At 38.5% G+C, this 57671-nt stretch carries 51 protein-coding genes and 2 pseudogenes (1 of these 53 only partly in view); 21 read left to right on the top strand and 32 right to left on the bottom strand.

Annotated features, from left to right (window positions below; all coding sequences use genetic code 11):
- The first annotated feature begins 80 nt into the window (after positions 1 to 80).
- A complete protein-coding gene (locus tag FGD67_RS06830) occupies positions 81 to 980 on the top strand; it encodes an ABC transporter ATP-binding protein (RefSeq protein ID WP_257174298.1) in 900 nt (299 codons plus the stop codon).
- Positions 981 to 984: 4 nt separating this feature from the next.
- Positions 985 to 2517, top strand: a complete 1533-nt coding sequence (locus tag FGD67_RS06825; protein ID WP_257174297.1) for a hypothetical protein — start codon at positions 985 to 987, stop codon at positions 2515 to 2517.
- Between the two features lie 587 nt (positions 2518 to 3104).
- Here the strand turns inward: FGD67_RS06825 and FGD67_RS06820 are convergent.
- The 7 genes from FGD67_RS06820 to FGD67_RS06790 all read right to left on the bottom strand — a co-directional run bounded on the left by FGD67_RS06820 (position 3105) and on the right by FGD67_RS06790 (position 8890).
- The gene (locus tag FGD67_RS06820) at positions 3105 to 3923 is read right to left on the bottom strand and encodes a formyltransferase family protein (protein ID WP_257174296.1); all 819 of its coding nucleotides are present in this window, start codon (positions 3921 to 3923) and stop codon (positions 3105 to 3107) included.
- A gap of 147 nt (positions 3924 to 4070) precedes the next feature.
- Positions 4071 to 4574, bottom strand: a complete 504-nt coding sequence (locus FGD67_RS06815; protein WP_257174295.1) for a nuclear transport factor 2 family protein — start codon at positions 4572 to 4574, stop codon at positions 4071 to 4073.
- 41 nt (positions 4575 to 4615) lie between these two features.
- A complete protein-coding gene (locus tag FGD67_RS06810; RefSeq protein ID WP_257174294.1) occupies positions 4616 to 5101 on the bottom strand; it encodes a nuclear transport factor 2 family protein in 486 nt (161 codons plus the stop codon).
- A gap of 36 nt (positions 5102 to 5137) precedes the next feature.
- The gene (locus FGD67_RS06805; RefSeq protein ID WP_257174293.1) at positions 5138 to 5671 is read right to left on the bottom strand and encodes a cytochrome c; all 534 of its coding nucleotides are present in this window, start codon (positions 5669 to 5671) and stop codon (positions 5138 to 5140) included.
- Between the two features lie 83 nt (positions 5672 to 5754).
- Positions 5755 to 6039 carry a hypothetical protein gene (locus tag FGD67_RS06800; protein ID WP_257174292.1) on the bottom strand — a complete coding sequence of 95 codons (285 nt, stop codon included), beginning with the start codon at positions 6037 to 6039 and terminating at the stop codon, positions 5755 to 5757.
- Between the two features lie 188 nt (positions 6040 to 6227).
- Positions 6228 to 7091: a copper resistance protein B gene (locus tag FGD67_RS06795; RefSeq protein WP_257174291.1), complete on the bottom strand. Its 864-nt coding sequence runs from the start codon at positions 7089 to 7091 to the stop codon at positions 6228 to 6230.
- Entirely contained in the window at positions 7088 to 8890 is a 1803-nt protein-coding gene (locus FGD67_RS06790) for a copper resistance system multicopper oxidase (RefSeq protein ID WP_257174290.1), read from the bottom strand. The genes FGD67_RS06795 and FGD67_RS06790 overlap by 4 nt, the downstream gene beginning before the upstream one ends.
- A 166-nt stretch (positions 8891 to 9056) precedes the next feature.
- On the opposite strand from FGD67_RS06790, the gene FGD67_RS06785 reads away from it, so the two are divergent.
- Both FGD67_RS06785 and FGD67_RS06780 read left to right on the top strand, forming a co-directional pair.
- The gene (locus tag FGD67_RS06785) at positions 9057 to 9743 is read left to right on the top strand and encodes a heavy metal response regulator transcription factor (protein WP_257174289.1); all 687 of its coding nucleotides are present in this window, start codon (positions 9057 to 9059) and stop codon (positions 9741 to 9743) included.
- Positions 9733 to 11130 carry a heavy metal sensor histidine kinase gene (locus FGD67_RS06780; protein WP_257174288.1) on the top strand — a complete coding sequence of 466 codons (1398 nt, stop codon included), beginning with the start codon at positions 9733 to 9735 and terminating at the stop codon, positions 11128 to 11130. Before FGD67_RS06785 ends, FGD67_RS06780 begins: the two co-directional genes overlap by 11 nt.
- 513 nt (positions 11131 to 11643) lie before the next feature.
- Here FGD67_RS06780 and FGD67_RS06775 read toward each other — a convergent pair.
- Entirely contained in the window at positions 11644 to 12966 is a 1323-nt protein-coding gene (locus FGD67_RS06775) for a Xaa-Pro peptidase family protein (protein ID WP_257174287.1), read from the bottom strand.
- A 443-nt stretch (positions 12967 to 13409) separates the two neighbouring features.
- On the opposite strand from FGD67_RS06775, the gene ggt reads away from it, so the two are divergent.
- Entirely contained in the window at positions 13410 to 15158 is a 1749-nt protein-coding gene (gene ggt / locus FGD67_RS06770) for a gamma-glutamyltransferase (protein ID WP_257174286.1), read from the top strand.
- 394 nt (positions 15159 to 15552) lie between these two features.
- Positions 15553 to 15804 (top strand): hypothetical protein, encoded by a 252-nt coding sequence (locus tag FGD67_RS06765; protein WP_257174285.1) that lies wholly within the window; start codon positions 15553 to 15555, stop codon positions 15802 to 15804.
- Here the strand turns inward: FGD67_RS06765 and FGD67_RS06760 are convergent.
- The 6 genes from FGD67_RS06760 to FGD67_RS06735 all read right to left on the bottom strand — a co-directional run bounded on the left by FGD67_RS06760 (position 15797) and on the right by FGD67_RS06735 (position 20083).
- The gene (locus FGD67_RS06760; RefSeq protein ID WP_257174284.1) at positions 15797 to 16207 is read right to left on the bottom strand and encodes a hypothetical protein; all 411 of its coding nucleotides are present in this window, start codon (positions 16205 to 16207) and stop codon (positions 15797 to 15799) included. The two genes, FGD67_RS06765 and FGD67_RS06760, sit on opposite strands and share 8 nt — an antisense overlap.
- A 516-nt stretch (positions 16208 to 16723) precedes the next feature.
- Complete coding sequence (locus FGD67_RS06755; RefSeq protein ID WP_257174283.1) at positions 16724 to 16975, bottom strand: hypothetical protein; 252 nt, start codon at positions 16973 to 16975, stop codon at positions 16724 to 16726.
- Positions 16976 to 17001: 26 nt separating this feature from the next.
- Entirely contained in the window at positions 17002 to 17220 is a 219-nt protein-coding gene (locus FGD67_RS06750; RefSeq protein WP_257174282.1) for a hypothetical protein, read from the bottom strand.
- 343 nt (positions 17221 to 17563) lie between these two features.
- Positions 17564 to 18175: a PilZ domain-containing protein gene (locus FGD67_RS06745; RefSeq protein WP_257174281.1), complete on the bottom strand. Its 612-nt coding sequence runs from the start codon at positions 18173 to 18175 to the stop codon at positions 17564 to 17566.
- 46 nt (positions 18176 to 18221) lie between these two features.
- A complete protein-coding gene (locus FGD67_RS06740) occupies positions 18222 to 18824 on the bottom strand; it encodes a TetR/AcrR family transcriptional regulator (RefSeq protein WP_257174280.1) in 603 nt (200 codons plus the stop codon).
- A 32-nt stretch (positions 18825 to 18856) separates the two neighbouring features.
- Entirely contained in the window at positions 18857 to 20083 is a 1227-nt protein-coding gene (locus FGD67_RS06735; RefSeq protein ID WP_257174279.1) for a threonine/serine exporter ThrE family protein, read from the bottom strand.
- A gap of 289 nt (positions 20084 to 20372) precedes the next feature.
- On the opposite strand from FGD67_RS06735, the gene FGD67_RS06730 reads away from it, so the two are divergent.
- Together FGD67_RS06730 and FGD67_RS06725 are read left to right on the top strand one after the other, a co-directional pair.
- Positions 20373 to 20546: a hypothetical protein gene (locus FGD67_RS06730; protein ID WP_257174278.1), complete on the top strand. Its 174-nt coding sequence runs from the start codon at positions 20373 to 20375 to the stop codon at positions 20544 to 20546.
- A 272-nt stretch (positions 20547 to 20818) separates the two neighbouring features.
- Positions 20819 to 23830, top strand: a complete 3012-nt coding sequence (locus FGD67_RS06725; protein WP_257174277.1) for a ligand-binding sensor domain-containing diguanylate cyclase — start codon at positions 20819 to 20821, stop codon at positions 23828 to 23830.
- Between the two features lie 4 nt (positions 23831 to 23834).
- Here the strand turns inward: FGD67_RS06725 and FGD67_RS06720 are convergent, their stop codons facing one another.
- Positions 23835 to 24599, bottom strand: coding sequence for an NRDE family protein (locus FGD67_RS06720; protein ID WP_257174276.1), 765 nt, complete (start codon positions 24597 to 24599; stop codon positions 23835 to 23837).
- 203 nt (positions 24600 to 24802) lie between these two features.
- Here FGD67_RS06720 and FGD67_RS06715 point away from each other — a divergent pair, with 203 nt between their 5' ends.
- Together FGD67_RS06715 and FGD67_RS06710 are read left to right on the top strand one after the other, a co-directional pair.
- Complete coding sequence (locus FGD67_RS06715; protein WP_373567878.1) at positions 24803 to 25555, top strand: class II aldolase/adducin family protein; 753 nt, start codon at positions 24803 to 24805, stop codon at positions 25553 to 25555.
- Positions 25556 to 25617: 62 nt separating this feature from the next.
- Positions 25618 to 26802, top strand: a complete 1185-nt coding sequence (locus FGD67_RS06710) for a mandelate racemase/muconate lactonizing enzyme family protein (protein ID WP_257174274.1) — start codon at positions 25618 to 25620, stop codon at positions 26800 to 26802.
- Between the two features lie 109 nt (positions 26803 to 26911).
- On the opposite strand, the gene FGD67_RS06705 is transcribed toward FGD67_RS06710, so the two are convergent.
- From FGD67_RS06705 to FGD67_RS06695, 3 genes are all read right to left on the bottom strand, one after another.
- Entirely contained in the window at positions 26912 to 27370 is a 459-nt protein-coding gene (locus tag FGD67_RS06705; RefSeq protein ID WP_257174273.1) for an Lrp/AsnC family transcriptional regulator, read from the bottom strand.
- A 118-nt stretch (positions 27371 to 27488) separates the two neighbouring features.
- Positions 27489 to 28343 (bottom strand): amidohydrolase, encoded by an 855-nt coding sequence (locus FGD67_RS06700; RefSeq protein ID WP_257174272.1) that lies wholly within the window; start codon positions 28341 to 28343, stop codon positions 27489 to 27491.
- Positions 28344 to 28353: 10 nt separating this feature from the next.
- Positions 28354 to 29079, bottom strand: coding sequence for an SDR family NAD(P)-dependent oxidoreductase (locus FGD67_RS06695; RefSeq protein ID WP_257174271.1), 726 nt, complete (start codon positions 29077 to 29079; stop codon positions 28354 to 28356).
- 310 nt (positions 29080 to 29389) lie between these two features.
- Between FGD67_RS06695 and FGD67_RS06690 the strand changes: the two genes are divergently transcribed.
- On the top strand, positions 29390 to 29818 hold the full coding sequence (locus FGD67_RS06690; RefSeq protein ID WP_257174270.1) for a hypothetical protein: 429 nt from the start codon (positions 29390 to 29392) through the stop codon (positions 29816 to 29818).
- A gap of 87 nt (positions 29819 to 29905) precedes the next feature.
- Here the strand turns inward: FGD67_RS06690 and FGD67_RS06685 are convergent, their stop codons facing one another.
- The 5 genes from FGD67_RS06685 to FGD67_RS06665 form a co-directional block, all read right to left on the bottom strand.
- Positions 29906 to 31444 (bottom strand): dipeptidase, encoded by a 1539-nt coding sequence (locus tag FGD67_RS06685; RefSeq protein ID WP_257174269.1) that lies wholly within the window; start codon positions 31442 to 31444, stop codon positions 29906 to 29908.
- A gap of 257 nt (positions 31445 to 31701) precedes the next feature.
- On the bottom strand, positions 31702 to 32508 hold the full coding sequence (locus FGD67_RS06680) for a DUF4198 domain-containing protein (RefSeq protein WP_257174268.1): 807 nt from the start codon (positions 32506 to 32508) through the stop codon (positions 31702 to 31704).
- Positions 32509 to 32516: 8 nt separating this feature from the next.
- Entirely contained in the window at positions 32517 to 33059 is a 543-nt protein-coding gene (locus tag FGD67_RS06675; protein WP_257174267.1) for a DUF2271 domain-containing protein, read from the bottom strand.
- An 18-nt stretch (positions 33060 to 33077) separates the two neighbouring features.
- On the bottom strand, positions 33078 to 33677 hold the full coding sequence (locus FGD67_RS06670; protein ID WP_257174266.1) for a PepSY-associated TM helix domain-containing protein: 600 nt from the start codon (positions 33675 to 33677) through the stop codon (positions 33078 to 33080).
- A 116-nt stretch (positions 33678 to 33793) separates the two neighbouring features.
- The gene (locus tag FGD67_RS06665; RefSeq protein ID WP_257174265.1) at positions 33794 to 35884 is read right to left on the bottom strand and encodes a TonB-dependent siderophore receptor; all 2091 of its coding nucleotides are present in this window, start codon (positions 35882 to 35884) and stop codon (positions 33794 to 33796) included.
- Positions 35885 to 36328: 444 nt separating this feature from the next.
- On the opposite strand from FGD67_RS06665, the gene FGD67_RS06660 reads away from it, so the two are divergent.
- Positions 36329 to 36709, top strand: coding sequence for a VOC family protein (locus FGD67_RS06660; RefSeq protein ID WP_257174264.1), 381 nt, complete (start codon positions 36329 to 36331; stop codon positions 36707 to 36709).
- A gap of 114 nt (positions 36710 to 36823) precedes the next feature.
- Here FGD67_RS06660 and FGD67_RS06655 read toward each other — a convergent pair whose 3' ends face one another.
- Both FGD67_RS06655 and FGD67_RS06650 read right to left on the bottom strand, forming a co-directional pair.
- The gene (locus FGD67_RS06655; RefSeq protein ID WP_257174263.1) at positions 36824 to 37897 is read right to left on the bottom strand and encodes a PepSY domain-containing protein; all 1074 of its coding nucleotides are present in this window, start codon (positions 37895 to 37897) and stop codon (positions 36824 to 36826) included.
- 82 nt (positions 37898 to 37979) lie between these two features.
- Positions 37980 to 40106, bottom strand: a complete 2127-nt coding sequence (locus tag FGD67_RS06650) for a TonB-dependent receptor (protein ID WP_257174262.1) — start codon at positions 40104 to 40106, stop codon at positions 37980 to 37982.
- A 399-nt stretch (positions 40107 to 40505) separates the two neighbouring features.
- On the opposite strand from FGD67_RS06650, the gene FGD67_RS06645 reads away from it, so the two are divergent.
- Both FGD67_RS06645 and fumC read left to right on the top strand, forming a co-directional pair.
- On the top strand, positions 40506 to 42161 hold the full coding sequence (locus tag FGD67_RS06645; RefSeq protein WP_257174261.1) for a methyl-accepting chemotaxis protein: 1656 nt from the start codon (positions 40506 to 40508) through the stop codon (positions 42159 to 42161).
- Positions 42162 to 42265: 104 nt separating this feature from the next.
- On the top strand, positions 42266 to 43660 hold the full coding sequence (fumC, locus tag FGD67_RS06640) for a class II fumarate hydratase (RefSeq protein ID WP_257174260.1): 1395 nt from the start codon (positions 42266 to 42268) through the stop codon (positions 43658 to 43660).
- Positions 43661 to 43749: 89 nt separating this feature from the next.
- Here fumC and FGD67_RS06635 read toward each other — a convergent pair whose 3' ends face one another.
- Entirely contained in the window at positions 43750 to 44421 is a 672-nt protein-coding gene (locus FGD67_RS06635) for a response regulator transcription factor (RefSeq protein ID WP_257174259.1), read from the bottom strand.
- Between the two features lie 2 nt (positions 44422 to 44423).
- On the bottom strand, positions 44424 to 45827 hold the full coding sequence (locus FGD67_RS06630; protein ID WP_257174258.1) for a cache domain-containing protein: 1404 nt from the start codon (positions 45825 to 45827) through the stop codon (positions 44424 to 44426).
- Between the two features lie 208 nt (positions 45828 to 46035).
- Here FGD67_RS06630 and FGD67_RS06625 point away from each other — a divergent pair, with 208 nt between their 5' ends.
- From FGD67_RS06625 to FGD67_RS06615, 3 genes are all read left to right on the top strand, one after another.
- Positions 46036 to 47109 carry a TRAP transporter substrate-binding protein gene (locus FGD67_RS06625; protein ID WP_257174257.1) on the top strand — a complete coding sequence of 358 codons (1074 nt, stop codon included), beginning with the start codon at positions 46036 to 46038 and terminating at the stop codon, positions 47107 to 47109.
- A gap of 120 nt (positions 47110 to 47229) precedes the next feature.
- Entirely contained in the window at positions 47230 to 47751 is a 522-nt protein-coding gene (locus tag FGD67_RS06620; RefSeq protein ID WP_257174256.1) for a TRAP transporter small permease subunit, read from the top strand.
- Positions 47751 to 49031 carry a TRAP transporter large permease subunit gene (locus tag FGD67_RS06615; protein WP_257174255.1) on the top strand — a complete coding sequence of 427 codons (1281 nt, stop codon included), beginning with the start codon at positions 47751 to 47753 and terminating at the stop codon, positions 49029 to 49031. Before FGD67_RS06620 ends, FGD67_RS06615 begins: the two co-directional genes overlap by 1 nt.
- A gap of 153 nt (positions 49032 to 49184) precedes the next feature.
- On the opposite strand, the gene FGD67_RS06610 is transcribed toward FGD67_RS06615, so the two are convergent.
- A complete protein-coding gene (locus tag FGD67_RS06610; protein WP_257174254.1) occupies positions 49185 to 49589 on the bottom strand; it encodes a BLUF domain-containing protein in 405 nt (134 codons plus the stop codon).
- A gap of 283 nt (positions 49590 to 49872) precedes the next feature.
- Positions 49873 to 50628 (bottom strand): glucosaminidase domain-containing protein, encoded by a 756-nt coding sequence (locus tag FGD67_RS06605; RefSeq protein WP_257174253.1) that lies wholly within the window; start codon positions 50626 to 50628, stop codon positions 49873 to 49875.
- Positions 50629 to 51800: 1172 nt separating this feature from the next.
- Between FGD67_RS06605 and FGD67_RS06600 the strand changes: the two genes are divergently transcribed.
- On the top strand, positions 51801 to 52385 hold the full coding sequence (locus FGD67_RS06600) for a hypothetical protein (protein ID WP_257174252.1): 585 nt from the start codon (positions 51801 to 51803) through the stop codon (positions 52383 to 52385).
- Positions 52386 to 52689: 304 nt separating this feature from the next.
- Here the strand turns inward: FGD67_RS06600 and FGD67_RS06595 are convergent, their stop codons facing one another.
- From FGD67_RS06595 to FGD67_RS06585, 3 genes are read right to left on the bottom strand one after another with little or no spacing between them, the layout of a single operon-like run.
- The gene (locus FGD67_RS06595; protein WP_257174251.1) at positions 52690 to 53214 is read right to left on the bottom strand and encodes a hypothetical protein; all 525 of its coding nucleotides are present in this window, start codon (positions 53212 to 53214) and stop codon (positions 52690 to 52692) included.
- A gap of 53 nt (positions 53215 to 53267) precedes the next feature.
- The gene (locus FGD67_RS06590) at positions 53268 to 53477 is read right to left on the bottom strand and encodes a hypothetical protein (RefSeq protein WP_257174250.1); all 210 of its coding nucleotides are present in this window, start codon (positions 53475 to 53477) and stop codon (positions 53268 to 53270) included.
- A gap of 31 nt (positions 53478 to 53508) precedes the next feature.
- A complete protein-coding gene (locus FGD67_RS06585) occupies positions 53509 to 53895 on the bottom strand; it encodes a hypothetical protein (RefSeq protein ID WP_257174249.1) in 387 nt (128 codons plus the stop codon).
- 194 nt (positions 53896 to 54089) lie between these two features.
- On the opposite strand from FGD67_RS06585, the pseudogene hsdR reads away from it, so the two are divergent.
- From hsdR to FGD67_RS06570, 3 genes and pseudogenes are all read left to right on the top strand, one after another.
- Positions 54090 to 55574: pseudogene (gene hsdR / locus FGD67_RS06580) on the top strand (EcoAI/FtnUII family type I restriction enzme subunit R); the annotation flags it as partial.
- Between the two features lie 59 nt (positions 55575 to 55633).
- Positions 55634 to 57034, top strand: a complete 1401-nt coding sequence (locus FGD67_RS06575; RefSeq protein ID WP_257174248.1) for an IS4 family transposase — start codon at positions 55634 to 55636, stop codon at positions 57032 to 57034.
- Positions 57024 to 57671 (top strand): annotated as a pseudogene (locus FGD67_RS06570) (type I restriction-modification enzyme R subunit C-terminal domain-containing protein) (its annotated part continues 351 nt past the right edge of the window); the annotation flags it as partial. The gene FGD67_RS06575 and the pseudogene FGD67_RS06570, both read left to right, overlap by 11 nt.

Genomic DNA, 57671 nt, shown 5'->3' with positions numbered 1-57671 from the left:
TTAATTTTTTTAATTTCAATGAGTTATTTATGGCGTTGTTTTTGCTCAGTAACTGAATCTTAATTTATAAGGGAAGTATAATGTTATTGGATATTCAATCACTTAGTCATCAATATCAGAGTGGCAAAAATACTGAGTTTGCAATCAACTCACTGTCACTGCAAGTTGAGCCAGGAATTTTGGGTTTGTTAGGTCCAAATGGTGCAGGGAAATCTAGCCTGATGCGAATTCTTGCAACGATTACAAAACCAACCCAAGGAAATATCTTTTGGCAAGGGCAAGATATTATTAAGTCACCTCAAATATTGAGGAATGAATTGGGTTACTTGCCACAATATTTTGGGGTATATGATCAGTTATCAGGCATCGAGTTTTTGCAATACATCGCTAGCTTAAAAGGATTAGATAAATCAATAGCAGATCAGACCATTGAAGCTTTGCTTCATAAACTCAACCTAACGCACGCTGCGCATATGTCATTAAAAGGCTATTCTGGTGGTATGAAACAGCGTATTGGTATTGCGCAGGCTTTACTTAATGATCCCAAGTTGCTGATTATTGATGAACCAACCGTTGGCCTAGATCCACAAGAACGTGCTAATTTTCGCCAGTTATTAACCGAGTTGGCAGGTGAACGTTGCATACTATTCTCTACGCATATAGTGACAGATGTTGAATCAATTGCAGATCGCATTGCGATTATGCACTCAGGGCATTTAATTCAATCAGCATCACCCAATACACTTCAACATAAAGTCGCCAATAAATGCTGGCAACTAACGGTCAATTTCAGTGAACTTAAACAGTGCCAGCATGAATTCATTGTTAGCCATAGTGTGCGTAAAGAAACCATGGTTGAACTTAATATTGTTGCTGACTATTGTCCTGATGCAAGAGCTATTTCAAGAGCACCGTCATTAGAAGATGCTTACCTTTACTTTACCTGTAACCGACCGGCCGCACTGGCTATGCGAGGGTAAGTTAATGAATCAAGTATGGCAATGCATCAATGCTGATTTTAAACAACGGACCCGCCAGCAGAGCTTTGTAGTTACACTTTTGGCGATGTCGGTATTAACATTACTTTTTTTCCCTTCTCCGGATGCTGATTATCAAACGCTAGTGATCAATGGTTATCGGGGGAGCTACAATAGCGCTTGGCTTGGTGTATGCCTAGCTATGATGAACGTTTTGTTTTTACCTGTTATCTGTTTTTATTTGGTTAAAAATGCCCTTGAATTAGACCGACAATCAATGACCGGCGAACTCATCGCCGCTACGCCTATTAGTAAGCTAAAATTTTTATTAGCTAAATGGTGCACCAGTGTCGTTATTTTGATTTCTATTGTGCTGGTTATGCTATTGAGTAGTATTGCTATCCAGCTTTATTATGGCGAGAGTTATCACATAAACCTTTGGGCGTTAGCCTGGCCACAGCTAGTTTTTGTCTTGCCTATGTTATTAGCTATTGCCGCTATCGCGCTAATGTTTGAGTCAATTAAGTGGCTTAAAGGCGGGTTAGGTAACGTGCTTTATTTTTTCTTATGGATTGGCTCTATTGTTCAAACCATTGAAAGTGCTTCTGGGATCGGTGCATTGCTCAACCAATTAGATGCCGAAGTTGTAAAGCGTTTTCCATTACAGCAAGGTGGGACCAATATCGGGGTAAGTATCAGTAATGAAGCCAATGAAATAAACACTTTTGTTTGGCAAGGCATAGAGCCGACAATAATGCACCTGTGGGGAGCACTGCCTTTATTTTTTATTTGTCTTAGTTGTTTAACGTTAACCTATTTATTTTTTGATCGTTTTAGCCAAAACGCCATACCTGAAAATAAACCAACTTCATGGTTAAATTTCACCTTAAAAACTAAAGTGGGTGGCCAACTTGATAGGTTTTTTGTTGCTTTAAGCAAGCATTTTGCCTTTACCCGCCTGTTACGATTAGAGTTAAAATTAATACTTAAAGGTCATTCAGTGTATTGGTTTATCGGTTTACTGGTGTTAAATATCGTGCAATTGTTTATCAGTCAAAAATTGCTTATTAGCCTTGTTTTACCTATTTCGTGGTTATGGTGTGTGTTGGTGATCTCTCAGCTAGGGCAATTAGAAAAACAAGCTAATACTTCTGAGTTGATCACATACAGTAAGCAATCATCCATTTTACAAAGCTTTGCCTGCTATTGTGCGGCATGGATATTATTAGCTTTAGCAAGTATGGGCAGCGTTGTCCGTTTCACTGGCAGTACTGAGTGGTTGTTGCTCGTGCAATTGATTATCGCCATTTCATTTACCGTATCACTTGCCTATTTTTGTGGCGCGTTTACTGGCACAAAACGGACGTTTGAAGTGCTTTACCCTGCACTTTGGTACATGGGACCCATTCAAACCGCATTATATGTCGATTTTTTTGGTGTTAATAGTCAAGCAAGTTGGCAGGCAGGCGTGCCTTATTATTTTATCGCTATTTCAGTAAGCTTACTCATGTTAACGATTAGTGCTAAAAGCACAGGTTAATCTATGTAAGCTGAACTTTGAATGATAATTTCTTGATGTTCAAATTAAATCAATGACGTATATGATAGCTTTTGCAAAGCTAAAATAACCATATGCGCCATCAATATCTTATTATATTATCAAGGCAAAATATTTATCAATAGAGGGCTATTTATCAACGTTTTAACGCTAAAAATGGGATAAAAGGGAATGTTGATAAGGGCTGACTTGTTCTAATGTGATCGTTAATTAGATGAAGTAAATGACTAAAAGCTTTAAGCCAGTAAAGTATTCTAATTTTCTGGGTCTTCCTTATATATTAGAGATGCGAAATACAATCAGCATTTACGTTGAATCTTAGGTGGTAAAGCCTGCAATGTAGCGAAGGTTTCAGTATTAAAGAGAAGTTGTGAGCTGAAAATAGGCGCAGTCACTAGGCATCGACTTTTATAGTATGCCCCAGAATTATTGGAAATAGTACAAGTGTAACTCTCAGCAATGACACAATATCAATTAAGCAAAGTATAATGAGTAAACGATGATATTAAGGTATATAACTGATAATATTATCTGCTCAAGTTAATGATATAACTAACAATAAAATTTTATTATACAGGCATCGCAAACATAGACCGTTTATGTATACAGACTATCCCGTCTAATGCGTTGATGGCCAATAAACTGTGGTCTTCAAAAGCTACATCTCCAGGTTGCGAGGTATGCTGACAATTTATGAACTCTAGATGAGATGCCACCCATAAAGTTTGATCTAATTTTACAATTAGGCCTATATGGCCAAAGCATCGTTTCTGTATTTTGATTTCATTTATTGGTGCATTCCAATCTAAAACTCTCTCTGACATCTCAATTTTTGACCAATAGGAGTGATTCACTTGCGGGCTAGCAGATTTGTAGTATTTATTAATGTTTTCAAGAAAAACTTTCAATAACCTGCCAGATTCAAGGTGTATTTTTATCATTAACGTAGTCAGGCTTTCATTGGCAGATTGCAGTATTTTAGCTTGTAAAATAACATCCCCAGAATCAAAATTATTAGAGATTTTGTGGATAGTCACTCCTGAAAATCCAGGCCTTTTTATTAAATACGGTAAAGGAGTAGGTCCCCGTCCTTCGGGTAATAATGTCGGATGTATATTGATGGCATATTTCACATTGGTATCAGGAAGTAAATAAGCATATTCAGCAACTATGAACATTTCTGCCCCTAAAGAGATCAAATCATTGAGCTCAGTTAAGTCAGGTTTGTGCTCACAAATAGTGATATCACTTTTCTCACATAACCTATCGATAATAGATGAATCATGCGCATAACTATTTTTATATACTCGCAATATTTGGTGTTCTTCATCCAACAAATACTTTAAACACGAAGAAAATAAATTATTTCCGAAGTAAACTACTTTCATAAGCTTTTTTCTTTATTTCAAAATAGTGTTCCTCGATGGGTATAGCGATGATCATCATCGCTATACATCTTGGCTCTATGTAATTTTTACCAGGAAGCAGCTAAAACCTAAGTGTTAGCTGCATCAATTCTATTAAGATATTATTGCTTAATGTTTATGGGGGGCTTTTGGCTGCTTATCGCGAGTTGATGAATGGGTGTGAATAACTTTCCAGTCACCGTCAATCTTGCGAAATAAAAAGGTTTGATAGCCCGTTTTATCAAATACTTTACCTGAGTTTTTAACTTTTCCTTGCACTTCACTATCAGCAATAGCCCAGGCAAAATCTTTATCACTGCCTTCAAATGTTACTTCTATGTTGGAAAAGTCTAATTTGAGGTATTCCATTGCGTCTTTTTCAGGTTCAACATGATGATTTACTAAACTGTCTAACCCTGGGTTTTGACCGCCAGATTCGATATATCTAGCACCTTGAAAATTCAGATAATTTTTTCTAAAAGGCGTGCCATCACCATTTTCCCAGCCAAATTTAATACCGTCGATAATTGTAATAATTGCTTGTATGTCTTTATCGCTATGCGCTTTATCATTATGAGCAATGGTAAAAAAACTGACAACAAGTAGTAATAGCGCCGTCATATATTTGTTCATATTTGTTTATCCTTTATTTATTATTGTTGTTTTATTTTTTACTAATGAGACCAGTGGATGTGTACAATTTTCCATTTACTCTCTATTTTTTGAAGGATCATGCTTTCCATACCTTCGCTGTTTATTTGTTTGCCCTTAACGTCCCCTGTTAATTTTGTTCTAGACGTAGAATAGGCAATATTACCTAGCACGCTAACCTCATGCTCAAGTATTTCTATATCTATATCGGCTAAATATTTCATGTCGGCGAGCATATGATGATTGGCATAATCATCAGCGGAACGTTCAACCCGTCCACCTTCATAAATGATGACATTATCAGCTAAAAAAGAGCGAGCTTCTTTTTTATTTCCTGCTTGTATTGCTTGATGAAACTGAGTAACGGCTTTGCCTGCATCCGTTGTTAATACTGACAGTACTTCATGATTTTTTGAACTCTCTGTATCACTAGCATGTGCAATTGAGTTATTGCTCAGAGTTAGTGCCATAAACGAAATCAGGCTAATAATAATTGGTATATTTTTCATTTCTTTCTCTTTTGTTTTATTGATTGCAACTAACCATCAATCTATCGCTGTTAACACTTGATATTGTTCTGGTGTTAAGGTGTGTAGCTGATTGATAAAAGCTACCATTGCCCAAATACGCTGATCATCATGGGTTTTGCCCCACGCAGGCATGCCAGAGGCTTTAATGCCGTGCTTAATTATCCAAAAATTTCTCCGAGCTGCATCATTACCATCACCATGCTCATGGCCGATATGTTCTTCACTCGATACAGTCAAGTTAGGTGGCGCAGGGTATAAGCCTAAACTCATATCACTGTCACTCTGGCCGGGTTTTAGATGACAACTGGAACACATATATTCATAATCAGTGCCACCGGTTAGTAATAACTCAGGTGCACTTAAATCAGGAACTATGATATTTTCTGCCGCCTTGCGAATAGAGTTTTCTCTGGTTTCCTCTAACAGCCAATAGACAACATCACTGTGTGGCTTATCGGCGGCGACATCAACAATACCGGAGTACATCACAGTAGCGACTGAGCCTATAGCTAAAACAACAAGTAACAATAATAATTTAATGATTTTCATAAAATTCCTTTCAAGGATGAGATACTAAAAGTTACTTAGCGCGTGGCTGCCGGCATTAGCGCTAAGTTTCTAATTAAGATGATTTAATGATTATGCTCATCTTTCTTAGCGGCTTCATGCTCAGCTTGCTTCATTTGGCTGTGGTCCATATCTTTCATTGCATTTTGATCAGCTTTCGACTGCTGCATACATTTTTTCATCATGGCGATTGCAACAGGGTTTTTCATGTCCATTTTACTGTGATCCATTTTGCTACAATCTGCCTTTTCAGCTTTCTTTACATGCATTGATGGGTCGTGTGCCAACGCCGACATTGATAAGGTCATTGTCGGTATTAATACTAAAGCTAATTTTGTTAAGGTGTTCATGGTTGACTCCTAGTTTGATAAATTCTATTGGGTTTTTGTGTAGATGTCTCAAAGCGACATCGCTTTTTTTAACACTATTTTTGTATCTAATTCATGTTCAAATTCATCAGCTAAGCTCAGCTATAGTGTTGATATGCCACCTTAGTTAATTCACTCTTATGATGGGCTGATTTTACTCTACCGATTAGTTAGAACCAAAACCTGATGCCGGCAACAAACTCTGTTTCGCTACTGCTTAGCTCGTTTGATTTTGCATAATCGGCGGTTCGACCGTAGGTATTTGTCCACTCAACACCAAGGTAGGGAGCAAACTGACGAGTGAACTCATAACGGACACGAAAACCAATCGCACTACTCGATAAGCCACTACCGAGTTCATTTTGCTCATCGTCTTTGCCATAAAAGGTGATTTCAGCGCGTGGTTGTACAATCAACTTTTGTGTCAATAATAGTTCGTACTCGGCTTCAAGCGTAAACGCGCTATTACCTTTTTCCCCTAAATATGCGGTCATATCAAGCTCAAACCAATAGGGGGCTAAACCTTGCAGACCAACAGCTAGCCATTGACGATTTTTACCCTCTTTAGAGTAATCAGTGCGCAATCCTACTTGGGTATCCCAATACGCAGAAATAGCATGGCCCCATAAAATATCGGTTTGGTTTTCCTCAAGCTTACCTTTACTGATATCACCTTCCGTTTTTACAACTAACCGGTCAAAGGTGGTGCCATACCATGCTTGAAAGTCAAACACCGTGGCATCCGTTTGTTCGTTATATTCCAGCCGATCGCCTAATAGCGCATAAAATTTATATTCGTCAGCAAGCGTTAGTCTTTTTCCATCAGTTAATGCATAAGGGCCTTGAGTTAACGTGGTGCCAGCTGCGTACGCGTGGGGATCTCTTGCATTTATTGGTGCATCACCACCTTGAGCTTGCATTTTTTGCTTGCTCATTACCGGCATCTCACTTTGTGCGAAGCTTGGTTGGTTTAATAACGGCAAGCTCATGATAAGCCCATAGCTAATAGCTTTAGATAAAGTAAATTTATTCATGATACAACCACCTCTCTAAACATACCGGCATCCATATGAAATAATAAATGGCAGTGCCACGCCCATCGCCCGACATCGTGTGGTGTGGTTAAGAAACTGATCCGCTGTGCGGGTTGAACCGGAATGGTGTGACGACGTACTTGTACGTTACCTTGCTCATTTTCTAAATCACTCCACATACCATGTAAGTGCATTGGATGCGTCATCATGGTGTCGTTTTGTAAAATAACCCGTATTCTTTCGTTATGTTTCATGTGTACAGGCGTACTTTTACCAAACTCTAAACCATCAAATGACCAGCTATAACGTTCCATATTACCGGTTAGATGCAGCTCAATTTCAGCTTTAGGCTCTTGGGTGTTAGTGATACCATCAAGTGAGTGTAAATCAGCAAGTGTTAATACGCGACGACCATTGTTGCGCAAGCCAATACCTGGGTCATCCAAGTTTGTTCTTGGCATATCAACTCGCATATCGACTGAGGCGCCATATTCAGTTTTAGCATGACGAACTTTTCTACTAGCAATCGCTAAAGGGTTTTCAGCCGTGTCATGCTTGCTGTGATCCATCGCCATAGCACCGTGCTTCATAGCGCCTTTATCCATAGCATTACCCTGCATACCTGACATTGAACTATGTTCGCCGCCATTAGCCATATTCCCCATCATATCTGTCATTGTTAACCATTCAACAGGATCGAGTGACGGTACAGGAGCGTCAATACTCGGCGCTATCGACAACGTACCTTTGGCATAACCAGAGCGGTCTATACTTTGTGCAAAAATGGTATAAGCATCATTTTTTGGCTCGACAATAACATCGTAAGTTTCTCCGGGACCAAAGCGAAATTCATCAACAGTTACCGGTTCAATATTTTGTCCATCAGCTTGCACGACGGTTAGTTTTAGCTCTGGTATGCGCAGGTCAAAAAAACTATTACTTGAGCCGTTAATAAATCTTAGTCTGAGCTTTTCACCACTTTTAAATAGTCCACGCCAATTTGCCATTGGGGTGCTACCATTCATGAGAAACGTCATAGTTGATGCGGATAAGTCAGCAAGATCGGTAGGATTCATTCGCATCTTATTCCACATTTCTCGACGTTGTAAGGCATTAGCTACACTGGAACTAGCGACATCATCAAAAAATTCAGGCACAGTTGGTTGATTGAAATTGTAGGTATCACCCTGCACTTTTAATTTACCAAACACATCCATAGGGTTTTCGTCAGTCCAATCAGATAGCAAAATCACATGATCTTTATCGGCACTAATAATATCTTTTTCTCTCGGCTCAATAATTAAAGCACCGTACATACCGGTCATTTCTTGAAAACCGCTGTGCGAGTGATACCAATAAGTGCCACTTTGTTGGAGTTTAAATTTATAGACAAAAGTTTTACCCGGCATAATACCTTTAAAACTAATGCCGGGTACGCCATCCATTTGGTAGGGTAAAATTATGCCATGCCAGTGAATTGAGCTCGGTACGGTTAACTTATTCGTCACTCTAATAGTGACATCATCGCCTTCTTTAAGACGTAAGGTTGGGGCAGGAATAGAGCCATTAATGGTGGTAGCCATACGGACAACACCAGTAAAGTTAACCGGTGATTCTGCGATCACTAAATCAATAACCTTGCCGCTTAATTCAGGCGTATCACCGATAATGGTTGCTGCTAAAGATGAAGTTGCATTGAGTATACTAGGGAAAGCAGCAATTACGCCGCCCGCTATTAATCCTTGAACGAAACGTCGTCTTGGTAATAACCTTGGTTGTAATGACTCATTAACTCTCATTTCCATAGCCTTTTATATTAGAATATGCACAAAGTATAGGAGTTAGACCTGTCATTGGCATGACGCCAACATGACAAAGTTGTAATCTTAATGTCATCTTGCTGTTGGGACTAATGTTGCATAGTGTTAACCGCCCAGCGGGTTAAGTACTTATTAAAGGAAATGTATGCGTTTATTAGTTGTTGAAGACGAGATTAAAACCGGTGATTACTTAAAACAAGGCTTAAGTGAAGCTGGCTTTCAGGTGTCATTAGCACGTAATGGCCTAGATGGTCATCACTTAGCCATGACCGAATTATTTGATATTATCATCTTAGATGTGATGTTGCCTGATGTCTCAGGTTGGCGAATTTTGCAGTCTATTCGTCAGGCAAAAAATGATACCCCGGTAATGTTTTTATCTGCTCGCGATAGTATCGATGACAGAGTCAAAGGGCTTGAGCTGGGGGCGGATGACTATTTGATTAAGCCATTTGCTTTTGCTGAAGTGTTAGCAAGAGTGCGCACGCTTATTCGTCGAAGGGGAACACAAACAGTCGCCGATATATTAACCATTGCTGATTTAGAAATGGATATACCCAAGCGCAAAATACAGCGTGCAGGTAAGCGTATTTTGTTAAGCAACAAAGAGTTCAATCTTCTTGAATTATTGCTCCGTCGCGAAGGCGAAGTTTTACCTCGTTCGTTAATCGCTTCACAGGTGTGGGACATGAATTTTGATAGCGATACTAACGTTATTGATGTCGCTATTCGCAGGTTAAGGGGAAAAGTTGACGATGATTTTGAGGTAAAGCTGATTCATACGGTGCGAGGTATGGGTTATAAATTAGAGGATGAATTTGATGAAAATTAATTTCAGACCAATGTCTATTACCCTTAGGGTGGTGCTATTTGTTGCCATAACCGTTGTATTTAGCCTTACCCTTATAGGTACTTTGATCAATAACTCTATTGACCATCACTTTACTCAGCAAGATATTGGAGAGCTTAGGGTTATTAATCATTCAATTGAAGCGACATTATCACAACTGCACCACACAACCGCGCAATTAACGACCTCTTTATCAAAAGCCGTTGTCGGTCATCATGGCGTGTATTTTCAAGTGAATAGTCAAACAGGAGAATTAATATACCGCAATTCAACTCGAGACTTTAGCGACTTAAGCATATCTTTACCAACGACCCTTGGCTTTAATAGTCAAAATATAATCAAGCATCACGTTGGTAAGTCGACTTATAGAGTGTTAGTTACTGATTATAGAAACAAGTATGCCCACTATAAGATTACGGTCGCTATTGATATGAGTTTTCATATGCAGTTTCTCAGTCAATTTAAACAAAGCCTGTGGGTTATTATGGTCGGTTTGGGCTTATTAGTATTGCTAGCTGCTTGGTTCGCGGTTTATCAGGGCTTAAATCCTTTACGTGGTCTTAGTAAAAAAATGCAAGATATCCAAAGTGATAACTTTGAAATTAGGTTAGATGAAGAGAAAGTACCTACTGAATTAATTAATATGGTGCGTTCTTTTAATTTAATGCTCGATAGACTACAAAATGAATTTTTACGCTTATCAAATTTTTCCACCGATATTGCCCATGAACTTAGAACGCCGTTAACCAATATTATTACACAAAGTCAGGTTGGATTATCAAGACCAAGAAAATTAGAAGAATATCAGGAATTATTATTTTCCAACTTAGAGGAACTAGATAGGTTGACCAAAATGGTCAGCGATATGTTGTGGCTAGCTAAGACTCAAAATGGCTTGATAAAACCTGAACAACAAGTATTAAATAGTGATGCAGAGATAGCAGCATTATTTGAATATTTTGATGCACTAGCTGAAGAGGCAAATATAACGCTTATAAAACAGGGTGACAATTTAGCTTTTTATTGCGATAAATTACATTTTCGCCAATTGTTATCAAACTTGCTATCAAATGCGATGCGTTATACCGCAAAAGGTTTATCAATTACCGTTAGCATTAACAAAACAATTGATGGGCAAGCTTGCATATCGGTAATAAACCCAGGAGAAAAGATACCTGCAGAGCATATTCCCTATTTATTTGATCGTTTTTATCGACCGGATAAGTCAAGGAAACGGCATAGCGATGGTGCAGGGTTAGGGCTAGCCATTGTCAAAGCATTAGTTGAAACGAATGCAGGTAAAATCAATGTCACTTCAAATGATGAAAAAACATGTTTCAACGTTTTTCTATCACTAGCAACAAGATAATACGAGCGCTAACTCTGAGCTTGGAGGCGTTATAGCGGACTTGTCATTCTTTGCTCGACACCCAATCCCGCCAGTTCGGGTTAAGCTCATTTACTCAACCATACTATTTAAGCGCCTATCAGTGTTATTTTCACACCCAATAGCTCGCTATTGCTTAGTAATACCAATTTGATTAAATTTCTTCCCAATTCTGAGCGCTTCTCGGTGTTCAAAAGCAAGGCGAATTTGTTTCGGTTTAGTCACGCTAAATCAAATAACTTTAACGATGTTAGTGGATATCGAGAAAACTCCCAGAGGTAGAGTTTAAAAGGTTTACATGCTGCGTTATTGATTTTTACTTTGCTAAGTAGCTAAATGGTAGCTTCAACCAAGGGGGTTATGCGCAAAGGCAAATGGCATATTTAAAAATTTAAGGTTGAAGCCGTTAAACTAATGTTAGTTACTGTAGTGTTTAGCGCTATATTAATTAACATTAACATTAACATTAACTTTAATTATTAATGCTTTAGGTTACTAAAGTGCTTGTAGTTTCTCTAATTTACCTATCGGCTCAGCAAGTGATTCAGGCGGTACGGTAAACCACTGCGGGCCATTTTTTCCCATATAAATGCAGTCTTCAAGTCGAACACCGAATTCGCCTTGAATATAAATACCGGGTTCATTAGAGAAGCACATGCCTGATTTTAAAATTTCAGTTTCACCATGAACAAAATTAACGCTTTCATGGCCTTCCATACCAATGCCATGACCTGTTCTATGTGAAAGCCCGGGTAATTTATAGCCAGGACCAAAGCCCTTGCTTTGGTAAAACTGTCGAACAGCGTCATCTACTGAGCCCGCTTGTTTGCCAATTTGTGCTTGCTCAAAAGCAATTTCTTGGCCTTGTCTAACCGTTTGCCAAACGTCTTGTTGGCGTTTGTTTGCTTCACCAAAAACAAAAGTTCGGCTGATATCTGATTGATAACCGTGCACATTACAACCGCAATCCATTAATACCACTGAGCCTTCAGTGAGTATTTGCTTTTGTTTAGTACCATGGGGATAAGCGCTGGCTTGATTAAATAGCGCCATATTCCACGTACCTTTGCCACCTAATTGTTGCTGGGCGTTGTTCATTAAAGATTTTACCTCGCCTTGGCTCATGCCTACTTTTAGTTTTGACCAGACATCCGCATAGGCAAGTAAAGTTACTTCATTGGCTTTATGCATTAATTCAAGTTCATGTTGGCTTTTATACATACGACAGCCGCGAGTTACCGGCTCCGCACTGATATGTTGCATGTTTGAAAGCTCAGCCATGACCCCACTAAGTACAAAGTAACGTACTGAGTTTTCGAAGGCCACTTTACCTTTGTTTAACTTAGTGTCGGTTAATATTTGTTTAATCAGTGTGAACGGGCTTTCATGCTCTTGCCAAACACGAATGTCAGCACTAACGGCCAAACTTTCTCGTATACTGGGCGCTTCAAAAAATGGGCAGACAACTGACAGTTTACCTTCACGTGGAATAATAATCGCTGTTAAGCGCTCGCTTCGTCGCCATTGTATGCCAGAAAAGTAATCCATTGCTGCGCCGGGTTCAAGGATCAAGGCCGATACATCCTGCTGTTGCATTAATTTTTGTGCATGACTAATACGTTCAAGCCTTTCAGCACCCGTTATTGCTGTTACTGAATGGGTGATAGGTTGTAATGTGGTCGTTTGATGGTCATTTACCTTATGTGAGCTATTAGCCGGTAGGGCGAGAGCAGATGAGTTTAAGCTTTGCCCAGCCAGGGTGAGGGTGGCAATACCCGCACCACTAGCTTTTAAAAAGGCTCTTTTACTGATGTTCATGTGTTTTCCTGTTGAGTCGCCAATACTATTTAGCTTAGTTAGTTAGCGCAGTGGCTTAACTAGGGGCTGTTGAGTTTTTATTTTAGTCACTGCAATTAGCCAATTTTTCAGCTAATAAGGCGAAAAGTGTGCGATGTCGTTATCTGCTTTAACAACTTTCAACGATGTTAGGTTGAAAATTAGCAACAGCCCCTAATATTGAACTGATATTGAGGCTTTACGCTAACTGCTTTTGTTGTGATGAGCAAGTTGTTGCCGATAAAAGGCTGCTTAAACGAGTTAGATGAATGCGTTGGATATTTTTTGATAAACTAAGTTCTTACCATTGCTCGGGAATTGTTGGTTGTTTAACCTAAAAACAGGTGATCTTGACGCGTTATTTTTGTAGATTTTTTTAGCACGTGTTATCAATGATATTCCGCTGAAATTAATGAGAATAAAAAATGCATATTAAGCTAAGTAAACTTACTGTTAAGCTTTGTAAAGCCGCTATCGTTTTATCCTCCACTGTCATTTTATCCGCACAAGCTAACGCTGACCGAGTTACTGGCAAAACACATGCTAGCCGCTCAGAAGTTATTGCTGCCAATGGCATGGTGGCTACTAGCCAACCTTTGGCAACACAGATTGGCCTACAGGTATTAAAAGACGGTGGTAACGCTATCGATGCGGCTATTGCCGCTAATGCGGCACTGGGCTTGATGGAACCCACAGGTAGCGGTATCGGTGGTGACTTATTTGCTATTATTTGGCATGCAAAAAGTCAGAAGCTTTATGGCCTTAATGCCAGTGGCCGTTCACCCAAGTCACTAACACCTGAAAAGCTTAAAGCTCAGTTAACTCAGTTAGAGCGTGACGATATTCCACCATATGGCATGTTACCTATTTCAGTACCAGGTACAGTAGATGGTTGGTTTGAAATGCACGATAAGTTTGGCAAAATGCCAATGAATGATGTGTTAAAGCCAGCTATTAGTTATGCCAATAATGGTTTTCCTGTCAGTGAGTTGATTGCTTATTATTGGCAACGTAGCGTGCCAAAATTATCACTGCAACCGGGCAGTTTTAAAACCACGTTTACCATTGATGGTAACGCGCCACGAAAAGGTCAAATTTTTAAAAATCCAGAGCTTGCTAATACCTTGTCATTAATTGCGGAACAGGGGCGTTCAGCATTTTATCAAGGTGAAATAGCCGATAAAATTGCTAGCTTTATGAAAGCTAATGGCGGCTATATCTCGCGTGAAGATTTGATAAGCCATAACTCAACTTGGGTTGAGCCAGTATCAACCAATTACCGGGGTTTTGACGTTTTTGAACTACCGCCTAACGGTCAAGGTATTGCCGCATTGCAAATGCTAAATATTTTAGAAACTTACGATTTAGCAGCGATGGGATTTTTGTCAGAACAAGCACTGCATGTGATGACTGAAGCCAAGAAGTTGGCTTTTGAAGATCGTGCTAAGTTTTATGCAGATCAGGATTTTTTTGATGTACCTCTTACCGGCTTAATCGATAAAAAATACGCGATGGCACGTAAAAAGCTTATCGGTGAGCGTGCAGCTAAGCGTGTCGATGCCGGTAACCCAGCACTTTATCAAGGCGACACTATTTATTTAACCACGGCAGATAAAGCAGGCAATATGGTCTCACTTATCCAAAGTAACTATCGTGGTATGGGCTCAGGCGTGGTTGTGCCAGGTTTAGGTTTTGTTTTTCAAGACCGAGGGCAACTATTTTCTATGGATGAAAGCCATGCGAATGCTTATCAAGCAAACAAGCGTCCTTTTCATACTATTATTCCAGCCTTTGTGATGAAAGATAAAAAACCTTTTATTAGCTTTGGTTTAATGGGCGGTGCGATGCAACCGCAAGGGCATGTGCAAATAGTGACTAACATTATTGATTTTGGTATGAACTTACAAGAAGCTGGCGATGCCACTCGTTGGCAACATTATGGCTCTACCGAGCCAACAGCAGCAAATGGCAAAACGTTAATTGATGGTGGCCAGTTGGTCATTGAGTCAGATATACCTTACCAAACCGTGCGTGGTCTGATGCAGCGCGGCCATAAAATTGGCTTTGATATCGGTGGCTATGGTGGCTATCAAGCGATTATGTGGGACGATGAAGAAAAAGTCTATTATGGCGCTTCTGAATCAAGAAAAGACGGACAAGCTGCAGGATATTAGCATGCTAGAACCATAACAGTGTTATCTTTGATATCATAAGCCAACTTATCGCAATTAATTGCGATAAGTTGGCTTTATTTTTAGCTAGCAGCTAAAAAAGTCAATATTATAAAAAAGCGCATACTTGGTATAATACCACTTTTACTAAGTTGCCCACTCAGTGAAATTTAAAAGCTTTAGAGACAGCCCTACATCCATCTAGGTCAGGCATTGATTGAAGATAATGGTTATTCTCGACAACTGCTCCTGCGTTGTTCTAATGACTCACACCCCTGTGAGAACCTTGTCAAAATCAATAACACGGCCTGTAAACCTTTTAAAGTCACCCTTGGTAAGCGCTAAGTGGGGGCAAACTTAATAGACTTGGTATAACTTATGAAAGTAATTAAAATTTATGGCAAAACCGAATAAGAAAGGTCCAACGAAAACGGTCGATATTTTTTGTGTTAGTTGCAACACTTTATTATTTAAGTACCGAAAGGGTGGTAAAGGTGCATTGGTGAAAAGCTTTAAAGAGCGTATTAGTCAAGATCATACGCTTGTGCCTGGTATATGCCCTAAGTGTGATAAATTGTTCGCTCGAGAAACTTTAATCAGAGGTTTACCTGCATATAAATTTATTGGCGGTAAGGTGTGGTTTAAATAATGTTAATTTTTTGTGGCTTTTTGTACACGCCTGCATTTTCTAACCATTGATATGCTTGTTCAATATTTTCACAAAATTTAGTTTCTACGTTGGTCAGTACCTTATGGCTAGCCTCCATCAAAGACCTTTGAATAGATAAACTGCAAATTACGGCTTCGTATTTTTGGTTATTGACATTAGCCCATTCATTTAGCTCGTCTATTTTGCCCCACATGTCAGGTGTCGACAATTCCCAACAGGACAAATCAACAATACAGGCCCAAGGTTTGTCACTTATTTTATTAACATGTTCTTTATATTCTTTGCAAAGTCTTACCACTGTTTCGGAGTTCCAAGAGTCAAAGCAGTGGATAACTAATGTTTGCTCTACAACCTTCATTCGAAAAGAACCATGCTCGTTCATAAAGTCTCCTGCAAAATGCAACTCCCTTATGTCAGGGGGTTAATATAGTGGACTGAAAATTAACTTATTATCTTTATCCGTTCAACGGATGATTTTATACCATAATTCAATGCATTACACTAATTCTACTAAGTTTTTGAGTGGGAACAAACTTAATAGACTTAGTATTAGTGCAAACTTATGCTAGCACTATAGCATAAGTATATTAGGTAGTATTCTCGCTCACCCCTACACTTCTTTTAAAGGCAATTAGCTCGCTGGTTAATACTGACAAGCAATTAGGAGGTTTTAGATGTATTACCTTATATAAGGGGCGTTATGAGTGAGTTTTCTCACTCATAAGCTGAACACAGACATTGGCTCGAATATGCTAATTCAGCCAGTTAGAGGAGCGTTTGCTTGAATAGCCTAAATCATAGAGTTAGGCTAAAATAAGTGAACTCAAATTGAGCAACCCACTTACTTAAATGAGCTAAATAATTTGAGTGACTTAAGGTTAAATAAAATAATGTTTCATTAACCTTCTTTAGGTAAAGTTTTTATCGGCTTGTAATAACTTACTTCTAATTCGTCATTAATACAGGTTAGTAAGTAATTGTTCATTTCTGCCGGTGTAATTTCATCTTCTGCAGCATCGTTTTTACATTGCGCTAAAAGGCTCATGACATACTCCGGAGATGCAGTCATTAACTCTGTTTCATCTTCGTTGCAAAATGCGGCGTTTGAAGTCAGTGTTAGTACCGCCAGCATTAAAATCATTTTTTTCATAGTTAATCTCTTTAATGTAAATTGAATTACATGTCCCAATAGTCACTTAACGAATTAAGCTGTCTATCAAGAAATCTTTTTTCAGTTAATGAATCTAATTTTTGTCTGACCTGATATTTTTGTTTTGCTGTTTTTCTCATTGCTGTTTTATTGGTTGAACCATAGGCAATTTCAAAACCAGCAATACCAGTATCAAAATTTGAATCTTCATCAATATCGGTGTCTGCATATGTATCAATGTTCATTTCTTTACCTTATAAAAAAATCATACTTGGATTTTCCACTAGATAATGTGCCGATATTTCAAAATAGAAAAGTGAATTATTTTGCGATTATTAATCAAAATTTTTAATCAAATTTATTTAACAACCAAAATTCAAGTTAATAGTGGGTGGAGAGAGTAGTAATTGAAATAAAATCAACTATGGGTTTATTGAAAATTACTTATTAAACAGTTATTTATGTTTATTTTAATTAGATGTAAGTCGTTATTAAGGTAATAGTTAATACTGCACCTTAGTGAAAGATGTTGATAGTGCAAGCGGTTTTAGTGTGTTTTATGACTTAAAAAAATATTTTTATGACATTTTAATTAGTACTTTTCGCTTGATTACGCTGTTGTGCTAAGGCTTGAAGTTGTTTCGATTGTTGATGCAAGCTATTACGCACTAAAGCTTCTTGGTCTTCTTCACGAATATGATGAAAAATAACTTTGTGATGAGTTTGTTGCTCGAGCAATTCCGTACTGATTATTTCACCAATACAGTACAAGGCACTATTTTCATCTGGAAAAAATAATTTTAATTCGAGGAAATCACCAAGGTTAAACCGGCTAGGGTTATCACTGTTAAATATGATGCCACCACCACCAAATTTAAGCGCTTTAAATCTAGCATTAACGTTATCTTCTTGGGCCAGAATATAACCCACGAGTAAGTCCATTTTTTGCGCTTGATAATTGAGGTACTCCATTAATTGGCCAGCAACACCGGCAACCGTTTGTAATGGTCGTAACGCACTTTGATCTAAAGTACTTATTTCTGATGCTATTTTAAAGGGAATAGGCATGTTTGATAAAAACTGCTGATAATTTGGTAGCTGAGTTAATTCAATAACCTTAGCGTTGATATTAAATGCATAACTTATGGAAAAGAATTCATCAAATTGAGCAAGTTTTGTTTGATCTTCAGCAGTGGTCATTAATAAGTTTCCTTATAATTTTTATCAGTGTTAAGGTTATTTATTGTTAATGTGAGCTAGCAAGAAATACGTTCACTGCACATTCGCACATTTCATCAATTTGGCTTTCTTGTGCGTATATTCCATCAATCACTAAACGGGCAATGCCATGTAAAGTTGCCCAAGTGACTTGTGCTAACCGTAAGGTATTTTCTTCTTGAATAATAATACCTTGATCCTGCCAAAGTTTAGTCATTTCAACTTGATAATTAAAGCTGGCATAGGCTATTTTTTTTAAGGTTTGTGTACTGTTATTTTCTTTCCAAATAACGCGGCCAAACATCAACTCGTATAGTGAAGGGTTTTTTGTTGCAAAGCCAATATAGGCATGAACAAAATTACGATACTTCTCTTCACTAGACAGCTTTTCTTCAGAGAAAATTTCACTAGAATGTTGATGCCATTGCTCAAAACCTTGCTCAGCAATAGCACATAATAAATCATTTTTGTCGGTAAAGTGATGATAAGCGGCGGTACGTGACACGCCAATTTTTTCCGCAAGTTTACGTAAAGATAAACCTTCAATACCGTCTTCTGTGACCATTTTTGTCGCTGTACTGACAAGTGACTTTCGTAAGTCACCATGATGATATTTTGTTTTTGCGACCATTTAGTTAAGCAACCTAGTGTTAAACATTATTATCAAAGGACTTTTTTTGATGGTAAAGCGACATTAGCAAATATCAGTCCTGCTACTAATGACATAAAAATCAAAAATGTTTGTGAGCCAATGTCGGTGGCGTTGAGCATAACTTGCCCTGATACCGCATTGCTTAAGCCGATATACACTTTACTTCCTGGCACCAATACAACTAAGCCCATTAATTTAACAATACTTGAGGGGAGGTTCATGATACGAGAAAAAATACTACTGTATAGGCCTAGGGCAAAAGCGCCAACAAAAGCGCCAAGGGCGACACCTAAGTATTCAGCCCCGACTATACTGGCACCAAAGGCAATATAGCCAGAAAGAATACCCCAAGGCGCATCTTTTTTTCGACACTTAAATAAAATCACTAAGCTAATTGATAATGTGGTTACCGCCGCCCATGATGTCCAGTTAGGTGTACTAGGAGGTTGGATAAATAAAACCTCTCCCCAGATCATTTTACCTAACGCTATACCCAACACACCGCCAAAATAAATTTTGAATAAAATCATTAAGGCATCCATCAATCTTGCGGTACCGGATATTAGGTTTCGAGCGGCAAGCTCTGATAAGGCTAAAGTTAGCGATAAGCCCGGAATAAAGGCAATGATACTCGATAGAATAACTAATGGAATGTTAATGCTGGGGTCAATTAAGGCAATTGCTGTCGCTAAAATTGCCGTGGTCATGGCGGCAATAGGTTCTAACATGTCGGTAACTCGGCGTGAACGTTCAGCCCAGAAAGTAAATAAGCAAACCACCAAACCGAGTAGCGTTGACCAAAAAACGTCATTCCAACTGGTGTGCATTAGCATCGCAAAAGCGCCACTTGAGGCACCAAAAGCAAGAAAAGTTAAAAAACGGCCATAGGGATTAGGTTTGTCAGCAATTTCATCTAACCGCTCAATGGATTCTGAGAGCGTTCGTTGGCCAGAGGTGAGTTCGTCAACTAATTCATCGGCACGTGCTAATGAACCTAAATCGAGATCGCCAGGTGCAACCCGAAGAATGTGATTGTAATCTTGATTTTCGTCATCTTCAGATAACACGAAGGTTAATGAGGTTGGCGTAATAACAAAAGAGCCATAAACACCTAAGCTTTCTGAAACATCGGTTAAATGTGCTTCTAATCGATAAGCGGGAGTACCAAACTTATGTAAGGCTTTGCCTAAACGAATTATAAATCGACGTTTATCAGTAAAGCTATCAGTATTTGCCATAGCAAGATCATTCATATTGAAAATATTTTTATATGGTAAATGATTAATTTTAAAATGAAAGCACAGATGTTAAATCTTAATAGAAAGTTGCCTAGTAAGGTGATTAATTAATGAATTTTAACTTTGCTTAATGAATATTGCGCTTACTATAAGAAAATTGGCAGCTAATGTTAATCTCGGTATGATATACGCAGTGTTTGAAAATTATCAAGATACTTAACTGGCTTGGTATTACTTTCTCATTAATGCTACATATCTAGCTAGATGACTTATTCGGACGAGATATTTTATGACGTTATTAATTATTTTACTTTGTGTGTTTGGCGCCGTCGCTTTAATGGTGATATTAGGGCAGCGCTTTGGTAAACCAATGGAAGTTGAACAACAGCAAAAGTATTCAAAAATACTCTGGATAGTGGTGTTTATTGCTATTATTGCCGCTATTATTCGGCAAATGCTTTAACCGTTATTGCAGGGCAGTTAAGTGCTATAGCATTTACTGTATATGTTAGTTGAGTTTGTGGTTACTTTGGTGTTTACATTATGCTATAGATATGTAAAATATTGGTTAATATAGTTCCAAGTCTTACCATCACACATGCTGATATAAACGCCTTTGATAAATTTTGGCTAACATTTTCAAACTAGTGTTCTACACTCATGATTGAATCCCCTGATGCTTCCACATTAAATAGATAAAGGTTGTTAATTTGAAATTTGAATTATGTTTTGCTGATGATGTTTAAAGACAATTTTTATTTATTGCTGTGGTGTTTTTTGATACCGTACTTTTCTCTTACCAGTGCTGTTGCTAATGAATTAACCTATAAAAAATTAGGCCAATTACATGAAGCGGCTAATAATGGCTTTGTTGAAGATGATGATGGTTTTATTTGGATTGGTACACAAAATGGTTTAATTAAGTGGATGGGTGAAGAACTAATCAAATATACACCTGAAAACTCATCGCTTATAGGAGCAAATATTTCTGCTATCACGCAAGGAGACAATGGTGTTTTATGGGTAGCAACATTAGATGGTGGTTTGAATAAGTACGATAAATTAACTAATAAATTTGTCCATATAGAAGGTGGAGATTTAATTACTGTCAGCAGTATCGGCGGATGGAGAAAAACACAACCATTGGCTTTGGTAAGTAAAGATGAATTGGTTTTTATTTCAGAGCAACGACTGATTCATTTTAAAGCAGGTATATTCAGGCAAATTTCACTCACTAACGATAAACAAGCTTTAACCGGAGCCGTCTTTTGCCAAACAAAAGTGTGTTATATCGGCATAGAAGGCGGCTTAGTTGTATTAGATTTAGTGACAGAGAAAACCACTTTATATTCATATCCTTCAAAATCTGCTCCCCCATTGCATATCAATAAAATGATAAAAATTGATGGATTGCTCTATTTAGCAACAAAGCACAATGGCTTGCTGCAGTTTAGTAGCCAAAAAAAATTATTTAGCACACTAATACCCTACCAAAATAAATCTATCAGCAATTTTACTTATGACACTATCAAGCAAGAGCTTTGGCTAATTCACAGCCCAAGCATTGGCTTAAGCCAATTTACGCTTTCATCTGGTCAAGTTGAGTCTTACTTTAGCTTAGCCTCAGAAATAAACCCACTGAGTGATGTACGTTTAGACGGCATATTGTTCAGCAAGCGAAATCAATTATTAACCTTTACTTTAGGTGGTGATTTAGGTGCCATTGAGCAGAAAATTTTTACCAATATCACCAAGCAGTCTGATTTGGGCCTTGGACTTAGCAGTAATAATATTCGTCCTATTTATCAAACTAAAGATGGCACTATTTGGCTGGGGACAAAAAGTGAAATGGGACTGCATTATTTTGATGAGTCAGCGCAGCGATTTATTCAGTTAACCGACCCTAAAATATCCATGCCTTATGCACTTTATGAGGATTCTAATGATACGCTTTGGGTGGGTAACTTAGAAGGGACGCTTAGCGCATTAGATACTTCGCGAACCAAAGTGCAACAGCACTTTGTACTGAATGCAAGAATTGGTGACATTATTGAGCATGCAACCAATTCAAATCTACTTTGGCTGGCAACTTATGATAAGGGCTTATTCTTATTTGATAAGCAATTAGGTGTTATTGAGCAGTTTCAACATAGCAGTAAACTTGCTACTAGCATAAGTTCGAATTTTATTTTGAAGATGCTCTATATCGATAATGAGTTGTGGTTAGGTACAATGAAAGGACTAAACCATTATAACGAAACAACCAATAGCTTTAATCGCTTTGTGAAATCGTCACCCTCTGAGAATAAAATTCTTAATTTATTGCCTGAAAAAAAGGACAAAATTTGGGTGGTTAATGATAGCAATGGCATTGATTTGTTTGATACTAAAAGTAAGGTGTTCGAAGAAAAATTTACCAATATAGGTTTTCCGCTAAAGGTTACAGAGCAAGATAATCAAGGTAATTTATACGGCTATATTATTAAAAAAGGCATATTTAAGTTTAATACTTTAACGGAGACTTTTGATATATATGGCAAAGAATATAACCTTCCCCTAAGTTATTGGCTGGTTGCTCATCATAAGATGTTTAATGGTGATATGTGGTTTGGCAGCCAGTATGGCTTGACTGTGTTCAAACCTGAAAACCTTTCGACAAAAATTGAAGTTAACCAAGTACATTTTACTCGATTAGAGCAAAATGGCCATCCGATAAAAACACATGCAGCGTACGAAAAATTAACGTCATTAGAGTTAGATTGGAAAAATAACAGCTTAGAATTTAGTTACTCCAGTAAGTTTTCGGATAACAGCAAAGAAATTAATTATCGCTATAAAATGGAAGGTGTTGATTCTGAATGGTTTTATACTAACTCTAATTATGCTCGATATGTCGGGCTAGACAGTGGTAGCCATTTGTTAAGAGTAGCAATGAAAGTTAATGGCCAATGGTCTTCTGCTGAGCAAGAGGCCCAACTAGAGATAGTTGTATCGACACCCATTTGGCGGCTATGGTGGGTTCAGCTGATCATGTTGATGCTTTTTGTGTTTATTATTGTGATTATCTCCTATGCCATCATTATTAATTTTCAAAATAGAAAACTGAAAAAAGATGTTTACCGTGATGCTCTAACCGGTTGTTATAACAGAAGGTACTTACAAAGTGCTTTAGGTAAACTTGATGAAAGGTTAATTCATCGTAATTCTATTTCTAGTATCTCCCCTAGCTCGCCTAGTTACGCTTTCTTATTCTTTGATCTAGACCACTTCAAAAGTGTCAATGATAAGTTTGGTCATGACGTTGGTGATCTTGTTTTGCAGCATTTTGCAAGTGAGCTGCAAGCACAATGTCGAGTCGGTGATACGCTCGCTAGATGGGGTGGTGAAGAGTTTGTGATGCTTTGCCAGGTTAATGACAAAAGCTCAATTCCCGAAATATGTCAGCGTATGATCCAAACCATAAGTAATAATAATATCAATGTTTCAGCGTCTACATTACTAGAATATACCTGTTCCATTGGCGCAGTGGCTTATCCTGATGATAATTTGCTCGGTAACCTGTCTGTAGAGGCTGTCGCGAGTATTATGTCTGATTTTGCTTTATATCAAGCAAAAGAACATGGCAGAAATACCTGGTGTGTTATCGAAACAACCGCGAGCTTAATTTCAACAGATTTAAATGATTTAAATCATGACAAAATAGAGCAACTTATTAAGGAAGAAAAATTAAGTTTAATACACCCTTAGAATATTAATTATTGGCCGTTGGCTGAAACTGAAAGTTGTTTTGAGCGACGATGTCGCCATTCGAATCGTAGTTACTTTCATAAACCTTCACTTCACCCGTATTTGCTTGTAATATTATCGCACTTGACCGTGTTCCATAGTCCGGCGAGACAATAAAAATACTACTAAGTAACAGCTCTAGCTCTTTACTGAGCCCGGTAATCGGTAAACTTTCTTGCTTGGCTGTTTCTTGATTGCTCATCACTTTAAAAAGTGTCTCTATCTCTAGATTATTTGTCGTAACTAAAGCTTCTAAGGCATTTAAACCTAAAGCCATTTTCGGCCAAGTATCATCTAATGCACCATTAGAAACACTGTGAAATCCGGCGGCTAATCTGACAAGCTTTTGATTCACACTATCAAAAGCTTGTAAGTTATTTAACTGACCAAAAATTAAATTAAAATCATTGTATTGATACGACTCAGCCGATAAATATTGTTCGGTTTTAAGGGGACTATTCTTTAATGCTTGTACGACTAAGTCGCCACGCGAAGGTTTATTTTTATCAAACTTTTCAGGCTGACGAAAATTTGTTAAAGCGGAAAAATGACCTTCAGGGGTTAAGCCAAGCCAAGTGCCACCTGCCTGTAGATCTTTGCCTGCGAGTATCTTTTCTTCAGCCCACCAATGCATATTTTGGGTCGGACGTTGATGAAATTCATCACGGTTAGCACAAATAATCACAGGATAGTCAGGGTGCTGCTTAACCGCAATAAACAAAATACACATAATATTGGCTCCCAAAAGGTAAATGAATTTATAACTAAAAATATTTATGTTTTAACTTATAGCCAATTGATTGATGGTCGTTAAGCGAATAATTGTTATATCGACTTGGTATTGATCACAGCATAGGATATGGTTTGTAGCAACATATCATTAACTTATTTTTCAAGCAAAAGGTAGTAAAGCTGATGTTAGCATTTCCCGTCATTGATTTAAAAAATAAAGTATCAGCACAAGAATGGCAACTTAGAGTCGATTTAGCTGCCTGTTATCGTCTTATTGCGCTCCATGGTTGGGATGATTTAATTTATACCCATGTCTCGGTGCGTATACCCGGTACCGAGCATGTGCTGATTAATGCCTTTGGCTTACGCTTTGATGAAATTAGCGCATCCAATTTAGTTAAAATTGATATGGCCGGCAATATTGTTGATGTGGATTGCCCATTTGAGTTTAACCCTGCAGGTTTTACTATTCATAGTGCTGTTCATGAGGTGCGTCATGATGATCTTTGTGCCTTGCATGTGCATTGCAATGAAGCCATTACTGTTGCTTCTTTAAAAGAAGGTTTATTGCCGCTTAGTCAGTACTCGATGTTTGCTTTAGCATCGCTGAGTTATCACGATTATGAAGGTTTAGCGGTTAATGAAGATGAAAAACTACGCTTGCAGCAAGACTTAGGCAATAGCAATTTTATGTTACTGCGTAATCATGGTGCGTTAACCATGGGTAAAACCATTGGCGATGCTTTTATGCACATGTATGACTTAATACGTGCTTGTCAAATACAAATACAAGTCATGTCCACGGGGATGGAGCCTATAATGCTAGAACAAAGTCTTATCGATGGTATTAAAGCACAAGCAGATATAGTACACACTGGCTTAACTGGCGGACAAAAAGCTTGGCCGGCGATGTTACGCCGCGTATATGAAGTAGACCCAAGCTTTGCCTTATAACCCTTAACCTTATTGATGTCGTTATTTAATCTTGTATTGAAGTAGCATGTAAAGAGAGCCTAATGAAAGTAACTCACGTAGAAATTTTTGATATTGAATGTCCAAAGCGCCCAGGTTGGAACCCGGTTTTTATTCGTGTACATACCGATGAAGGTATCACCGGGGTTGGTGAAGCTGGTCTTGCTTACGACTGGGGACACAGTGCAGCAGCGGCGATGCTTAAGGAGATCAGTGAAGCGATATTGATAGGCTTTAATCCGTTTAATACCGAATTATTATGGTCACGGATGTTGCGGGAAAGCTTTTGGGGCTTAGGTGGCGGGCCGGTGCTATATTCGGCCATGAGTGCCATTGATACCGCGTTATGGGATATCAAAGGTAAAGCGCTCGGCTTGCCAGTATACCAACTACTTGGTGGCAAAACTAATGACAAACTGCGCACTTATGCGAGTCAGTTACAGTTTGATTGGGATGAAACAATTAGTAAGCTTATTGAGCCCGCACAATATGCCGAAGCAGCATTAAAAGCGGTTGCGCAAGGTTACGATGCGGTTAAAGTGGATCCGATTGTTTATAACCAAGACGGCAGTTCTTCATTTGATCGCACTAAATTATTTACGCCAAAACAAATGCGCTTATTCGGCAACCGTTTACGAGCAATTCGTGATGCCGTGGGCGAAGATGTCGATATTATTTTTGAATCACATTCATTAATGGGGGCTGCATCAGCTATTCAAATGGGTAGAGTTGTTGAAGAAGTTGGCTGTATGTTTTATGAAGAGCCGGTTAATTATCTCAACTCAGCGGTACATAAGAAAGTGGCTGACAACGTTAACGTGCCGATTGCTGGCGGCGAGCGTTTATATCATCGCTGGGATGCACGACCTTATTTTGAAGACCAAAGCATTGATGTTTTACAACCTGATATTGGCCTATGTGGTGGTTTTACTGAAGCGAAAAAAGTATGTGACTATGCTGATGTCTATGATATTCGTATTCAAGCTCATGTTTGTGGTGGACCCGTGGCAACAGCAGCATCTTTGCATCTTGAAACCGCGATCCCTAACTTCTTAATTCATGAGCATCATACCTATGCCATTAAAGACTGGAATCGTGAGCTGTGCTTGCAAGATCCACAGCCTGTTGATGGCTTCTTTCAAGTATCAGAAGCCCCTGGTATAGGTATTGAACTGAATGATGAGGTGGTTAAACGTTCGCCTAATGTTACGGTCAATGCCTTGAAGTAAAAGTGCTAGCGCTGTCGGTATTTAATTAAAAGTGATTAGTGCCAAGTTAGCTGGTGTGATTAAAGAAGGTAGCTTGGTTACCTTCTTTAATCTTTTGCTATGACCTACCTTAAATATAATCTATGGGCAGAGCGGTAGTGTATTTTATTTCCTCCATGGCAAAGCTTGAGCTGATATCGGCAAAGCTTGCTCGGGTAATTAAACGTTGGTAAAAACTGTCATAAGATTTCATATCGGGCACGACCACACGTAATAAATAATCTACTTCACCACTCATACGGTAAAATTCGATAATTTCTGGAAAATCTTTCGCTACTTCTCTGAATTCACTTAACCACTTAGGATTGTGCTGATTAGTTTTTATGGTGACAAATACCGTTAAACCGACGTTTAATTTTACTGGATCAGCAAGGGCAACACGGCCTTTAATAATACCTGACTTTTCCATCGCTTGAATGCGACGCCAACAAGGGGTTGTTGATAAGCCGACTTGGCTGGCAACATCACTAACAGAAGCGGTGCAGTCATGTTGTAAGATATTGAGTATTTTTTTATCGAATGCATCCATAAGCGTTTAAACGGAATGGTTTTACCTAAAATTGATAAACTGTGAAATTATTTTGCGATAAAATGGCTACTATTGCGAGTTATATTTTAAACGATGAGCGCGCTGTCGGTATTGTTGCTTAAAACTTATAAAATTGTGCGGCATTGCTAAAACACAATTGCTGTATCAGTACAGCATTATAGGGCAGTTCGGTATTGGCAAGCCAAGTATCTTGATAGCTACCATGCCACAAACTTAGTGGAAAATTACTGGCTAACATTACTCGTGATATGCCAAAATTTTCTAAACATAAGGCGATAATTTTATGCTGCCAGTTAGTTGAATAATATCTATCTGTCATTTCGTAGCCAGAACATTTGATAAAAACCGTGCTGAATTTAGCCAAACGTTTAAGGTTATCTAACCACGCTATCTGCTGTTTTTTATCTGCTGTCGGTGAGCCGGCATGATTGATAGATAACATTAAATCAGTTGTTGAATGTATTATTGTTATTAAGTTATCGACTGCCGAAGTATTTGCTAGAGGCATTTGCAGCTCAAAACTCAGCTGCTTATCGGCGAGTAGGGCTAAGTTAGCACCAGTATGCTGATTGTTCAGCATAACTTGTGCATTATCATCTAAAATATGCCGAATACCGACCACGCTTTGATAGTGCATTAGTTTTTCAAGTTGCTGAGAAAATAATGGCTTAGGTAAAGTAATATCCAGCATCGCAATGCTACGAAATGGTCGCTTGCAGGTCTCTTCTAACCAAGCAATTTCTCGCCATGACTGTTCATTATCAAACCCGGCTTCAATATGGACAAAGCCTGATAAGCTTAAGGGGGAGCTTAAAGTTAGGTCTTGCTCTGAAAAGTGCTTTGCAATGAGATGCTTATCTGGCCAGAAAGGGGGATTTTCTGGCCTTAGCCATTGGTAGCTGCCTTTATTAAGATCAAACAGGTGAAGATGTGGGTCGATAATTTTTATCATCAGTTAGACCTTACTGTGCGGTATAACCGCCGTCAATAACTTGCAAACTGCCGGTGATAAACTTAGCTTTATCTGAGCCAAGAAAATAAACCAGCTCAGCGACTTCTTCTGCTTGTCCTAATCGTCCTAGTGGTTGTAAAGCCGCTTCTTCGGCATGTACTTCAACTTTGTTAGCGCCTGATTTTTCACAATAATTATTAATGGCTTGATGATAAAGCGGGGTTTCTATGGTGCCAGGGCAAACGGCATTGGCGCGAATATTAAACTGTGCGTAATCAAGTGCGGTGGTTTTTGCCATTGAAGCTAACGCTGCTTTGCTGAGGTTATAAGCAAAAGAGTTATGCTTAGCAATCAGCGCTTGATCGGACGACATCAAAATAATAGCACCATTTCGTTGCGCTTTCATTGCCGGTAATACCGCTTTGATCGCAGCATAAGCGCCTTTAACATTAATATTAAATACGTGCTCTAAGTCAGCTTCACTGGTGTTTTCAATTGAGCCTGAAAAATGTATGCCGGCGTTAGATACTAAAACGTTGATATTGCCTTGTTGGGCTATCTGCGTAATAACATGATTAACTTGCTGAACGTCAGTGATATCGCAAGGACAAAAGTCACCATAAGTTGATGGGGTAATATCTAGGTTAAATACTTGATAATTCTTCGTTAAAAATAGCTTAACAATACTTAAGCCAATGCCTGAACTACCACCGGTAACAATACATACTTTTTTCATAGAGAGAACACATTAATGATTTTGTTAAATAATATCGTTTACTTGTGCTCAGGGCTATAGCTATCGCATACTAGCGTGCAACGAGTAGTAAACCAATGCTCGCTCAGATAGAAAAATGCTTAAATAGCGTTATAAACGGCCAATACAATGAGAGGTAGTACTTCATCTCATTTTTTGTCAGTAATTTATCAGTGGCTTATAACTGATTTGTAAGTCATTTATGCAAGTTTTAAATAGTTTAATAAGCTTCTTTGGCCTGTAAATTGGTTGATAAAATATGTTGTTTCAGTGTCGTTAACGAGGGATCAGGTTGAGAAATTTAAAAGAAAAATTAAAAGTTTATTACATTATGAGTGTGTTTAGTGTGCTGTTTGCTTTATTAGGTTTTAGCTATAACGCATGGCGCATGGAAGTTAGCGAAGAAAATAATAATGTCCGCACCGCCGCATTCGAGGTGTTGTCACATTTAGGTGAATTAGAGCACATTATTTTATCGGCACATTATGACAACGACATTATTGAAGGTAACCCGAGAAAGGGCTGGGTTAAAGTGGGTTTGGTTGTCGATTTAAGTGCTTTAATTGCGCCAAATGTTGAAGCTAAGGCGGTAATGATGAAAGCGACTTGGGCAGATTCTTGGCATTTAATGCGAACGGAAGAAGCGGTTGTTACTGAGTTGGTTAATGAAATTGACGATACTCGTATGGCGATAAAGCTGGTCTTAAAAGAAATGAGCTAATGCTGACTAAAAGCACGTGATACTTTTAGTCAGACACTTTTAGTCAGCTACATTCAATCAGACACTTTTAGTCAGCGATGTAACTTTTTATTTAGCAAGTTCGACTAATACTGCGGTATACATTTTTAAGTTTAAAACAAACTGATCCATAGTAATAAACTCATGCTCTGAATGGCCGGTGTATTCTGTATTTGGCATTGAAGGGCCAAAGCTAACGGCATTTGGGAATAAACGTGAGTTTGTACCGCCGCCAATAGCAATGGGCTTAGCGTCTTTAATGCCAGTGAAATGACTAAAAACAGCTAATAAAGTATCAATATGTGGCGCATCTTTTTGGATAAAAGGGTCGCCAATATAATGCTCTAGCTCTTGCACATCTGCATCAAACTTATGATTCCAATTATCGACTGCTTGATGAATTTCGGTACTAAGCTGAGATTTACTTTTCCCTTGTGGGCGTCGTATATTGATATTTAGTTCTAGGTTATCATCATGTTGTTTTATCACGGTCGGTGCGACTGTCATTACCCCCATAAAATCATCTTGATAGGCAATGCTGCCAAACTTCTTGCCTTCTAATCCTAAGCCAATATTATCGTTAATAAAGTTCACCAAGGTGCCGGGGCCATTATTTACCCAACGACTATCTGATAAAAAATCTGCGAGGTAAGGGATAGCATTAATACCATCGTCAGGTTTAGAAGAGTGTGCGGACTTTCCTAACGCATTAACGGTTAAGGTACTGTCTTTTAGTTCAAGATCAAAGTTTACGCCTTGGTAACTACGTGCTTTACGTATTAATCTTTGCAGTAACACTACATTAGCATTTTCAATAGTTGCGCTAGCATCTTCAGGTATTTGGCTAGCAAAAAAACCACCACTAAATTCACTAATATAAGGTGAAATAGTCGGCATTTCTTGCTTTTTAAAGGCTAGCTTAATAGTGCCATAGCCTTTTTCTGCTGTGACTACCGGATATTCGGCATCAATAGTGATATTGGTTTGTGGTAGTTCATGGGTTTCTATGTAGGCCTTTAATGGCTCCCAATCAGACTCTTCTGCCATATAAATATAGAGTTTGATACGTTTATTAAGCGCTATTTTTTTGTCTTTAATTGCTTTCATGGCATATAAGGCTGTTGAAATTGGACCTTTGTCGTCTTCAGTGCCACGACCAATTAATTTGCCCGGTTCGGTCGTTGTATCAAGTTCGAAAGGCGATTTCGTCCATTTTTTAGGGTTAACCGGTTGTACATCGCCATGAGTGATAATGCCAACACGTTCTTTTTGATCGCCTAAACCAACCACGACTATATAGCCGTCATCACGATAATCTAAGCCTAATGCGAGTGCTTGTTTTTTTAATTCAGCTTTGAAGGCGACATGCACTGGGTTGTCATCAATGGATACTCCCTCTTTAGCAACGGTATTATGTTTTACCAAAGCACGTAAACTATTAACCATATCTTGCTGGTAAGTCGCTACGGCATAATCAGCCGTTGTTTGTGCGACTCTGCTGACCTGTGGTGTTGTGGTATTGGCTGCATTAACGGATGAGCTTAATGTTAATGACATAAGCGCATAGGTAATAATTGTTGCAGGTAAAAGCGTAAGTTTTTTAAGCAAAAGATGCTCCATTGATTAGCGTTTCAGGTTTTTAAAGGCTGTTTTTTCATGGCTATATTAACGTAAGTTAAATGGCGATGACAGTAACAAGTAGACGACTTGTCTCGCGAAAAGTTTCATGACCGAACTTACGGACTACCGACAAAGTTCTGAAACAAAAAAGGCTACGTTTCAGCGCAGCCTTTTTTAACTCAAATGAACTTATCTTGTGCTAATTTATATTTTTTAGCTCAAGCGTCTATGCAAATAGCTTACTATTATTGCAGTTGCGCTTCAAAAGTAAGGAATACGCCACCTTGCTCTTTATCTGCTAAGGTTTTATTTTTAGCGTCTTGCTGATATTCAGCAATTAATAAATAACGACCGGCATGTGCTGGCGTAAAAGTGATTTCACCATTTTTATCTGTAGTCAATTTTAATACGTCAGGGGTATTGCGGTAACGAGCACCGTCTGGCGTAATTTCAATTTCAACACCGGCTTGTACTTTCCCATGATAAGTAAAAGCAAACGTTGCCGGTTCATTTTCTACAATTTCAGCCGGGTGTGTTTTTGGTAACAACTCTAAAAACTGACCGTCGGTGCCGTAGTTTTCAGTCGGGTTGTTCATGGTGATGTAAGTTTCTACACGTGTTAGACCGTAAGTTGTTTGTAAATCAGTGGCATTAGCAGGAACCATGGCTTTCAATTCAGCTTTGTTAGCACGGGCACGTTGACGTTTATCAGCAACTTTATAGCTAGAGAAATAACTCGCGCTTGCGTTGTTAGTGATTTTGTAAGTACCGCTATCTTCAACAAAATAGTCAGCCACAGATTTTCTATGTGCTTTGTAGCTTGATGAAGGACGAACACTTTTACCTGATGGCGTTAAAATGCTCAGTGCATCAATGCTTAATGCTTTATCAACATTAAATACTTCGTTTGATGCTGAAGCATCTAGTGCAACCCATTCTCCTTGTTCTGACGAAAGCGTAAAATGGCTTGGTAATAACCAACGTGAATGCGCACTAGCTTGGCCACTAATAGCAACGGCAAGACAAAATAATAGTGATTTCTTAATATTCATTTGTGCTCCTAAGGTGTAACAGTAAAAGTAATTTCGCCAGTCTCGGCGGTTTCATTCAGGGTAAATTTTTGTGCAGTGTTGTCGATCTTAAATGCTTGTTTGAGTAAGGCACGTCCGCCTTTTTCGCGGACGACTTCGATATAAAGTACGTAGTCGCCTTGAGGCAACGCTTGTTGCTGATCGTCAGTCGCTTTAAATGAAAGCGGAAAAGTACCAGCAGCGTGTGTTGCTGAAGTTATAGCATCGACTAGCTCTGCATCTTTTCGACCAACATTACGCCACCAACGGCGAATGTCTTTTAACCATTTAGGCTCTTTACGCCAAAGCAGCAGTGTTCTGACCGGATCTTTTTTAGTATTTTCTAACCAAGCAGCAACATAAGGAGGATGATATTCACCTTGTTGCTGCTTCAGGTCTAGTTTTATTGCTAGGGTAGCAGGTACGTTATCATTGGCTTGTACTGCTGCTGGTAAAGTAAATAACAAGCTAGCAAATGCCAGTAAACATACTTTACTCATCTTATTAACGTAGTGTGATAATTGACTCTTCATAAGTAATGTAATTTTCCTTTAAGCAAAATAAATAATAGTAATAATGGCCAGCAGCGTGCTGCTAACACTAACGATTAAGGTGCGATGAAAGCGTTTTTGTGGCATGGCCAAAATGAATCCTGTGATCGCAAAAACAATAAATAGCACGCTAGAAAAGTCGATAATCCAGCCCCAAAAGTTACTGGTGTTTCGACCCTTATGTAAATCATTAAGCACGGCCCACCAGCCGTAGTGAGTTTGTTCAAAAAAAGCCTCACCGGTTTCAAGGTCAACAGCAATACTGGCACTTTTCCCCGCCTGTTTTATGCTATAAAACAACTCACCTGACATCAGCTCTGGTTTGGTATTTTGTAAAGAAACAGCAAAAGCTTGTTCAATTTCGCTAGTAATCACTTGCTGTTGCTCACTTGTTACTTGGCCATCGCTTAGCGCAAGCTCGGCAATAGTGTCGATGGTAAGTTCGCTTTCTACTACTTGTGCTTGATGACTGCTAAACCATTCGGGATGATTTAAAGTGATCCCTGTGACAGAAAAAAACAGTAATAAGGTCAGTAGCGCCATAGATACGTAGACGTGAATGAGCCGTGCAAGGTTTAAGGTTTTTTTAGAAGGTTTCATTACTGCTGATTTTCATTGCTAATATCGATAGAGTTCAAGTGCTTGAAAAGCATTAAAAGGCGACATAATCTGAATATGTCGCCTCAATTTAGTGGTAAATGCCAATCAAAGGCTAACTAAAATGCTAACTGGGCAGCTAAACGAAAGCTAATACCATCAGCGGCCGTTACACTACTGGTTCCACCACCAATCAAATATTTTTTGTCTAATAGGTTATTGATGTTAAAGCGTAAGTGAAGCTCATGTTCATTAATATCCATTTGATATGTCGCACCCAAATCAATACGGGTATAACTGTCTTTTTTGATGGTGTTTTGGTTATCAGCAAACCGTGATCCTTCATAAAATGCACCAGCATTAAAGGCTAGCTTATCGGTTAACTCATAGCGCGACCATAAAGCGGCAGACCATTCAGGTACATCTACTGGTGTATTGCCTTGATATAGCGCATCTCGTTCATATTCAGCGTCGATATTGATCAAAGATGACATGATAAATAACTTGTCGTTAATAGCACCTTGGGCGCCAAGCTCAAAACCTTTATGGCGTTGTTCACCGGCTTGTGTTGTGCGAGATTCAAACTCAGAGTCAACCAGATCTTCTTGAATTAACTTACCCATCTTGCTGATATCAAAAATTGCGCCACTAAGCATAAGTCTGTCATCAACAAGTTGCCATTTTACGCCTATTTCGCTTTGTTTTGATTCCATTGCATCTAACTTCATGCCATGGTTAATATCGGTATCATTGTCTAACGTTGCGCTACTTTGTGGCTCAAAACCTTCGCTGTAACTATAATAAATCGTTGCTTGCGCAGAAGGGTGGTAAAGCACACCAAACTTAGGCAAGAATGATTCATTGTCAGCACCTTCTTTATTCTGTTTGTCATAACGACCACCGAATGAAACTTGCCAGTTGTCGTTAAAAGTAACTAAGTCTTGAAGATAAATTCCGTAATAGTCGTATTCACTGCTCGATAGCGTTGTGTCATTTTTATAGTTAACATTAGGTTTTGCAACTTCACTATTACCCGCTGAATAAGTAGGGTATGGGTCTTCAACTGTACCTTTAACTGAATCTTTAAGTTGGCCGTAGTAATAGTCTAACGAGTTAGCGCCAATTAATAGTTGATGACTAACACCGGCAAAATCGAACTCGCCGACAAAGTCGATAAATTTAGTGGTGAACTGCCAATCATCAAAACGGTCATACGGCTTTGATGTGTATTCATCGCCCTCAACAAAACCTGACTCTTTTTGAGCAGCAGATTCAAAACGTTGACGTTCAAATGTCTGTTCATTGTAACCAACCGTTACTTGCCAAGTGTCATTGATATTATAATTTATATCAGCGCCATAGTTTTCAACATCGATATCAGTGAATGCCCATGACATATCACGAATGGTTTTACGATCGCCAATTAAATCGCCATCTTCGTTTAACCAACCACCGGTATCTAATCCAGCCTTATCATTGGTGTAGTCATAATGTACACGCAAAAATAAATCTTCTGAAACATCATAATCAACAACAAGAGCACCTAAGAAACGATCGCGCTCACGTTGATCACCATTTTGATATTCACGTTGATAAGTAACATCTTGTTTGACTAAAATACCACGATATCTCAGTGATTCATCATCGTTTAATGCGCCACCAGCATCTAAAGTAAAACGTGTTGAGCCTTCTTGGTCTGTGTCAGCACCAAAGCTGAATAAACGCCTTGCCGTAGGCTTTTTAGTCACCATGTTTACTAAACCGCCGGGTCCTGATTGGCCATATAAAATGCTTGAAGGACCTTTAATTACTTCAACCGCTTCTAATGTTTCTATTGGCTGTTGATAGTGTGACCAATGTTGATGGCCGTCGCGTAAATAACCATTTGAAGAACTTAATTCAAAACCTCTAAGATTAAATACTTCACGGTTGCGTTGTTTAGAGCCAGCTGAAAGACTGGCATCATTGGTAAGTACTTCACCTAAGGTGGTCGCTAACTGTTCTTCTACAATTGTGCTTGAAATTACTGTAACTGATTGCGCAGTTTCAAGTAATGAAACATCAGTACGCATGGCACCTTTTGCTTCATCCACTTTGTAATCATTAAAATAGCTACCGGTAACTTCAATGACTTCTATTGAATTATTGTCAGCATATGCAGTTATTGACGTTGCCATAGATATCGCCAAGAACAGCGGTGAGTACTTCATGTTAATCTCCAAATTATCAACTAGTTTGAGCGAGTAAATGCAGCGAGCATTAATTTTGAGGTAATGATAATGAGAGTGATTGTCGTTTGCAATACAAGTTTTAAATTAATTGAAAAAAACCTAGATTAAATCAAATAATCACTTTGATTGAATGAATAAAGAACAAAGTGATTATTATGATCAGTACCTTAACCTTGTGTACAAGGCTTAATCGAGTTTTAAAAAATCTAACACAAACAAAATTATTATTATGCTGCTAACTGTTTATCGTGCATGCTGCACGCTATATATTTGAGATAGTTATTTTAGATGTTCAGTATTGCTGATTTTATTCAGTAGGTTATACCAATTCTAATAAGTTTCTTCCGACTCAGTGAAACTGAATAGGTTTGGTATTAGCTACTGTTGAGACCATTAAATTATTAACAAAACAAAGGGTATTAAATGTTTAGTCATATCATGATAGGTGCGAACGATGTACAAGCGTCAAAAGAATTTTACGATGCAATTTTAGGTGAAATGGGCCATAAGCCAGGCGTAATGGACGACAAAGGCCGTTGTTTTTATTTTACCGATAACGGCGTTTTTGCCTTAACCAAGCCAATAAATGGTGAAGGATCTTGTCATGGCAATGGTACAACTATTGGTTTTGCTGCTGCTTCTCCAGAGCAAGCCGATGCATGGCATGCTACGGGTCTTGCTAATGGTGGTGTTGATTGTGAAGACGCTCCTGGTATTCGAGAAGGTGTGGCGGGTAAATTGTATCTTGCTTATCTTCGTGACCCATCAAATAACAAAATTTGTGCACTGTATCGCGTGGCGTAATTAATACCAGTACTCACGGTAGTATACATTAATAAATCAAATGGCTAAGTTGTGATACTTAGCCACTTTTCTTGCGCTTATTTTATCTCAGCCCCAGTTAAGCCCGCCAGATATCTATTTCTGTTTTCGTTTTAACCAGAGATAAATTCCCGATATGACAAAAAAACTGGGGAGTAAGCTCAGGAGTAACCAAAGCACTTTTATCGGCCAAGCGATAAAATCACCAATATGAAACTTATATTTAAAATTCCATACTTTAGTTGCAATACTGGTTTTACTCGCGTCAAAACTGCCTAATACCTCGCCGCTATTTGGATCTGCCCAACTCCAACTGTTTGCGTGACTCTCGTTAGGCATTTTAATACGTAATGCTAAAGGCTGCTCACTACTTTTGGGTAAATAAATACGATAAACTTTACCTTCTGGCAAGGCCAATTGTGCTGATTGATAGGCTTTATCTAGCGAGTAACCTTGCTGCTTATCGAGTGGTTCATGCTGAAAATTATGGTTTTCAACTTTACTGAAACTTAACCATTCAACGACTTGTTTAGTGGCTGATTGCCAATGAAAGGTCATTCCTGTGAAGGCAATGAGTATCAGTGGTATACATGCAAAAACGCCGAGTGTGGTATGTAATTGATACAATAATACCTTGGTTTTGCTGCGCCATTTTATGTTCAGACGTTTGAGTGGCTTTTTAGGTTTCAACCATAAATAGCCACCAATCAATATTTCTATTATCAGCATCAAGCTAGCAAGTGAAATTAAGACTCTAAGTGGCGTTGCTTTTGTTGTTGTTTGATATAAAAGCCAACGATGCCACGACATTATAAAACCATAAAAAGTATCGTAAAACTGATGCTTAAGCACAACTTTGCCGCTATAAGGGTTTATATTTAAGTAGTCATTATTTGCTAAGCTAACTAGCCAAATGCGCTGTGGATCTTCAGCTTGTTCAATAACTTTAATTGGAGCATCGCTAACTAATTCAATGTGTTGTATTAATTCTGATAAGGCTAATGGCTGTTGTTGAGTTTTATCAAGAGTGACTAGCCAAAAGTTTGGGTTGATAAAGGCTTGAATGTCTTTGGCAAAAATGAGTAATGAGCCTGAAATACTTAAACTGACAATAAATAAGCCACTGACCAGTGCTAACACTAAATGTGTGCGTCGAAGCCAAACTTTCATATACTAAAATACCTACAATAAATAACCATTAAGCAAAATTATCAAGGTAATTTTACTTAATGGTGGGGTTTGTCACTAATGCTTAAAACTGATAGTTTATGCCCATATTTACCGTAGTGCCTAAGCCTTTAACGTTATAGCCGTTATAAGTATAAGCTTGTGATTTTGCCGGGAAATAATCTTGATTAAATAGATTTTCTATACCGATAAAACCCGACCAATCATCGCTTAAGTTGTAACTACCGCTTAGGTTAACGATATGATAACTATCAACTGGTCCTTTATCACCGACATATTGCCCGTCGACTTGATCGAATTTTTTCCGATCGCCAACATATAAATATGTGACGGCAACATTGGCATTGTCCATCGGCTGCCAATTAATGTTGATGGTACCTTTAGGGGCGCTAATTTGTTGTGCACCTAAGTAAATGTCATTGGCTGTGTCTTTACCTTCAACCCAAGCATAAGTTGCGGTTACGTTGAGTTCAGAGTTAAATTTATAATGCGCTAATGCTTCATAGCCATAGATTTCTTGCGGTGCTCTAACCGGTAAATAGACACCCGTATTTGGGTCATATTCATTGGTAGTGCCTAGCTCTGAAGTGCTGCGATAAGCGGAAAATTCGAAATGGAGATTATCTATATCGGAGATAAAACCAATTTCATAATTATCGATAATAGAGGCTTGAGTTTGAATTAAGCTAATATCGGTAACGGTTGCGGTACGCAGTAAGCGCCCGATATCTGAAATATCAGCACCTTGTGAATAATTAGCAAAAGGTTGAAATGACGCCATGATGTTATAACGAATGCCTAAGTTATAGGTGGTTGCGCGATAATTTAAGGTGTCGCCAGTAACATCCAATGGAATAGAGCAGGTGTCTGCTGATACACACAATTTCAGTGTGCTGTAATCATCAACAGCGAGATCAATTTCTTCACGTCGGATACCGGCTTTAATAATTAAATCGTCATTATAAACCCACTTACTCTGGAAAAAACCAGCTAGGTTTTCCATATCCATTTCTGGAACCCATTTACGACCATCAACCAAGGGTTGTGAGGTGACATCGTTTAAGGCATCAATACCATAAATAAAAGTGCCTTCAAGATTATCCCACTCAAATTGACTGTTAAGCGTGACTCGCAAGCCCTTTTTATCTGATTTTATTAATGACTGGCCACCACTATAACCTTCACTAGGATTGGCTAATGAGGCAGAAAAGAAAAAGATATTATCAATTTTCTGTGCATAAGCATCGATAACAATTTGGGTATTATCGAACAAGGCCTCATCGGTATATTTAACCATAAAATTATCATTTTTCGGGCCTTGTGGTACGCCAAGCGGTTTTGTACCTGCAGGGGCGGTAATGGCATAGGTTTTCTCACCTGAGTTAACACTGCCGGTAACATCAACTAAGTCGCTTTGCTGCTCAGAACGATAATGGTTATAGGTAAGCTGTAAGGATTTATCATCGTCAAATTGATAGCCAAACTTAGAGAAATAGTTTTGTACTTTGGCGTCTGACAAACCATAAATTAAGCCTTGCACATCACCTTCAGCATCTCGTTGGACGCCGTTTTCTTCATAACTTGCGTTAAGTACATAGCTAAACTTATCGATTGTACCGTTGATTGACGCTTCTAGTCTTTGACCGGCGCTATCTTCAAATTTAACCGCGCTAAAACGACTAGACAAACTAAAGTGACCGTTTACTTTACCGCTATTATTAGCTTTTTTAGTAATATAGTTAATGATGCCACCAGCCGCGCCGTTACCATAAATAGAGGTTGCACCTTTAATAACTTCAATGCGCTCTATCGTACTTGCGTCTAAGGTTCTAATACCTAAAGAGCCATTTCGTAGTGGTGTAGATTGCGGCACACCGTCAATCATCACCAGTGGTGAACGACCTCGCAAGGTTTGGCCTGAGTTACTTGAAGAACCCGTACTAGGTGCTAAACCCGGTACTAATGCAGCAAGTAGGGATTGTAGTTCAGGTGAAACCTTTAGTTGGGCTTCAATTTGCTGGCGATTAATAATGGTAATTGTGGCCGGTACTTCATCGATACTTTCGACGATACGACTACCAGTAACAACGATACGTTCTACATTATCATTTATTACCTTTTCTTGAAGTGTTTCGGCGCTAGCACTTTGAGCAATCAGTAGCGCAAGCAAACTTAATCTGGTTTTTAGCATTTTCAATCCATTAATAGAGAGTGTTAAAATCAAATGAATCTTAATGATAATGATTGTTATTAGCAATTTATATTTTTAAATTTATACTATTATCTTGATTTAAGTTAATTTCTTTAAATTTTGAATAAATGCCTTGAACTTATTCAGCTTTTTTACGGAAAACTTAGTGATGTTAAAGGCTTTACATTTATATGGTTATAATGAAATTCAATCGCTCTGAACGAGGTCTTTATCCCCTTCCAGCTAAAGAAGTGACTACTTGGTGCTAAAAGAGCACTTTCTTAGACGGATCGCTATTACTAAATAATGTTATAAAAAGTAAGTTTTTTATAGAAAACTCTTATATGCTAATGTTTAGTTATCGTATCTCTTAATGTTTGTTATAGGCTCCCTTTTTATATGTTAAATTTATTTACCCGTGCAACCGTACAAACCCGTCTACTAATCGGTTTTGGTGCGGTGATTGTCATGATGATAGCCATCACTATAATTGGCATTAATAATGTCAATGCTATTGATAAAGCCATGACAGTGATCACCGATATGAACTCCGTTAAACAGCGCTATGCCATCAACTTTCGAGGTAGCGTGCATGATAGAGCTATCGCTATACGTGATGTGGTTTTACTTAGTGAAAGCCAAGAGTTACAAGGTACTTTAAAAGATATCAATAACTTAGAAACCTTTTATAACGACTCACGTGTACCGCTTGACCAACTGATGATAAATGGCTCGACTGTCAGTGAAGAAAACATTCTTGACTCAATTAAACAAATTGAACGTAAAACAATGCCACTGGTTAAGCAGGTTATTAATGAAGTGCAGCAGGGCAATAAACAGCAGGCACAAAGTTTATTATTAAGCTCGGTTAGGCCTGCATTTGTGGAATGGTTAGCTGCCATTAATCAATTTATTGATTATCAAGAAGTCGGTAATCAACAAGAAACTAAAATGGTACGAGAAACGGCTGCTGGTTTTGAGGGCATTATGTTGCTATTGACTAGTATCGCGTTTTTGATCAGTGGCTTTATTGTCTACCGTATTGCGCATGGGTTAAAAGTTTCTCTAGATGGTGAGCCTAGCGAAGTAGCGAGTTTATTATCAAAAGTTGCTGATGGCGATTTAACACAAACAATCGAAGCTCGTTATGAAAATAGTGTGTTGTTCTCTCTAAAGAAAACTCAAAACCAACTCAGTTCTACTGTTGCAAATATTGCCTGCGCCTCGAATGAAATAAATACTCAAATTGATATTGTCTCAACAGGCTCTGCTGACGTACTTAGCTTAGTGCAACAGCAACGAGCATATACGGTAGAAGCCACAGAAAACCTTAACGATATGCGAGATAAAACCTATACGGTATCGGAATTACTTGTACAAACCGAACAGAATTCATCGCAAACATTAGAGTCGTGTACTTTAGGTAGCCAGTCGGTTAATGCTACCGCGGCGGAAATTCAAAATGTACTGACAACTGTCAGTAGTGCATTAGATAAACTGCAAAAACTTGAACAACGCACTAAAGATATCAGTGGTATTATTTCTGTGATCAGTGGTATCTCAGACCAAACCAATTTACTTGCCTTAAATGCCGCAATTGAAGCGGCAAGAGCCGGAGAGTCTGGTCGAGGTTTTGCCGTAGTTGCTGACGAAGTGAGAACCTTGGCGCAAAGCACGGGTTCCGCAACCTCAGAAATTGAAACTATGTTAACTGAGATCACTAAAGAAACAGCGGACTCGGTTATTGCCATGGAATCAACCATACCGAAAATTGAAAATGGTTTAGCACTAAGTGTTGGCTCTACGGAGCTGCTTAAGGCGATTGAAAACCAAGCTAATGACTCACTATTAAATGTTCGCCAAGTCGTTGAGGCATCAAAAGCACAAATTATTGCCATTGATGCTTTATACGAAGGCATGAAAAGTGTTGCAGATATGGCTGATTCATCAACACGCTCGTTAGAAAAAAATAATGATGTTGCTAACACGCTAGAAGCGCTTGCCAATAATTTGAATACACAAATTGCTTATTTCAAAGTAAAGGTAAAAAGTTAGCTTAAGTTATCTTACCGCGAATGAATGCCATTAGCTTTTATGCGCTTACTCAATAAAGCTATGGCTGCGCGCTTCAAGTTGAGTGCACTTTTACAAGGAACGATATGACAGACAACGATAGAATAGAAAGTGATTCTTTTGGTGAACTTAAGGTGCCAAAAGATAAACTATATGGTGCGCAAACGGCTCGCTCGTTAATTAACTTTCCTATTGGTGATGAAACTATGCCTAAGCCGTTAATTCGTGCTTTAGGTATGGTAAAGCGTGCAGCTGCGCAAGTGAATATGGATCTGGGCTTATTAGACGCGGATATTGCGCATGCAATAATAGCTGCCGCAGAGGAAGTTATGGCCGGGCAGCTTGATGAACACTTTCCGCTTTCGGTTTGGCAAACGGGCTCAGGCACGCAAAGCAATATGAATTGCAATGAAGTGATATCGAATCGTGCTATTGCCATATTAGGCGGTGTTATTGGCAGTAAAGTACCTGTGCACCCCAATGACCATTGCAATATGGGCCAGTCATCAAATGATACTTTCCCAACGGCTATGCATATTGCCGCCGTGGAAGAAATAAGTCACAGTTTGTTACCCAGCTTAGTGGCGCTGCGCGCTGCCTTAGCAGAAAAGTCTACTGCCTTTGAAGCTTTGGTTAAAATTGGCCGAACGCATTTACAAGATGCCACGCCTTTAACCCTAGGCCAAGAGTTTTCAGGTTACTGTCGGCAAATTGACCATGCTATTCGCCGAGTTAAAGCGGTGTTACCTGCGCTATATCCATTAGCGCAAGGTGGAACTGCCGTAGGTACAGGGCTTAATACAGCGAAAGGTTTTGATGTTAAATTTGCTCAACAAGTGGCAAATTTAACTTCGTTACCCTTTAGCACTGCGGATAATAAATTTGAAGCCATAGCGGCTCATGATGCTTTAGTCGAGGCGAGTGGTGCGTTAAATACTATCGCGGTAAGTGTGATGAAAATTGCTAATGATATCCGCTTGTTAGGCTCTGGACCACGTTGCGGTATTGGCGAAATTGATTTGCCAGAAAATGAACCAGGATCTTCCATTATGCCGGGCAAAGTTAACCCAACTCAGTGTGAGGCGTTAACAATGATTGCAGCACAGGTGATGGGCAATCATGTCACTATTACTGTCGCGGGTTCGAATGGACATTTTGAATTGAATGTTTTTAAACCGGTGATGATTTATAACTTATTACAATCAATACGCTTGTTGGCTGATGGTTGCGCAAGCTTTACTCAGCGCTGTGTGGTCGGTATTACAGCGAATGAAGCGCGTATTGCTAAATTACGTGATGAGTCGTTGATGTTAGTAACCGCATTAAACCCACATATTGGTTACGACAATGCGACAAAAATAGCAAAAAAAGCCCATCAAGATGGCTCTACTTTGTTAGCGGCCGCGTTGGCTTTAAAGCTGCTAACTCCTGCACAATTTAGCGAGTGGGTGGTGGCGGAAAAAATGCTTGGACCTAAATAACCCGAACTGAGATTAAATAGTCAAATCTTCTCTATGGTAGGCCGAAAAAGGGTTATGCTATAACTAACATTAATTAAAACTAGGGTTGGTTATTCTTCGATAAGGCCATGATTTACCGCATAACGTACCATTTCAGCTAAACTTTCGATTTTGAGTTTAGCTTTTATATTTCTGCGATGTGCGTCAACGGTGCGAAAGCTAATATTCAGCGTTCTAGCGACTTCTTTACTCGATAATCCACGGGCAACATAGGACAATATAACTTGCTCACGAGTGGTTAGTTTTTCACTTTCTGGTTTTATTGGGTTTTCAATCAACATTTTAGCAATTGAGCTACTAAAATGCGTATTACCTTTGGCAATGGCTTTAATAGCATAGTAAACCTCTTCAGATGAAGTGTCTTTTAAGACATAACCCGAAGCGCCAGCCTGAATAGCACTTGAAACGAACTCTTGGCTATCGTGCATGCTAAAAATTAAAATATGCACGTCAGGGCATTGTTCGGTGATAATTTCGGTCGCATCAATGCCATTCATATTTGGCATGCTAACATCCATTAAAATCACATCAGGCTTGAGCGCTTTCGCTGTTGAGAGTACCTCAGCACCATCATTACAAGTACCAACAATTTTTATATCATCATAAAAAGCTAAGCAGGCCGTTAAACCACCTTGGACCATAGGGTGATCATCAACAAGTAATACTGAAATCTGAGTTTCTTGGTTATCAAGGTTATTATTATCCATTGGTTTATCGCTCATTATTATTTTTTTTCATTTATGTCTGAGTGAAGCGTCGACTCATTAAAATGATTAACGAAACTTGCCGTCGGTATTTTTACGGTAATTATCGTACCCATTTTTGATGATTTAATGGTGAATTTTCCTCTATGATGCTCAACCCGTTCGGCTAAATTTCTTAAGCCAATACCTTTGCTCTGAGTCATATCAATATCAAAGCCGACCCCGTCATCTTGGATAATCAGCGTCAGCCAATCACTTTCTACCGAAAGTGAAATTAACACACTTTTTGCTTTGGCGTGCTTTTGGATGTTAGTTAGCGCTTCTTGTACAATACGAAATAATGTGGTGTTAATAAAGTCTGGTAACAGTTTTCTTAACGCCGGTTTGTTAACCTGCACAGGAACTTTAGTGCGTTTTGAGAAGTCACTGGCGATAGATTCGATTGCTTCAGACAGGCCCAATTCATCAAGTATTTGTGGGTGCATATGATGAGAAATTCTTCTGACTTCTTGAATGGCAACAGCAAGATTCTCTTGTGCCGACTGTAGTGTAACCGGTTTTTCTTGCTGATTTTTCGTTAAATACAAGCCTGTGGCCTCAAGTGAGTATTTAATTGAGATCAGAATTTGAGTAATGCCATCATGTAGTTCACGAGAAATATGTCGACTTTCTTCCTCTTGAACATCAATAACACGTTGACTTAGCTCGCTAATTTTTGCTTCTGCTTTCTTCTTATGACTTAAATTTACCATGATGCCGAAGAGAAAAATAAAGAAGATAGACGACATTGCCACAATCAAGATAATGTGTTTAGTGTAGTTAATATGGGTGTCCATTTGTGCTTGCAAATTATTTAATTGCTGATAAACATCATCAAGATAAACCCCTGTGCCTAGCATCCAATCCCATTTGTCCATGTAGATGGAATAACTTATTTTCTGCACCTTTTTACCTTCTGATGGTTTTAGCCAATTGTAACGATAAAAGTCACCACCATTTTTAGCGTTTTTGATCAGCAGTTGAATTATTTTTTCACCGTTTGAATCTTCCAGTTGCCACCAGTTTTTACCGACGCGATAAGGCTCTTTAGGATGAACAATGTTATTACCTAGCTCGTCGTAAATGAAAAAGTAACCATCATCACCGTTATAAACTAAGCCGGTAAATGTGTCGGCAACAACTTCTTGTGCTGTTTGATTACTGTTTTTTTCTGGTGAATCATAAGCTTGATTTACAGAAGTTAGGGCGATAGAAGTATAGTTTTTTAGCGCTTGTTTTTTTTGTTCAATTAAGAAGTTTTCTAAGATAATGACATTTTTTTCTGATAATTCACGATATTCATCGGTGATCAAAAAGTAAGTAATGAACGACGTTAATATAACTTGTAAAACAGCTACGTAGAGCAGTCTTAATGGCAATGTCATGAGCATACCTTCTTTTTGGTTAACTATTAGTTATGGCGTAATTCTTGATAAAAGCTATATTGTACTCTACGTTAACACCTAACTATCTAGGTATAAATACCTAGATAGTTAGGTGTTCATACGAATGGTTTTTAAGCAATAATTCTGCAAAAGTATTCGTACATTTATAAGCAGTAAATAAAAACTGCAGAAAATTGGGGAATAAAAGATGTCAAAATTAACATTGTTAAAAGCACTCGTTTTAGTGTCATTGGTATTTTCAGGACTGTCATCAGCTGCTGACGGTAAAAAAGTTATGTGGCGCTTAGCAGAAACTTGGGGACCAAACTTTCCTGTATTTGGTGACTCATCAAAAAATATGGCGCGCTTAGTCAAAGAAATGTCGAATGGACGCTTTATTATTCGTATTGACTCAGCGAATAAGCATAAGTCAGCATTGGGAATTTTCGATTTTGTAAAAAGTGGCCAATATCAAATGGGGCATTCAGCGTCATACTATTGGAAAGGCAAAGACTTTAATACCATGTTTTTTACTACGGTACCGTTTGGCATGACTACCGCTGAGCAGAATGCTTGGTTTTATCATGGTGGCGGTATGGAGTTGATGAAATCGGTCTATGACAAATATGGCATTATGTCATTCCCTGGTGGTAATACTGGCAACCAAATGGGGGGGTGGTTCCGCAAAGAAATTAAAACAGTAGAAGACTTACAAGGTTTAAAAATGCGTATTCCAGGCTTTGCTGGCGAAGTATTAGCTAAGCTAGGTGCTAAACCGACCAATATTGCATCAGGTGAACTATATACCGCATTAGAGCGTAATACTATCGATGCTTTAGAGTGGGTTGGGCCATCACTAGATTTACGTATGGGCTTTCATAAAATTGCACCATTTTACTATACCGGCTGGCAAGAACCTGCAACTGAGTTACAGTTTATGGTTAATCAAAAAGCTTATGACAAGCTACCAAAAGATTTACAAAAAATATTAAAGGCGGCAATGAAGCTTGCTGCATACGATATGTATACACAATCTACACATGAAAGTAGCAAGAACTTAGCAACCATTCAAAACGACTTTCCTAATGTGAAGATTCGTTCTTTCCCTAAGCCAGTTATGGCGGCAATTCGTAAAGCTAATGACGAGTTATTAAGTGAGTTTGCTGCGAAAGATCCTAAAACAAAAGAAATTCTAGATTCAATTCAAAACTATCAAAAAGATGCCCGTGCCTGGACTAACTTTTCTGACAAAGCTTATTTAGACAATTTTGACGAGAAGTAAGACTGTTATTTATTGGGCGCTTTAAAGCGCCTTTTATTTTCAGCTATAGTTTTATGTAGAAAAGTATAACGGTGAGCAATTTACCGTTATAGCTATTTTTTGTTATGAAAAGGCATATTTATGAAGTTTATACTAACGCCACTAAGAAGCATTATTGATACTATTGGTAACCTATGCAGTATTGTCATGATTCTGATGATACTCAATGTTTTTTACGATGTAGTGATGCGTTACTTTTTCAACGACGTTAGCATTGCAATGCAAGAGCTTGAATGGCATTTATTCGCAGCAATGTTCATGTTTGGTATTGGCTACACGTTAAAAGAAGATGGTCATGTTCGGGTTGATGTTATTTACGATCAACTATCAAAGAAAAAGCAAGCCATTATCAATTTGGTCGGCTCCTTACTTTTTGCCTTACCGTTTACCATATTAATTCTTTATTTTAGTTGGGATTACACCTTCGAAGCTTATCAAATGGGTGAGGGCAGTGCCGATCCTGGCGGTTTACCACATCGTTGGATTGTCAGAAGTATTATTCCTGCTTCTGCTATTTTCCTTATCCTATGTATTCTCTATGTTACTTTAGAGCAAATACAAGTTCTGCTTGACCAAACTGATAATCAACAGGGAGCAAAATAATGACAGGTTTAATGTTATTTTTAATTGCTTTGCTATTTCTATTTTTTGGTTATTCAGTCGCCTTCACCTTTGCGGGGGTATCGGTAATTGTTGGGGTATTTGCCTTAGGTATGGATCTGTTTGCTTTTATGCCGTATCGCATTATGAGTGTTATGGAAAATACTACCTTGATGGCCATTCCAATGTTCGTGTTTATGGGCATTGTGCTACAAAAAACGGGTTTAGCTGAACGTTTACTTGAGTCAGCCGCAAAATTATTTGGCAGTATGGCGGGTGGCGTTGCAATATCAACCATTATTGTTGGTGCATTGCTTGCGGCTTCTACCGGTGTAGTAGGGGCAAGTGTTGTGGCAATGGGAGTTATTTCTTTACCGGTAATGCTAAAAAATAATTACCATCAACCGACAGCTGCAGGTGTTATTTGCGCCTCGGGTACTTTAGGTCAAATTATTCCGCCATCTATTATTTTGATTATCTTAGGGGATGTCATGGGAGTACCGGTCGGCGATTTATTCAAGGCTGCCGTGCTGCCCGGTTTCCTATTAATTGTGGTGTACACTATTTATATTCTAGTGCTTGGTAAATTCAAACCTCATTACTGTCCGCCGATGGAAGTTACTGAAAGTAAACGTGAGTTGTTAGTTCAAGCCATGAAAGATATTGTGCCTCCGCTGTTACTTATTGTGACGGTACTTGGCTCTATTTTTACAGGGGTTGCTACACCGACTGAATCTGCAGCAATTGGTGCTGTTGGCTCTTTAGTGCTGGCACTGTTTTATCGTTCATTATCTTTTGCAAAAATAAATGCCGTCTCGAAAGAAACAGTAAAAGTGACATCAATGATTTTTGCTGTATTGATTGGCGCAACAGCGTTCTCTATGGTCTTTAGCTACTCAGGTAGTGAATATATTGTTGAAGAGTTCTTTTTAGAGCTTCCGGGCGAGAAATGGACCTTTATACTGTTAGCGATGTTAGCGATACTAATTCTTGGGTTTTTCATCGACTTTATTGAAATTGCTTTTTTAGTGGTGCCTATTTTAACGCCAGTAGCACTTGCTTTAGATATTGATTTGATTTGGTTTGCCATTTTGATCACGATGAATTTACAAACGTCGTTTCTAACCCCGCCATTTGGCTTTAGTTTATTTTATCTAAAAGGAGTGGCACCGCCGTCATTTAAAACCACGACAATATATAAGGGGGTAATTCCATTTATTCTTATGCAATTGTTTGTACTAGGTTTGGTGTTATTGTTACCTGAATATCTCATTATCAGCTAGTGTTATCAGCTAGTGTTATCAGCCGAAAGGGTAAGAAGGGTATCTAGTAGATATTACTTGAAATAACGTGATAAAGCAGACTGTATTTACAGCCTGTTTTATCAGCTAGTAATTAGTGGCTTTGATAGCGAAATTAATTTATCGCTTATTATTTTATATCTCTTTAAAACTTAGCAACACGGCTTTTGCATTGCCCGGCTGTATAGTGTCAGTGGCTGTTGAGGAGAAAAAGTTAGAGAAGCCTACAGGTGTTGTTTGTGACAGCTTTTTGAACGCCATTGACCAATTCGGGAATTCGCGCTGAGTGATCGCTTCTTTCGTAAGTAAAATAATCCCAGTATGTCTGACGTCGTTAGTTATATTGATAAATAATTGTTCGATTTTTTTTGATTCACCTTCAATAACCTGCATGAAATTGCCCTCCTTATACAGTAATAGTCCTGTTATATGGTGTTTGCTATTAGCTTGCCTTGCTAGCGCTAACATATCGTTTAACTCTTTTTCGCAGAGTAATTGTTTTGCTGAGCTAACATAGATAAGTTGAGTTAATTGCTTCATAACGGCTTCTTATTTTATTAACGAACTAATTATGTTTGGTTAAACGTCATTTTTCTTTGTGAAACCCTTTGAATTAGTGCTGTTTTAAATAATTGCTATGTGGGGCATTGATAGGTGCCAGTAATAAAACGGCAGGTAACAAATGACACATAATTACGCTGTAATTACCTATACTCAGTAAACTAGCGTTAATATTGAGTATAGCTGCTAGGACGCTTAATTGAATGAAATCAAGCAGATGATTTACTGGCCAGAAGTGATTAATTAATAGAACAATTTCATTTTACTCTATATCACCCTCATCTTTGCTACTTTTAATATCAGCTTCTTCTCTCTCCGCGCTTATCATATCTTCATTATCATAATCATCAAAGTTATTGAATTTGATGATCGCGGTGAGCTCTTTACCGTAAACACTACCTTTTTCAGAATAACGATCTAACTTAGTGACTAGCACATGGGGATCATCGGTTTTCATTGTTGCTTTTCTAAACTCTTTAAAAGCATTACCACGGGCTAAAGTACGGTAGTAATCGTAAACTGATTCTTCGATAGAGTCATACTCTCTTACCCAAATAGTTTTATCGCCGCGTTTTTTTAAAGCTGCGATACGAGGTTCATTTTCATCGAATGACCAAACGCCAAAGATATTATTGGCTTCTAGGAAAAATCTAGAAGTGGCCCAAGAGCTTTCCATTGCGGCCTGTGCTATGGCAATGCTTTTTGGGTGCGGCTTAAGCGCCATGAGCAACTCGTCATTAGTTGATGCTTTGTATTCAATTTTTAGTTTTTCAATTTCATCATTATTTTTTCCGTTATCAATAATGGTTTTAACATCATCATATTGCGACATTAGATCGTGATAAACGTGATCAACGGCAGGCACGATTAATGAGATAAATCTCGCTTTCTTCTCCTGTACCGTCATGGGAGGAAGCTCTATTTTTCTATCAGGAATATAGTAGCTAATAGCAGCAATAATAAGCAGTAAAACAATACCGATAGTCGCTTTTCTTTGCTTTGAAGATAATTGCATCATGATAATCCCGTTTATATTTTATTGAAAATCGTAAGTTGCTTTTATCGCAATAAAACTGTTACAGCATTACTACAATAAAAACTTATACCGTTAATATTAACACAGTGGAGGGGGCGGATTAGTGATGTTTTTTTTATTGGCTTTAGAGACACCAAAATAACCACTAAAATAAACAGTGTGATCATGGAACTAAATAATGGCTACTTTAATATTGAGGTGTCTTTTTATGATATTAAAGCACTATTCGCTAAAAAATTAGTTAAAAAATCGTGTCTGGATGAAACATATCATTATCGGAAAATAGCTCTAGCACTTGGTATAAAAAAGGCACTGCTAACCAAAATCATTTGGTGTCTTACAAAGCATGGGAAGTCGGCATCGATAGTCCGACTTCTACTCATGTAAAAGACTACTTTATTCAGAAGCTGAAAATCAGCTGCTCTACCAAGCCATATTTTGATTAATCATCTGATTTCAGATAGGCCTCTGCCGCTATATGAAGATAACCGTGATCTTAGTTTTGAGCTGAGGCTATTTTGCTAAACGCTTTTCAAGCAGGCTTGGCATTGGCGAGAGGGTATGTTCGCTTTACCCCTCACAGCTCTGTGGTTCATGCTGCACCTGCAACAAAGAGTTATTGTGGATGGCTTGATTAACTTCCTTGATTAACAGTCAACTAGATATTTTAATCTTTATTCTGATATTAGTTGTGTTTTTCAGGCATAAAAAAACCGCAATTAAGCGGCTTTTATCATAGTGTGTCGCCACACTATGGCCAAATCTAAAAGTTACTAGGTATAACTAATAGACTAAAAATGGTCTTTATTTTGGTGGGCGGGGGTCATCTGTATTTGGCTTGTAGTTCATTGTTATTGTTTGGTTTGTTGTTTTGTTGTTGTTTTTTTTGGTACTATTTGAGGTACTAAAAATAAATATCAAAAATTATTTATAGACACAGCCAAAACCATAACAACGATACTTTAATCTACTTCATCTTTAGCCTTACCAAATGTTCTTCGTATTTCTTTAGCACTTGACCACATCACTCTGATTACCCTGAATTATTCCAAACACCTTTGTCCTATGATTTTTAATACCTATGATGCTATTGTCATCGTATAAAAAGAGTCTTAAGTAAAATTATTTTCAATAACTTTTAGGGAGTATTAGTTGTGAGTATGCCAACGTACAAAGTTTGTTGTGATAAATGTGATTATGAAGCATGGTCATTAAAACTATGGGGAGCTAAGGAATATATTGATTCGGAAGGGCAGAGAATACCTGTTGATGTAACATTAAATTGGTGTAATGAATGTCAGTCTCTTGAACCGGTCGAGTCATTTGATCACACTGAAGAATATGTAAAAAAATTGAAAGAAGCTTTAAATAATATAAAAGACAATACAAACTCGGTACCTAAGCTATTCTATATTCGGTTGATGAGTTGGTTTAGGGGGGCAGATCAATGTTTTTTAAATGAGGCTCTAGAGTACACTCGAAAAATTGAGTTAGATTTCAAAAGAAAAGGAACTGAAAAGTGTCTAACTTGTGGAGCTGATGACGTACATATATATTCCGGAAATAAGGGGATAGATTGGCAGTTGAAATTTGAAAACGACAACGATAATACAATTACCAATATTCAACACCCAAACTGCGGTGGCGAATTTTATATTTCAACAGATGTTATCCGAGTTGCAATGTCATCCGACATGCGAACATTTACTATTAACGGTGAAGAATTAATAAATAGTTAAGCCAAATAAATAGAACAGCCTTAAGTACAACATTACTTAAGGTGATAACTGCGCATTTGTTTTTTGTGCAGTTAACACTAATTCACATATCGACTGACACAACGACCTATAAATTGCCCCTTCATAAGCTTAAGTATCTTGATAAACCAAGTAGCCAATAAAGCGCAATATTTTATTTTTAAACTACATTGCGCAATGAGCACATGGAAAGTGCGCAAGTAATCAATTAAAACGTAAAATTATCTATTATATATCAAACGGTTATTGTTGCGGCTTCTTTTGGGGTATGAGCTAATTAATTCGATTATATTAAGGATTTGTCAAGTGTTGGTGCAGGTATCTTCCTAGTAATAGCTTCTATTTTAGCGATATTTCTTTCAATAGCTAAGTCTGCTAGAAATAATTCATCGCATAATTTAATCGTAGTTTCGGTAGAGGGTTTAGTTTTTAACTCTTCCCTAATGGTCAATATTTTTTGCATTACTTTATGAATACGTAACCTAGCTAATATTAATTCGCCCTCTGGAGAGACTGCCTCTATCTTATGTCCATCATCATTATAAAAACAACTTGAGTATCCACCATGTTTAAAAGCATTTTGAGCGCCCAGTGGTGGCCCTCTACGTTTATGTTTTAACCTGGGTGGGGTTAGTAACCCTGAGTTACTAAGCAATTTAAAGTTTTCTGTCATTAACCTTGTTTTTATATGCCTACGAGCAGTAGCGTAATTTAATTGATGCTTTTTACACCAAGCTTTGACACATATACCTGTTTGGCTATGATCAAACCAAAATTTGAGCTGTAATTTCCCCCAATCGGCTTTGGCCATAAATAGTTACACTGTTTTTTATCAAGTAAAAATAGTCAGTGGATTGTAAGAACCTACGCTTGATACTTCAGTATCGTTTGTATTGCTTCGCTTTGTGCTTCTTGGTGGCGCACTCCGCTCGCTGTCAGCACTTCCATTTCCCGTACTGTCATTCTCGCCAGGGCCGCTGTCTCGCTTTCCAGTTCCGCTTGGTTCATTTTCTGATACTTCGGCATGCTGTTGAGCACAGATGCTTTGATTATGGCTTGTATTTTGTTCATCATATTCCCTCACGTTTATTACTTGGTCATGGAACTAAAAGCTAGCGTTTACACTATACATTTGAATATAGCCGAAAACAGATGCTCCCAAATAGGCGAAATAGCCCATTCTAGAATAAAGAACACCAGATCTTATTCCTAATTGCTCGAATATTTCTAATGAGTGAGATTTTTCTTCAGAGCTGCTTAAGCTAGGCTTACGAACAATTAAAACTATCAAGGTAGCAAAAATAGGAGTGTTATGATTCCAGTCAAAAAATGCGCTCACCCAAAAAACTGAATACCCAATAATCGCAATGCATAAAACCCATACTAAGGGCTTTTTCGCCAACATAAATATAAAATTATTAGATTGAGCAAAAAGTACATTTAATATAAAAGCTAGCCCTATGATGGCTAGTATTTGGCTAAGAACTTCCATGTATTTACCGATGATTATTTACAGGTGTATAAAATATATATCACTTAGTTAGGCTTAGGAACCCTTAGTTATGACTTTTTAATGTTTACACACTGATTTTAATGAATTTACTATGCGATAAAATTGACAAATCATTACAATTATCGCACCTTACATATTGCATAATGGACACGCCGATGTTGTAAGGGACCACCATGGACAAAAGAAAGCTCAGCGAAACCGATATAATCACAAAATTTATCATGCCAGCGGTCAAAAGTGCCGGTTGGAATGTGATGACGCAAATTCGCCAAGAGGTGAAGTTGCGTGATGGCAAGGTGATTGTTCGTGGCCAGCTTGGTGTACGTAAAACGGTTAAGTCGGCTGACATTGTGCTTTATCTTAAGCCTAATATTCCACTGGCTGTTATCGAAGCTAAAGCGAATAAGCATGAAATAGGTAAGGGCATGCAACAGGGGCTTGATTACGCGCGCTTGCTTGAAGTGCCTTTTGTCTTTGCCTCTAATGGTGATGGCTTTGTTTTTCATGACAAAACTAACCCCGCAATGCTTGAATCTGAAATACAACTGTCCGACTTTCCAAGCCCTGAACAACTTTGGCAAAAATACTGCGTATATCGTCAGTTTAAAGACGAACAGCTGCCATTAATAACTCAAAGCTATCACGATGACGGTAGCGGCAAAGCACCTCGTTATTATCAACTACAAGCAATTAATAAAACCATTGAAGCGGTATCGCAAGGTAAAAACCGTATGTTGTTGGTGATGGCAACCGGAACGGGTAAAACCTATACCGCGTTTCAAATTATTTGGCGCTTATGGAAGTCTCGTCAGAAAAAGCGCATCTTGTTTTTAGCCGACAGAAACATACTGGTCGATCAAACCCGCATTAATGACTTTCAACCCTTTGGCCAAGCCATGACCAAAGTAACAGGCCGTAAAGTAGATCCCGCGTACGAAATTCACCTTGCACTTTATCAAGCACTAACAGGGCCAGAAGAAAGTCAAAAAGCCTTTAAACAAGTTGACCCTGATTTTTTTGATTTGATCATCATTGACGAATGCCACCGCGGAAGCGCCGCAGACGACAGTGCATGGCGAGAAATTCTTGAGTATTTTAGCTCTGCCACGCAAATAGGCTTAACTGCTACGCCAAAAGAAACAGAAGAAGTATCTAACATCGACTATTTTGGCGAACCTGTGTATACCTACTCGCTTAAAGAAGGTATTGAAGACGGCTTTTTATCGCCATACAAAGTAGTACGCGTTGACCTTGATATTGACCTACAAGGCTGGCGGCCTGAAAAAGATCAAACTGATGATAACGGTGAATTAATTGATGACCGTATCTACAATATTAAAGACTTTGATCGCACTATAGTAATTAAAAACCGCACCGATCTTGTCGCGCAAACCATTACCAGCTACTTACAACGCACCGACCCCATGGCTAAAACCATTGTCTTTTGTAATGACATTGACCATGCAGAGCGTATGCGTCGAGCCCTGATTAATTTAAACCCTGAACAAGTGGCGAAAAATGATAAATACGTAATGAAGATCACCGGCGATGATGAAATTGGTAAGGCTCAGCTAGACAACTTTATTAACCCGAAAAAAGCTTACCCTGTTATCGCCACAACGTCAGAGCTTATGACTACAGGCGCTGTCTCTTATACACAAGTTCCATTTTGTTTATATCCATGATCTAATAGGTTAAAAATCTTTAGGTCATGAATATGTTTGAAATAGACTCAGCTAAATGGGCTGCTTTAGTTTTTGGTAAAGCACAGTTAAAAGATCCGCGTCGAACAAAGCGTTTAGTTAATATAGCAACGTCTATGGCTGACAACGCAGGAAAATCATTAGTTAATTCTTGCCCTGATCCTGCAAGTATTGAAGGTGCTTATCGATTTATTCGTAATGACCATATTAATGACGAAGATATTGCTGAAGCTGGCTATTTACATACAGATGCTATTGTTAAACAACGTCCACTCGTACTTGCTTTACAAGATACAACTGGATTAAGTTACAAACATTCTGTCTGCCAAGAATTAGGCGCCGTAAATTCCGCTTCAAGTGAAAAGCGCAGCCCGAAAGGACGAACCCTTTACGCGCATTCCACGTTGATGTTGGATGCACATGAAGAAAAAGTCATTGGGCTTGCTTACCAGCATTATTGGTATAGAGAAAAGAAACAAATAGGCAAACAGCACACATTGCAATGCCGAGAACGTGAGTTAAAAGAAAGCTATAAATGGCAAAATAATGTAGAAGAAATAGCGCAACGTCTAGGTGATTTATCTAATGTCATTGATGTCTGTGATCGCGAAGCCGATATATATGAATACCTTGATTATCAGCAGAGTGCTGGGCATCGCTTTGTTGTTAGAGCGAAAGGTAATCGACGTTTACTAGGTGAGCACCCGAAACTAGAAGATGCGCTGGCACAATTAAAACCCGCGGGTAAATATACGATAGATATCCAGCAAAAAGGTGGAAGAAAAGCCCGAACAGCGACAATAGCGCTCAGTTACACGCAGGTGATACTTAAAAAGCCACAGCGGGCAAAAGGCGCAGAAGGACTTCCGCTCAATATAGTGGTGTGTACCGAGGTAAACAACGATACAAAAAGTAAATTACAATGGTTACTGTACACAACGGAGCAAGTTACAAATGCAGACGAAGCCCGAGCAATTTCCCGCTATTATGAACTAAGGTGGCGTATAGAAGAGTTCCATAAGATTTGGAAAAGTGAAGGGACAGAAGTAGAAAAGTTGCGGATGCAACATATTGACAACTTAAAGAAAGCAGCCGTAATACAAGCATTTATAGCGGTACGTTTATTTCAACTTCGAGAGCTAGCACAAAACAAAGAAGCAGCAGAAGGTATCTGTTGCACAACTTATTTAAATGAAATAAGTTGGAAGCTTCTATTTAAAGCGACAGCGACAGGAAAGCCAATACCAACGGAGCCGCCATCATTGAAATGGGCATATTACGCACTGGCAAGATTAGGGCGATGGTATGACAGCAAGCGAACAGGCCGAGTAGGCACCAAGGCAATGTGGGATGGTTGGGTAAGATTAATGTGGTTAGTCGAGTCCTATGCATTTATGAAAGAACTCGACTTGTGATCAAGAGACAGCTACAGGCGTTGATGCTAAAACCTGTAAATTGGTCGTGCTAGATCAAAACATACAGTCGATGACCAAGTTTAAGCAGATCATTGGCCGTGGCACACGCATTGACGATAAATACGGTAAGTTATGGTTCACCATTCTCGACTTTAAAAAAGCCACTGAACTGTTTGCCGATGAACGCTTTGACGGTATACCTGAGAAGGTTATGGTAAGTAAGCCAGAGGACATTATTACCGGCGAAACGGAAGACGGTAGCTTTATTGATGAGCTTAGCGATGCTAATACTGACGCCGATGATGCAAGTATTGACGGCACAAACGAGCCTGAACAAGACTATGTTAACAGCAGAAGTGAAGGCGCTGAAATTGATAGTGATTGGGGTAATGACGAAGAAGAAAAGCGATTCGTTAAATTTAAAGTCTCAGGAATTGACGTTAAAAAAATGGCTGAACGTGTGCAGTATTACGACACTGACGGCAAGCTCGTTACCGAGTCATTTAAAGATTACACCCGCAATACCATAAAAAAACAATTTTCATCACTAGATGAATTCACCCGTAAGTGGCAAAATGCCGACCGCAAGCAAGCGATCATTGATGAGCTGGCCAATGAAGGAGTTATTTGGCAAGCA

The organism is Colwellia sp. M166, from assembly GCF_024585285.1.
GTDB lineage: Bacteria > Pseudomonadota > Gammaproteobacteria > Enterobacterales > Alteromonadaceae > Cognaticolwellia.
This window is presented reverse-complemented; position numbering and strand designations above follow the sequence as displayed.

What these genes read in the sequence shown, in the direction of transcription:
- FGD67_RS06830 (WP_257174298.1), top strand. Translation starts at nt 81, where the DNA reads ATGTTATTGGATATTCAATCACTTAGTCATCAATATCAGAGTGGCAAA.
- FGD67_RS06825 (WP_257174297.1), top strand. Translation starts at nt 985, where the DNA reads ATGAATCAAGTATGGCAATGCATCAATGCTGATTTTAAACAACGGACC.
- FGD67_RS06820 (WP_257174296.1), bottom strand. Translation starts at nt 3,923, where the DNA reads ATGAAAGTAGTTTACTTCGGAAATAATTTATTTTCTTCGTGTTTAAAG.
- FGD67_RS06815 (WP_257174295.1), bottom strand. Translation starts at nt 4,574, where the DNA reads ATGAACAAATATATGACGGCGCTATTACTACTTGTTGTCAGTTTTTTT.
- FGD67_RS06810 (WP_257174294.1), bottom strand. Translation starts at nt 5,101, where the DNA reads ATGAAAAATATACCAATTATTATTAGCCTGATTTCGTTTATGGCACTA.
- FGD67_RS06805 (WP_257174293.1), bottom strand. Translation starts at nt 5,671, where the DNA reads ATGAAAATCATTAAATTATTATTGTTACTTGTTGTTTTAGCTATAGGC.
- FGD67_RS06800 (WP_257174292.1), bottom strand. Translation starts at nt 6,039, where the DNA reads ATGAACACCTTAACAAAATTAGCTTTAGTATTAATACCGACAATGACC.
- FGD67_RS06795 (WP_257174291.1), bottom strand. Translation starts at nt 7,091, where the DNA reads ATGAATAAATTTACTTTATCTAAAGCTATTAGCTATGGGCTTATCATG.
- FGD67_RS06790 (WP_257174290.1), bottom strand. Translation starts at nt 8,890, where the DNA reads ATGAGAGTTAATGAGTCATTACAACCAAGGTTATTACCAAGACGACGT.
- FGD67_RS06785 (WP_257174289.1), top strand. Translation starts at nt 9,057, where the DNA reads ATGCGTTTATTAGTTGTTGAAGACGAGATTAAAACCGGTGATTACTTA.
- FGD67_RS06780 (WP_257174288.1), top strand. Translation starts at nt 9,733, where the DNA reads ATGAAAATTAATTTCAGACCAATGTCTATTACCCTTAGGGTGGTGCTA.
- FGD67_RS06775 (WP_257174287.1), bottom strand. Translation starts at nt 12,966, where the DNA reads ATGAACATCAGTAAAAGAGCCTTTTTAAAAGCTAGTGGTGCGGGTATT.
- ggt (WP_257174286.1), top strand. Translation starts at nt 13,410, where the DNA reads ATGCATATTAAGCTAAGTAAACTTACTGTTAAGCTTTGTAAAGCCGCT.
- FGD67_RS06765 (WP_257174285.1), top strand. Translation starts at nt 15,553, where the DNA reads ATGGCAAAACCGAATAAGAAAGGTCCAACGAAAACGGTCGATATTTTT.
- FGD67_RS06760 (WP_257174284.1), bottom strand. Translation starts at nt 16,207, where the DNA reads ATGAACGAGCATGGTTCTTTTCGAATGAAGGTTGTAGAGCAAACATTA.
- FGD67_RS06755 (WP_257174283.1), bottom strand. Translation starts at nt 16,975, where the DNA reads ATGAAAAAAATGATTTTAATGCTGGCGGTACTAACACTGACTTCAAAC.
- FGD67_RS06750 (WP_257174282.1), bottom strand. Translation starts at nt 17,220, where the DNA reads ATGAACATTGATACATATGCAGACACCGATATTGATGAAGATTCAAAT.
- FGD67_RS06745 (WP_257174281.1), bottom strand. Translation starts at nt 18,175, where the DNA reads ATGACCACTGCTGAAGATCAAACAAAACTTGCTCAATTTGATGAATTC.
- FGD67_RS06740 (WP_257174280.1), bottom strand. Translation starts at nt 18,824, where the DNA reads ATGGTCGCAAAAACAAAATATCATCATGGTGACTTACGAAAGTCACTT.
- FGD67_RS06735 (WP_257174279.1), bottom strand. Translation starts at nt 20,083, where the DNA reads ATGGCAAATACTGATAGCTTTACTGATAAACGTCGATTTATAATTCGT.
- FGD67_RS06730 (WP_257174278.1), top strand. Translation starts at nt 20,373, where the DNA reads ATGACGTTATTAATTATTTTACTTTGTGTGTTTGGCGCCGTCGCTTTA.
- FGD67_RS06725 (WP_257174277.1), top strand. Translation starts at nt 20,819, where the DNA reads ATGATGTTTAAAGACAATTTTTATTTATTGCTGTGGTGTTTTTTGATA.
- FGD67_RS06720 (WP_257174276.1), bottom strand. Translation starts at nt 24,599, where the DNA reads ATGTGTATTTTGTTTATTGCGGTTAAGCAGCACCCTGACTATCCTGTG.
- FGD67_RS06710 (WP_257174274.1), top strand. Translation starts at nt 25,618, where the DNA reads ATGAAAGTAACTCACGTAGAAATTTTTGATATTGAATGTCCAAAGCGC.
- FGD67_RS06705 (WP_257174273.1), bottom strand. Translation starts at nt 27,370, where the DNA reads ATGGATGCATTCGATAAAAAAATACTCAATATCTTACAACATGACTGC.
- FGD67_RS06700 (WP_257174272.1), bottom strand. Translation starts at nt 28,343, where the DNA reads ATGATAAAAATTATCGACCCACATCTTCACCTGTTTGATCTTAATAAA.
- FGD67_RS06695 (WP_257174271.1), bottom strand. Translation starts at nt 29,079, where the DNA reads ATGAAAAAAGTATGTATTGTTACCGGTGGTAGTTCAGGCATTGGCTTA.
- FGD67_RS06680 (WP_257174268.1), bottom strand. Translation starts at nt 32,508, where the DNA reads ATGAATATTAAGAAATCACTATTATTTTGTCTTGCCGTTGCTATTAGT.
- FGD67_RS06675 (WP_257174267.1), bottom strand. Translation starts at nt 33,059, where the DNA reads ATGAAGAGTCAATTATCACACTACGTTAATAAGATGAGTAAAGTATGT.
- FGD67_RS06670 (WP_257174266.1), bottom strand. Translation starts at nt 33,677, where the DNA reads ATGAAACCTTCTAAAAAAACCTTAAACCTTGCACGGCTCATTCACGTC.
- FGD67_RS06665 (WP_257174265.1), bottom strand. Translation starts at nt 35,884, where the DNA reads ATGAAGTACTCACCGCTGTTCTTGGCGATATCTATGGCAACGTCAATA.
- FGD67_RS06660 (WP_257174264.1), top strand. Translation starts at nt 36,329, where the DNA reads ATGTTTAGTCATATCATGATAGGTGCGAACGATGTACAAGCGTCAAAA.
- FGD67_RS06655 (WP_257174263.1), bottom strand. Translation starts at nt 37,897, where the DNA reads ATGAAAGTTTGGCTTCGACGCACACATTTAGTGTTAGCACTGGTCAGT.
- FGD67_RS06650 (WP_257174262.1), bottom strand. Translation starts at nt 40,106, where the DNA reads ATGCTAAAAACCAGATTAAGTTTGCTTGCGCTACTGATTGCTCAAAGT.
- FGD67_RS06645 (WP_257174261.1), top strand. Translation starts at nt 40,506, where the DNA reads ATGTTAAATTTATTTACCCGTGCAACCGTACAAACCCGTCTACTAATC.
- fumC (WP_257174260.1), top strand. Translation starts at nt 42,266, where the DNA reads ATGACAGACAACGATAGAATAGAAAGTGATTCTTTTGGTGAACTTAAG.
- FGD67_RS06635 (WP_257174259.1), bottom strand. Translation starts at nt 44,421, where the DNA reads ATGAGCGATAAACCAATGGATAATAATAACCTTGATAACCAAGAAACT.
- FGD67_RS06630 (WP_257174258.1), bottom strand. Translation starts at nt 45,827, where the DNA reads ATGACATTGCCATTAAGACTGCTCTACGTAGCTGTTTTACAAGTTATA.
- FGD67_RS06625 (WP_257174257.1), top strand. Translation starts at nt 46,036, where the DNA reads ATGTCAAAATTAACATTGTTAAAAGCACTCGTTTTAGTGTCATTGGTA.
- FGD67_RS06620 (WP_257174256.1), top strand. Translation starts at nt 47,230, where the DNA reads ATGAAGTTTATACTAACGCCACTAAGAAGCATTATTGATACTATTGGT.
- FGD67_RS06615 (WP_257174255.1), top strand. Translation starts at nt 47,751, where the DNA reads ATGACAGGTTTAATGTTATTTTTAATTGCTTTGCTATTTCTATTTTTT.
- FGD67_RS06610 (WP_257174254.1), bottom strand. Translation starts at nt 49,589, where the DNA reads ATGAAGCAATTAACTCAACTTATCTATGTTAGCTCAGCAAAACAATTA.
- FGD67_RS06605 (WP_257174253.1), bottom strand. Translation starts at nt 50,628, where the DNA reads ATGATGCAATTATCTTCAAAGCAAAGAAAAGCGACTATCGGTATTGTT.
- FGD67_RS06595 (WP_257174251.1), bottom strand. Translation starts at nt 53,214, where the DNA reads ATGGCCAAAGCCGATTGGGGGAAATTACAGCTCAAATTTTGGTTTGAT.
- FGD67_RS06590 (WP_257174250.1), bottom strand. Translation starts at nt 53,477, where the DNA reads ATGATGAACAAAATACAAGCCATAATCAAAGCATCTGTGCTCAACAGC.
- FGD67_RS06585 (WP_257174249.1), bottom strand. Translation starts at nt 53,895, where the DNA reads ATGGAAGTTCTTAGCCAAATACTAGCCATCATAGGGCTAGCTTTTATA.
- FGD67_RS06575 (WP_257174248.1), top strand. Translation starts at nt 55,634, where the DNA reads ATGTTTGAAATAGACTCAGCTAAATGGGCTGCTTTAGTTTTTGGTAAA.